43 protein-coding genes and 3 pseudogenes (1 of these 46 running past the window's edge) are annotated in these 57,671 nt (G+C 63.8%); 28 read left to right on the top strand and 18 right to left on the bottom strand.

All coding sequences use genetic code 11. The features are described from left to right. From ACTJLC_RS22840 to ACTJLC_RS22850, 3 genes are all read right to left on the bottom strand, one after another. Positions 1–882 (bottom strand): glycosyltransferase family 2 protein (locus tag ACTJLC_RS22840; protein ID WP_440845193.1); only part of this gene is annotated, 882 nt, incomplete at its 3' end. Between the two features lie 3 nt (positions 883–885). Beyond that, complete coding sequence (locus ACTJLC_RS22845) at positions 886–3,096, bottom strand: glycosyltransferase (RefSeq protein WP_073429826.1); 2,211 nt, start codon at positions 3,094–3,096, stop codon at positions 886–888. An 8-nt stretch (positions 3,097–3,104) separates the two neighbouring features. Beyond that, positions 3,105–4,088 carry an NAD-dependent epimerase/dehydratase family protein gene (locus ACTJLC_RS22850; RefSeq protein ID WP_084561424.1) on the bottom strand — a complete coding sequence of 328 codons (984 nt, stop codon included), beginning with the start codon at positions 4,086–4,088 and terminating at the stop codon, positions 3,105–3,107. A 388-nt stretch (positions 4,089–4,476) separates the two neighbouring features. On the opposite strand from ACTJLC_RS22850, the gene ACTJLC_RS22855 reads away from it, so the two are divergent. Continuing rightward, complete coding sequence (locus ACTJLC_RS22855; protein ID WP_073429828.1) at positions 4,477–4,686, top strand: hypothetical protein; 210 nt, start codon at positions 4,477–4,479, stop codon at positions 4,684–4,686. A 160-nt stretch (positions 4,687–4,846) separates the two neighbouring features. On the opposite strand, the gene ACTJLC_RS22860 is transcribed toward ACTJLC_RS22855, so the two are convergent. Further along, positions 4,847–7,363 carry an FUSC family protein gene (locus ACTJLC_RS22860; protein ID WP_073429830.1) on the bottom strand — a complete coding sequence of 839 codons (2,517 nt, stop codon included), beginning with the start codon at positions 7,361–7,363 and terminating at the stop codon, positions 4,847–4,849. Positions 7,364–7,564: 201 nt separating this feature from the next. Here ACTJLC_RS22860 and recC point away from each other — a divergent pair, with 201 nt between their 5' ends. The 4 genes from recC to arfB all read left to right on the top strand — a co-directional run bounded on the left by recC (position 7,565) and on the right by arfB (position 17,343). After that, positions 7,565–10,939, top strand: a complete 3,375-nt coding sequence (recC, locus tag ACTJLC_RS22865) for an exodeoxyribonuclease V subunit gamma (protein WP_073429832.1) — start codon at positions 7,565–7,567, stop codon at positions 10,937–10,939. Further along, a complete protein-coding gene (gene recB / locus ACTJLC_RS22870) occupies positions 10,936–14,640 on the top strand; it encodes an exodeoxyribonuclease V subunit beta (RefSeq protein WP_073429833.1) in 3,705 nt (1,234 codons plus the stop codon). Before recC ends, recB begins: the two co-directional genes overlap by 4 nt. Beyond that, complete coding sequence (locus ACTJLC_RS22875; RefSeq protein ID WP_073429835.1) at positions 14,637–16,826, top strand: AAA family ATPase; 2,190 nt, start codon at positions 14,637–14,639, stop codon at positions 16,824–16,826. Before recB ends, ACTJLC_RS22875 begins: the two co-directional genes overlap by 4 nt. Before the next feature lie 112 nt (positions 16,827–16,938). After that, entirely contained in the window at positions 16,939–17,343 is a 405-nt protein-coding gene (gene arfB, locus ACTJLC_RS22880; RefSeq protein ID WP_073429837.1) for an alternative ribosome rescue aminoacyl-tRNA hydrolase ArfB, read from the top strand. On the opposite strand, the gene ACTJLC_RS22885 is transcribed toward arfB, so the two are convergent. After that, positions 17,340–18,635: an EAL domain-containing protein gene (locus ACTJLC_RS22885; RefSeq protein WP_073429839.1), complete on the bottom strand. Its 1,296-nt coding sequence runs from the start codon at positions 18,633–18,635 to the stop codon at positions 17,340–17,342. The two genes, arfB and ACTJLC_RS22885, sit on opposite strands and share 4 nt — an antisense overlap. Before the next feature lie 572 nt (positions 18,636–19,207). On the opposite strand from ACTJLC_RS22885, the gene ACTJLC_RS22890 reads away from it, so the two are divergent. Further along, the gene (locus tag ACTJLC_RS22890) at positions 19,208–19,498 is read left to right on the top strand and encodes a putative quinol monooxygenase (RefSeq protein WP_073429915.1); all 291 of its coding nucleotides are present in this window, start codon (positions 19,208–19,210) and stop codon (positions 19,496–19,498) included. 64 nt (positions 19,499–19,562) lie between these two features. Here ACTJLC_RS22890 and ACTJLC_RS22895 read toward each other — a convergent pair whose 3' ends face one another. The 3 genes from ACTJLC_RS22895 to ACTJLC_RS22905 form a co-directional block, all read right to left on the bottom strand. Then, entirely contained in the window at positions 19,563–19,820 is a 258-nt protein-coding gene (locus ACTJLC_RS22895; RefSeq protein WP_007182306.1) for a hypothetical protein, read from the bottom strand. A gap of 336 nt (positions 19,821–20,156) precedes the next feature. Further along, positions 20,157–20,402, bottom strand: coding sequence for a hypothetical protein (locus ACTJLC_RS22900; RefSeq protein WP_073429841.1), 246 nt, complete (start codon positions 20,400–20,402; stop codon positions 20,157–20,159). 250 nt (positions 20,403–20,652) lie between these two features. Continuing rightward, a complete protein-coding gene (locus ACTJLC_RS22905) occupies positions 20,653–21,372 on the bottom strand; it encodes a YdcF family protein (RefSeq protein ID WP_235004889.1) in 720 nt (239 codons plus the stop codon). A 266-nt stretch (positions 21,373–21,638) separates the two neighbouring features. On the opposite strand from ACTJLC_RS22905, the gene ACTJLC_RS22910 reads away from it, so the two are divergent. After that, positions 21,639–21,962, top strand: coding sequence for a hypothetical protein (locus ACTJLC_RS22910; protein WP_073429845.1), 324 nt, complete (start codon positions 21,639–21,641; stop codon positions 21,960–21,962). Between the two features lie 375 nt (positions 21,963–22,337). Here the strand turns inward: ACTJLC_RS22910 and ACTJLC_RS22915 are convergent, their stop codons facing one another. After that, positions 22,338–22,592, bottom strand: a complete 255-nt coding sequence (locus ACTJLC_RS22915) for a hypothetical protein (RefSeq protein ID WP_073429847.1) — start codon at positions 22,590–22,592, stop codon at positions 22,338–22,340. A 290-nt stretch (positions 22,593–22,882) separates the two neighbouring features. Further along, positions 22,883–23,278 (bottom strand): annotated as a pseudogene (locus tag ACTJLC_RS22920) (transposase); the annotation flags it as partial. Positions 23,279–23,685: 407 nt separating this feature from the next. Here ACTJLC_RS22920 and ACTJLC_RS22925 point away from each other — a divergent pair. From ACTJLC_RS22925 to truB, 9 genes are all read left to right on the top strand, one after another. Further along, positions 23,686–24,588: a LysR family transcriptional regulator gene (locus ACTJLC_RS22925; RefSeq protein WP_073429849.1), complete on the top strand. Its 903-nt coding sequence runs from the start codon at positions 23,686–23,688 to the stop codon at positions 24,586–24,588. A 125-nt stretch (positions 24,589–24,713) separates the two neighbouring features. Next, on the top strand, positions 24,714–25,937 hold the full coding sequence (locus ACTJLC_RS22930; RefSeq protein WP_440845200.1) for a pyridoxal phosphate-dependent aminotransferase: 1,224 nt from the start codon (positions 24,714–24,716) through the stop codon (positions 25,935–25,937). 361 nt (positions 25,938–26,298) lie between these two features. After that, a complete protein-coding gene (scpB, locus tag ACTJLC_RS22935; protein ID WP_073429853.1) occupies positions 26,299–27,465 on the top strand; it encodes an SMC-Scp complex subunit ScpB in 1,167 nt (388 codons plus the stop codon). A gap of 63 nt (positions 27,466–27,528) precedes the next feature. Next, positions 27,529–29,409: a 23S rRNA pseudouridine(2605) synthase RluB gene (gene rluB / locus ACTJLC_RS22940; RefSeq protein ID WP_073429855.1), complete on the top strand. Its 1,881-nt coding sequence runs from the start codon at positions 27,529–27,531 to the stop codon at positions 29,407–29,409. A 517-nt stretch (positions 29,410–29,926) separates the two neighbouring features. Then, positions 29,927–30,385 (top strand): ribosome maturation factor RimP, encoded by a 459-nt coding sequence (gene rimP, locus ACTJLC_RS22945; protein WP_007182297.1) that lies wholly within the window; start codon positions 29,927–29,929, stop codon positions 30,383–30,385. Continuing rightward, complete coding sequence (nusA, locus tag ACTJLC_RS22950) at positions 30,382–31,857, top strand: transcription termination factor NusA (RefSeq protein WP_073429857.1); 1,476 nt, start codon at positions 30,382–30,384, stop codon at positions 31,855–31,857. Before rimP ends, nusA begins: the two co-directional genes overlap by 4 nt. A 94-nt stretch (positions 31,858–31,951) precedes the next feature. Next, a complete protein-coding gene (gene infB / locus ACTJLC_RS22955; protein ID WP_073429859.1) occupies positions 31,952–34,897 on the top strand; it encodes a translation initiation factor IF-2 in 2,946 nt (981 codons plus the stop codon). A 201-nt stretch (positions 34,898–35,098) separates the two neighbouring features. After that, entirely contained in the window at positions 35,099–35,464 is a 366-nt protein-coding gene (rbfA, locus tag ACTJLC_RS22960) for a 30S ribosome-binding factor RbfA (protein ID WP_042324072.1), read from the top strand. Between the two features lie 95 nt (positions 35,465–35,559). Then, complete coding sequence (gene truB / locus ACTJLC_RS22965; RefSeq protein ID WP_073429861.1) at positions 35,560–36,513, top strand: tRNA pseudouridine(55) synthase TruB; 954 nt, start codon at positions 35,560–35,562, stop codon at positions 36,511–36,513. A 97-nt stretch (positions 36,514–36,610) separates the two neighbouring features. Here the strand turns inward: truB and ACTJLC_RS22970 are convergent, their stop codons facing one another. The 4 genes from ACTJLC_RS22970 to ACTJLC_RS22985 form a co-directional block, all read right to left on the bottom strand. Continuing rightward, a complete protein-coding gene (locus tag ACTJLC_RS22970; protein WP_073429863.1) occupies positions 36,611–38,173 on the bottom strand; it encodes a DHA2 family efflux MFS transporter permease subunit in 1,563 nt (520 codons plus the stop codon). 34 nt (positions 38,174–38,207) lie between these two features. Beyond that, on the bottom strand, positions 38,208–39,455 hold the full coding sequence (locus tag ACTJLC_RS22975; RefSeq protein ID WP_114162701.1) for an EmrA/EmrK family multidrug efflux transporter periplasmic adaptor subunit: 1,248 nt from the start codon (positions 39,453–39,455) through the stop codon (positions 38,208–38,210). 72 nt (positions 39,456–39,527) lie between these two features. After that, positions 39,528–41,036 (bottom strand): efflux transporter outer membrane subunit, encoded by a 1,509-nt coding sequence (locus ACTJLC_RS22980; RefSeq protein WP_310134585.1) that lies wholly within the window; start codon positions 41,034–41,036, stop codon positions 39,528–39,530. 49 nt (positions 41,037–41,085) lie between these two features. After that, complete coding sequence (locus ACTJLC_RS22985; protein ID WP_073429870.1) at positions 41,086–41,601, bottom strand: MarR family winged helix-turn-helix transcriptional regulator; 516 nt, start codon at positions 41,599–41,601, stop codon at positions 41,086–41,088. A 336-nt stretch (positions 41,602–41,937) separates the two neighbouring features. On the opposite strand from ACTJLC_RS22985, the gene typA reads away from it, so the two are divergent. The 6 genes from typA (at position 41,938) to ACTJLC_RS23015 (ending at position 51,807) form a co-directional block, all read left to right on the top strand. Next, positions 41,938–43,764, top strand: a complete 1,827-nt coding sequence (gene typA, locus ACTJLC_RS22990; RefSeq protein ID WP_310122797.1) for a translational GTPase TypA — start codon at positions 41,938–41,940, stop codon at positions 43,762–43,764. Between the two features lie 383 nt (positions 43,765–44,147). Beyond that, a complete protein-coding gene (locus ACTJLC_RS22995; RefSeq protein ID WP_073429874.1) occupies positions 44,148–47,009 on the top strand; it encodes a 2-oxoglutarate dehydrogenase E1 component in 2,862 nt (953 codons plus the stop codon). Between the two features lie 151 nt (positions 47,010–47,160). Next, positions 47,161–48,432: a 2-oxoglutarate dehydrogenase complex dihydrolipoyllysine-residue succinyltransferase gene (odhB, locus tag ACTJLC_RS23000; RefSeq protein ID WP_073429875.1), complete on the top strand. Its 1,272-nt coding sequence runs from the start codon at positions 47,161–47,163 to the stop codon at positions 48,430–48,432. Positions 48,433–48,570: 138 nt separating this feature from the next. Next, positions 48,571–50,001 carry a dihydrolipoyl dehydrogenase gene (lpdA, locus tag ACTJLC_RS23005; protein WP_114162698.1) on the top strand — a complete coding sequence of 477 codons (1,431 nt, stop codon included), beginning with the start codon at positions 48,571–48,573 and terminating at the stop codon, positions 49,999–50,001. Positions 50,002–50,093: 92 nt separating this feature from the next. After that, positions 50,094–51,191 carry a cell division protein ZapE gene (gene zapE, locus ACTJLC_RS23010; protein WP_073429877.1) on the top strand — a complete coding sequence of 366 codons (1,098 nt, stop codon included), beginning with the start codon at positions 50,094–50,096 and terminating at the stop codon, positions 51,189–51,191. A gap of 160 nt (positions 51,192–51,351) precedes the next feature. After that, the gene (locus ACTJLC_RS23015; protein WP_073429878.1) at positions 51,352–51,807 is read left to right on the top strand and encodes a transposase; all 456 of its coding nucleotides are present in this window, start codon (positions 51,352–51,354) and stop codon (positions 51,805–51,807) included. 166 nt (positions 51,808–51,973) lie between these two features. Here the strand turns inward: ACTJLC_RS23015 and ACTJLC_RS23020 are convergent, their stop codons facing one another. After that, a complete protein-coding gene (locus ACTJLC_RS23020) occupies positions 51,974–52,459 on the bottom strand; it encodes a DUF2147 domain-containing protein (protein WP_440845207.1) in 486 nt (161 codons plus the stop codon). A 258-nt stretch (positions 52,460–52,717) separates the two neighbouring features. Further along, positions 52,718–53,333: pseudogene (locus ACTJLC_RS23025) on the bottom strand (ShlB/FhaC/HecB family hemolysin secretion/activation protein); the annotation flags it as partial. A gap of 11 nt (positions 53,334–53,344) precedes the next feature. Here ACTJLC_RS23025 and ACTJLC_RS23030 point away from each other — a divergent pair. Both ACTJLC_RS23030 and ACTJLC_RS23035 read left to right on the top strand, forming a co-directional pair. Then, positions 53,345–53,565: pseudogene (locus ACTJLC_RS23030) on the top strand (sigma 54-interacting transcriptional regulator); the annotation flags it as partial. A 47-nt stretch (positions 53,566–53,612) separates the two neighbouring features. Continuing rightward, positions 53,613–54,326 carry a DUF2968 domain-containing protein gene (locus ACTJLC_RS23035; RefSeq protein ID WP_073429880.1) on the top strand — a complete coding sequence of 238 codons (714 nt, stop codon included), beginning with the start codon at positions 53,613–53,615 and terminating at the stop codon, positions 54,324–54,326. A gap of 330 nt (positions 54,327–54,656) precedes the next feature. Here the strand turns inward: ACTJLC_RS23035 and ACTJLC_RS23040 are convergent, their stop codons facing one another. Beyond that, positions 54,657–54,857 (bottom strand): hypothetical protein, encoded by a 201-nt coding sequence (locus ACTJLC_RS23040; protein ID WP_073429881.1) that lies wholly within the window; start codon positions 54,855–54,857, stop codon positions 54,657–54,659. 210 nt (positions 54,858–55,067) lie between these two features. Between ACTJLC_RS23040 and ACTJLC_RS23045 the strand changes: the two genes are divergently transcribed. Then, complete coding sequence (locus ACTJLC_RS23045; protein WP_073429882.1) at positions 55,068–55,295, top strand: hypothetical protein; 228 nt, start codon at positions 55,068–55,070, stop codon at positions 55,293–55,295. 20 nt (positions 55,296–55,315) lie between these two features. On the opposite strand, the gene hfq is transcribed toward ACTJLC_RS23045, so the two are convergent. Further along, entirely contained in the window at positions 55,316–55,828 is a 513-nt protein-coding gene (gene hfq / locus ACTJLC_RS23050) for an RNA chaperone Hfq (protein ID WP_083083909.1), read from the bottom strand. 399 nt (positions 55,829–56,227) lie between these two features. Between hfq and ACTJLC_RS23055 the strand changes: the two genes are divergently transcribed. The 3 genes in view from ACTJLC_RS23055 to ACTJLC_RS23065 are tightly spaced (at most 15 nt apart) and all read left to right on the top strand, a layout consistent with a single transcriptional unit that may run on beyond the window. Then, complete coding sequence (locus tag ACTJLC_RS23055; protein WP_167363286.1) at positions 56,228–56,365, top strand: hypothetical protein; 138 nt, start codon at positions 56,228–56,230, stop codon at positions 56,363–56,365. A 15-nt stretch (positions 56,366–56,380) separates the two neighbouring features. Then, on the top strand, positions 56,381–56,923 hold the full coding sequence (locus tag ACTJLC_RS23060) for an RNA polymerase sigma factor (protein WP_073429884.1): 543 nt from the start codon (positions 56,381–56,383) through the stop codon (positions 56,921–56,923). After that, a protein-coding gene (locus ACTJLC_RS23065; RefSeq protein WP_073429885.1) for an anti-sigma factor family protein crosses the window boundary here: on the top strand, positions 56,923–57,671 show its 5' portion. Its footprint extends 94 nt past the window's final position; 749 of the gene's 843 nt are visible here — the first part of the coding sequence; it begins with the start codon at positions 56,923–56,925; the stop codon falls past the right edge of the window. The genes ACTJLC_RS23060 and ACTJLC_RS23065 overlap by 1 nt, the downstream gene beginning before the upstream one ends.

A 57,671-nucleotide genomic window follows, 5' to 3' on the forward strand; every position in this document is an offset into this window, starting at 1 on the left:
ACTGTCCAGCTTCGCGTGAAATCGCTGTCCAGCTTGCCGTGAAATCCGTGCCCACCTTCGCGTGAAATGCCTGTCCAGCTTGGCGCGAAATCGCTGTCCAGCTTGGTGTGAAATACGCACAAATGCCCGACTGATCTCATCAGTCCGCCGGGCGCGACTCCTGATCTCGTTGCGAAACAGATCGGACGGTCTTGGAATGCAAACCGCTGCAGAGGTTTGCTTGACCAGAGAGGTATGTCGTGTCCGAATCGCGTGCGAGGTATTGGGAACAATTTTGTGGATTCCGCCGTTGTTCACAACGTCGATATTCCATCTCCAGTCTTCATAGCCGATGTTGTTCTTGAGGTCGGTTCCGGTGTTGGGAACAGCCCTCAAAAACTGCCTGGACGTGAAGACCAACGAAGTCCATGCGTTCGTGTATGCGAGATGAGCCAGATGGAAACTGGGGTCCTCCATATCCACGTGCAAGAAAATATGGGGCGTTACGCCAAAGTAGACATTGACCTCCGGGTGCCACGCGACGTTTCGCGGGTCGGCTTCGGCTGCTTTATAGGCCTCAAGTAGCCAGTTGGCCCCCCAAATGTCGTCCGCGTCGAGGAACCCGATCCATTTGCCTCTGGCTTCGTTTGCAGCGGTGTTGCGGGCATAGCCGGTATCGCCGTGCTGCACTGTCACTACTCTCAGGTCGGCGCGTTTGGCGGCGAACGATTCGAATACGTGCAGTGTCACCTCGGTCGGCCTATCGAGCACCGCGAGCATCTCTACTCGCAATCCCGATGCAGCGGCAATGTCAGCGCACCTGCTTAGACTGTTGAGCGAAGCGTTTGCCAAAAGGCCTTCAGAATGGCCGTTTATGACGGCTGTGATATCAAAATTGGTCATGACTTAATCGAGAAACGATGGAGACACAGACAAGGTCTTGCAAAAGTGGTCCCACGAGTGCTCTTGCCTGACCCAAGCCATCATTCGCCTGGCGCGCTGGCGGGCCTCATCGGGGGAACGGCGAATTTCGCGAAGCGCGTCCACGTAGGGAGCCGCGTCTTTATAGTCCTGGATCAACCAGCCGGTTTGCTCAGTGACAAGGTCGGGAATTCCGCCGACAGCGGACGCGACGACCGGTATGCCCATGCAAGCTACGTCAGCCAAGGTGAGCGGCAGGCCATCCCAGAGCGATGTGTACAGAAAGGCGTTGTACTCATCGACGGGTAATTCCGATGTAGCGGAAAACGGACCCTTGATGGTCAGGTTGGGCAGTACGTTTGCAAAGGTTCTGAGCTTCTTCAGATAGGCGTCGTCGCCGTAGCCATAGATGTCGAAATGAAAGTCTGTTGCCAGTTGGGCGATCTCTATCAGCAGATCCACGTTTTTCTGCATGCAAAAACGGCCGGCCCAGATAACCCGGTTGCCCCGTGGCGAACCGGTTTTGAATTTCCCGATAGACGCGTTGCCAATAGGTTGATGAAGCGTGATCATCCTGGCGCGCAGGCTCTCCGGTACGCCATAGTCGTCCGCGAGTTCATGCATGAAGCCGGCGTTGTCAAAATAGACTTTCGTGAGAAATGGCAAGCTGTCTCGGAAGTGTGTGTCCGCATACCCTGCCGCTCGGCCGTCGGCGGTGTAGTCCCGGCAAAACAGGCAGGCGTAGAGATTCGTCACTTTGCCAAGAGCGGCACCCTTCTGGACAATGCTGTCCCAGCACGCGCCGCTGTTGACGTTCAATACTGACTTCGGACGCAAAGCCAGGATTAACGACTCCACCATCTGAATCCTGTCTGACCGCGTTAGCGACGATCCAAATTCCGATAGGACACGAACATGTGCTCCGACCGGCAGCCAGTCGATCGACTCACTCCGGTCGTGATCTGTAAGCACGACGAGCGTCGAATCATTGCCATGTTGCTGAATGGCGGCCCGCACCGCGTTCGCCGCGGCCAGATCGGCGCCGCCGCGCACGAGCCACGGCACAAAGACGATGTGATCGAACGCGTGAGGCAGCGAATCGAAAAGCTTTTGCCATGCAACGATTCCCGGCCAGGACTGGCCGCCGTAATTGAAACCCAGCAGCGCGGGCTCGACCAAGGTAGCGTCAAGCAAGATCGTGCTCTCGAGTTCCCCGGCTTCCGCCACCATCTTTTCGATTTTGTCTAATATGCGCGGCTGCAGTCCGCATCGGCGACCCTCGGCCTTGCCGATCGTGATGTAGTGGACGAGCGGTTGCAAACCGCTCTGAGCCACGTCCCGGTAGGCCGATGCGTACCAATGGCCATCGAAGAGCCGGTGTGCGCGCCGGCCTTCGAAGCTTCCATGCCGGACGTAGTGATCAAGGGGATCAGGCAGGATCGCCAGATCGGGGTAGAGCTGAAGATACAGGTCACGGTCAAACAGCCCTGACTGAGCGATAATTTCCCTCGCCTTCTCGACGGATAAGACAGCCGCCGATCGCATGTGCGCCGAGTCCTTACTCATCGAACGGGCATGGAGCCGATAGTAGGCAAGTTCACGCGAATGAAACCTTGCGTTGAACCCGGCGGCAGCAATGCGGAGCCACATATCCCAATCACAGCATCCGCCCAATGATTGATCGAAGCCCCCGACCATGTTTAGTGCCGATGCTCGGACCATCACGCAGACCGGCGGGAAATATCCGCCCAATAGAAGCGACGGCAAAATATTCCCGCTTAACTGATCTCTCGCATGCTCGATCTTATGAGCGTCTGCGATTTCTCCTTCCTCGCCAACGCGAACGATGTCGCTATAAGCCATGCCTGCATCTGGCGTCGCGGCGAGAATATGCTTCAGATCCTCAAGCATCGTTGGCGCCAGCCAATCGTCGGCATCGAGAAACACGAAATACTCGCCGTTACTGACTGCGATTCCAGTATTGCGCGCCGTAGCCACACCGGCGTTGGTTTGCCGGATGAGCCTGATACGTGGGTCGTTCAGCGAGCGCATGAGGTCCGACGGATCTTCGTCGGAGCCATCGTCGACGACGACTACTTCGAATTCAGTGTGGGTTTGCCTGAGAACGCTTTCCACACTTTGACGAAGAAACCTTAATTGATTAAAAAAAGGTATTACCACCGAAATTAAAGGCATCGACGTTATCAAGTGAGTTGGACCTGTGAAACCAGTTGTTTCGAAAAGTGATCGAGCATTTTGCTCATGCCATCTCGCAAACCGGTAGTCGCGGTCCAGCCAAGCAACTGTTCAGCGCGCGATACTTCGAGGACGTTGACCGGAACATCGAAATATCTCGACGATTCATATTCAACACGGATCGGTCGCCCCAGAATGTCGCTGATCGTTTCGACGATTTGCTTCAGGGACGTTCCATGCCCCGATCCGATATTCAAAATGGGCTCGCTCGAGCCGAACGCGTCGGGATCGACTTTTATCGCCGCGGAAAATGCGCTCACCACATCGTCGATATAAAGATAATCGCGGACGATTGAACCGTCGCCCCAGATCCGGATTTCGTGTCCGGTCAACGCGCGCCAGGCGAAGATCGACGCCGCCCCAAGTTGTCCCTCGACATTTTGGCCGGGTCCATAAGGGTTGCTGATACGCAGGATGCGAGCATCGACACCGAATTGGCGGCGGTAAAGCATCGCGTAAACCTCCGCTGACACTTTCGAAGCGCCGTAGAGCCCCAGCGGCCTCAAGGGATGCGCTTCCGAAACCGGCGTTGTTTCTGGGGCGCCATAGACGGTGCCGCCCGACGAAACGAAAACCATTGGGAGGCCGGGGCGTCGCCGAAGTGCCTCCAGCAAACCCACCGTGCCCACGACGTTGGTTGTGACGTCGTCCAATGGCAGCCTGTCCGCTGTCTTGGGAACCGTTGACCAGGCGAGATGAAAGACGCCATCGACACCTTCCAGTGCGTCATGCCAAGCGTCGACTGACGCGCCAAGAGGGCATTGGACGTTGAACGCTCCCGGCACCATGCGCCTTACCGCACGACGAACGTCGTGCCCCTCCAGCCGAAGGCGGTCGACGAGCGCCCGACCAATGAAGCCGGAGGCGCCGGTCACCAGATAGGTTTTCTTTTTCAATTCGATGAGGATTGCCGAGTGCGAGCCGGATGACAAATCAAATAAAACTCGTCAGGGCGTGCACTCTAGCATGGGCATTTTCTGTGTTTTTTCGCAAAAGCCGGCTGAGGCTGATATTAAATGCCGGTTTATTACTGCGCGCGCAATAAATCGGGTTATGCTTACAAAGCACCAGAGTCTCTAGCGTGCAATTGAGGAATATTCTCAATGTATGAGGCGCAAATTCTCGGTCTGCGAGAACGAACTGCGAGCCGCTTCGGCTAGTAAGACAGGTGATTCACGCAAACTACGAGTTGCGGATGGGCGCCGCCTCGGTCGCAGCATGCGCTTGTCCGCCGGCTGCAAGCCGAGTGCAAGCTCGGTGGGCGTAGAATGCCGCCTTTCCCGACCTATCCGCGACAGCCTCGCGAACCGAGCCCGCCTCATGAACAAGCCACCGCGCAAGAAGAATCCGACCTTCGGCATTGCCGTTTTCATCGTGGTCGCGGTATTGCTCGTGATCGCCACGCTTTTCTATAACGCCATCACGGAAAAGCGCGATTTCGACAATCAGAATGCGACGGCGCCGTCGATTTCCTCCACGGCAGCCGCTGCGGCTACCGTCGCCAGGCCCGCGAGCGGGCAGGCGCAATAGGGCGGCACGGTTCATCGGTTCGACAACCACGCCCGAATCACCGGCGACCTGCCGCGCACGCTAAAAACCACGACGCCCTAACGCATTGGCGCGCGTGCGCGACCCGACCTCTCCCGAGGCTTGGCAGGTGCGCGACGTTCCTCCCCCGCGCGTCGCCGTGTCAGCCTTCCGGCAGGCGAATCACGCTCGCGTCCTTGCGAATCTGCGCCGACGCGCTCAGCATCTGTTTGCACTGGTGGGCGAGCAGTTTCATGTCATTTACGGCGTCCGCCGGATAGTCCGGGGACTTTTCGGTTTCGACCACCATCGCATCGAGCTCACGGTTCAACAGTTTGATCTGTTCGCCCTGGTCGGCGGGCAGCGCCGTGCCGGCCTCGGCTTCGGTCAGATTGTCGCGAACCACGCTCAGCGCGCGTTGCAGCGGCTGTAGCGAAACACCGTCGTTCTGCTGCGCCGAGGTGCGCAGCAAAGGCGCGACCACGGTGATCTGCGAGGCGAGCACGTGGCTACGCACCAGCAGGTCGTTCAATTCAGGGACGAACTTTTGCGCGGACTTCGGTTCGAGCATCATGCGCTGAAACGCCTGGCCCAGATTGGCGAAGGCCACATGCACGTTCTTGCGCGCGAGCCGGTAGCGATAGTCGCGATCGAGCGCCGTGGCAGCGGCTGCTGCGGCAGGGGAGGCGCCGGTCGCCGCCGGTTTGGCGGGCGCGCTGGCGACGGCGGCCGCACCGGCATGCGCAATCGCGTTGGCGTTCGTTTTCGCACCTGGTCCGCTGTTTGTTCCGCTGCCGGTACCGCTACTCACACCACCACTCGCTCCACGACTTGTTCCAACATCGACCCCGCCGTTGGCGGCGGCCAGCGCCGGTCTGGGGATGTCGATCGCCGGATCGGCCATTGCCGCGGCCGGCGCGCGCGCACCCGCCTCGGTCACGGTGGCGACCACGGCGGCGGCCGGCTTGCCGCTCCACCACCAGCTCGCTTCCAGATACTGCCGCGTGGCGCCGATCATGTTGTTGACGAGCTTGCCCATCAGCCGGTATTCCCAGTACGGGAACAGATGGCTCGCCGCGATGGCGATCGCGCATCCCACCACCGTATCGATCGCGCGTTCGCCGATGATGCGCATGCTGCCCGGCGCGAGCAGATGGAACATCAAGAGCACGTAGGAAGAGGTGAACACCACGCTAGCCGCATAGTTGAACAGCAGCAGGCTGTAGCTCATCACCATCGACGCGAACATCACCACCAGCAGGATGTGCGGTTCCTTGACGAAGATGATCAACGCAATGCTCGCCGTGCAGCCGATCAACGTACCGACGATCCGCTGCCCATTGCGCTGCTTGGTGAGCGAATAGCCCGGCTTCAGAATGATGACGGTGGTCATCACGATCCAGTACGCGTTGGTGAGCGGCAGCAGGCGGCCGAGCCAGAAGCCGACGGCGACCGCGATCGTCACCCGCAGCGCATGGCGGAAGCTCGGCGAGGCCATCGTCAGGTTCGAGAAGATCTGGCCGAACGGCACGCGGCGGCTCGAGACGAAGCGGCTGAGCGCCTGGTCGAGGCGCAATTCGGTTTCGGTCGCGCTCGGATCGCCCGACAGGCTCTTGCGCATCTTGTCGATCAGCCGCGTGGCGCTCCAGATGCGCCGGAACGTGGACGACACCGCCGAATACGCCTCGGGATTCTTCGCCGGCAGGTCCTGCTTGCGCATCAGTTCGATCTCGAACTCGATGGCGCGCAATTCCGCCTTCACGTTGACGCGCATGCGCGGCGCCTGATTTTGCAGCACCGCGAGCCCGATTTCCTCAAGATCCGCGGCCGCCTTGCGAATCAGGTCGCGGTAGAACACCAGCAGATCCGAGCCGCCGAACGTATTGCGCACCAATGGGTAATCCGTATGCGTGCCGACGAACAGTTCGTGAAGATCGACCGTATTGATGAACAGATTGAACAGCATGGCGCGGCGCGGCTCGAGCTTGCCGCTCTTGAGCCTGGGCAGGTTGCGCAGCACCATGTCGCGCGCGGCGTCCTGACGCTCCACCGCCGCGATCTGCTTGTCGACCAGATTCCGATAGCACTCGTCCAGATCGTTGTCCAGGTCGTAGAACGCGGCCCGCGCGAGCAGATAGTCGGCGCACGCGAACACGCTTTCGGCGAGCGCCTGCTGCTCGATGCGATGCATCATCCAGCGGCTCACGAAGGTCGACCAATACGTGTACCAGAGACCGCCCACCAGGATCCATGACGCGTTGACGAGCGCCTGGATCGGCGTGAAGCGCTCCTCCAGCGTCAGGATCATCATGAAGAGCGTGGCGAAGCTGATCTGCGGCCAGCGGTTGCCGTACACGACGATCAGCGAGAGCACGAAGGTGAGCGGCACCACCGTGCACCACAGCGCCACCGAATTGACCGTGGCGAGGCCCGTGGCGAGCGCGGCCAGGAAGCCGATCACCGAGCACGCCAGCATCTCGTTGTGTTTGTACTTGAGCGGGCCCGGCATATCGACCACGCAGGCACCGAGCGCGCCGGTCGCGATCGTGAAGCCGAGTTCGCGATTGTTGAACACGACGAGGCACAGTACCGCGGGTAAAGAGACGCCGACCGCGATGCGCAGACCGCCGTAAAAGTACTGGCTGTAAAGGAATTTTTTTATTTCAACCGAATAGCGCATCGACTGCCTGGATTCCATTCGCAGAGAAAACGGCGTTGCAGGGACAGACCCAAACCGCCGTCGAGTCTAACTGATTTTGCGCCCGATCTGACCTCGTCCATTCGGCCGGGTTCTGCGTTGGGAGCGCCTTTGTTATGCTGTCGCTTCACTTTCTGTCGCGGCCTGGGCGTTTCGCTCGCGCCGCACGCCGGCCTCCCATCCATGCTCCAGCTCTTCTACTCGAATCGCTACGAAACGCTTGTCGGCGCGCTGCTCGACGACCTCGCGCAAGCGCCGTCCGATCCGTGGACCGCGCAGCCCGTGATCGTGCCGAGCGCGGCGGTGCGGCGGCGGCTCGAACTGGACATCGCCATGCGCCAGGGCATCTGCGCGAATGTCGAGTTCGGCTATCTCGCCCAATGGCTGTGGGCGCGGATCGGCGGGGTGATCGAGGTGCCCAGGCATTCGCCGTTCGCGCCGGACCGGCTCGTGTGGCGCTGCTACCGGCTGCTGGGCGAGGCGGATGAAGCCTTGCCCTGGAACGCGTCGCCGCGTCTGCGTACCTATCTGGATGCAGCGGACGCGTCCATGCGCTATGAACTGGCGCGGCGTGTGGCCACCGTGCTCGACCACTATCTGACCTATCGCCCGGAATGGTTGCTGCAATGGCAAAAGGGCGGTTCGATCTTTGCGAGCGGCGCGGCGGACGACAACGGCCCGCGTCTCGTCGGTGCGAGCGAGGCGGCGCGTGAGGACGAGCGCTGGCAGGCGGCATTGTGGCGCGCGGTGCTTGCGGAGGTGGCGGGCGACGCGCAAACGCCGGCTGCCGCATTGCCGCCCGCCTATCGCTTCCTCGAGGAAATCGGCACGCTCGATCTCGATGCGATCGCCAGGGCGGACTGGCCCGAAGCGGTGAGCGTGTTCGCGCTGCCGACCATGCCGCCGTTGCACGTCGCATTGTTGCGCGCGCTGTCGCGCTGGGTCGACGTGCGTCTGTACGTGATGAACCCGTGCCGCGAGTTCTGGTTCGACGTGGTCAGTGAAGGGCGCATCGAAGCGCTCGACGCCGCCGGGCAGCGTGACTATCAGGAAGTCGGGCATCCGTTGCTGGCCGAATGGGGCCGTCAAACCCAGGCGCAGTTGCATATGCTGCATGAGCTGACCGAGAGCGCGGCATCCGGCGAGACCGGCGACTTCACCGAGAATCCGCAGCCGAGCTGGCTTGCCGCCGTGCAGAACGGCATCCTCGATTTGCGCGTCGAAATCGATCCCGACGCGTTGCCGACCGAGCGCGGCATCGAAGTCCACGTGTGCCACAGCCTGTCGCGGCAGCTCGAAGTGCTGCATGATCGCCTGCTCGGCTGGTTCGACGAGTTCGACGATTTGCAGCCGTCCGACGTGCTGGTCGCCGTGTCCGATCTCGCGACGGCCGGCCCGTTGATCGATGCGGTGTTCGGCACGGCGCCGCCCGGCGATACGCGCCGCATTCCGTATCGGATCACCGGCTTGCCGCCGTCGCAGGCCAACCCGGTCGCGCGCTTGCTGCTCGATTGGCTGGCGCTGCCCGAGCGCAGTGTGAGTGCGCCGGACCTGATCGAATGGCTGCGCGTGGATGCGATCGCCGCGCGCTACGGCATCGACGCAAGCGCGCTCGAAGCCGCGCAGGAGTGGCTGGCCGCGGCCGGCGCGCGGCGCGGGCTCGCGCCGGTGGAGCCGACCGGCGAACACGTGCCGGTCGCCCGTCATACGTTCGCCGATGCGCTCACGCGTCTTTACCTGGGTTACGCGATGCCGGACGGCGGCGAACCGGTCGACGCCTGGTTGCCGGTCGAAGGCGCCGACGGCTCGGACGCCGAATTGCTCGGCCGGCTGTCGCGCTTCGTCGACGACATCGACAGCTTCGCCGCGCGTTGCGCGGACGAACGAACGCCGGCCCAATGGACGCAACTGCTGCTCGAAACGCTCGCGCAGTGTTTCGACGGCGGCGTGGCATTCGCCGATTCGCTGGCGGCCGTGCGCGACGCGATCGACAAGATGGGCGAAGCCATGCAAGCCGGCGCGCACGAGGTCGCGTTGCCGGCCGCGGTGGTGCGCGGCGCGCTCACGGAAGCGCTCGACGACCCGGCGCGCGGCGGCGTGCCCTGGGGCAGCGTGACGTTTTCATCGCTGACGAGCTTGCGCGGTTTGCCGTACCGGATCGTCTGCCTGCTAGGCATGGACGACGGCGTGCTGCCGAGTCTCGCGCGCGCCGACGAGTTCGACCTGATGGCCGCGTTCGGCAAGGCCGGCGACCGGCAGCGCCGCGACGACGAGCGCAATCTGTTCCTCGATCTGCTGCTGGCCGCGCGCGATCGCCTGTTCATCGCGTATACGGGGCGCAGCATTCGCGACAATGCGCCGTTGCCGCCAGCCGCATTGGTCGACGAATTGCTCGACCATCTCGCGCAAGTGTCGGCGGGCGAGGGCGCGAGTCCCTCGCAAGTCGAAGCGGCGCGTCATGCGTTCATCGTCGACCATCCGCTACAGGCGTTCGCATCGGACTATTTTTCGCCGCGCGGCGAGCTGTTCACCTACGACGCCGATCGCGCGGAGCTGGCTACCTTGCTGGACGCGCCGCGGCATCCGGCCGCCGCGCCGTTCTTCGATCAGCCATTGCCGCCGGAAGACGAGGCGCCGGTTGCCTTCGACGAATTCGTGCGCTTCTGGCGGCACCCGGCGCGGGCGTTGTTGCGCGACCGCCTGGGCATCGTGCTGTCGGATGCGCAAGGCGAACTGCTCGACACCGAACCGTTCGAACTCGATTACGCCGGGCGCGACGCGTTGGCCGAGCGACTGTTGCCCGTACTGCTCGACAGCGATACCGAGGACGACGTGCTTGACGAACGCGTACGCCGCGTCGCCGCGGCCAGTCCCGAATTGCCGGGCGGCGCGACCGGCGCGGTATGGCGTGCGCGGGAGCTCGGCGCGCTGCGCCAGCTTGCCGACAGCGTGCGCCGCGAAGTGGCCGCGGGCGTCGAGCGCATGCCGTTCGTGCTCGACATCGCGCCGCGCTGGCCCGACAGCGGTGAGATGGCGGGTACGCTCTTCGGTCCACACGACCCGGCGCTGCGTGAAGCCGCCGAAGCGCCATTGCAATTGCACGGTACGTTGAATTTGCTGACGGAAACCGGACAAGTGATTTTCCGCTACGCCAAACCCACCGCGCGCGACTATCTGTCCGCGTGGCTCGCGCATCTGGTCTATTGCGCCGCGCAGCCGGATGGCCCGCGCCGTACTGTGTGGCACGGCAGCGGCGAGAGCTTCGAACTCGCGCCGGTCGCCGCGCCGCTCGATGAACTGGCGCCGCTTGCCGCCTTGTTCAGAGCAGGGCGCAGGTTGCCGCTGCGGTTTTTCCCGAAGAGCGCCTGGACCAAGGTGAGCGAAAGCGATTCGGCGGCTCTGGGTGTGTGGGTCAATGATCGCGTGCGCGGCGAATCCGACGATGCGGCGTTGCGCATCGCGCTACGCGGCACGCCGCTCACGCTCGACGAACCGTTCGGCAATCTCGCGTCGATCGTTTTCAGGCCGCTCGTGCAGCATCTGCGGAGCGCGTCATGAACCGCGCCCTTCAGCATCACGCGCTGGTCGCCGAGGAACTCGACGTATTCGCCTGTTCGCTCGACGGCGTCAACCAGATCGAGGCGTCGGCGGGAACCGGCAAGACCTGGAACATTTGCGCGTTGTACGTGCGCCTGCTGCTCGAAAAGAACCTGAACGCGGATCAGATTCTCGTCGTCACGTTCACGAAGGCGGCCACCGCTGAATTGCACGAGCGCATTCGCGGCCGTCTCGCGGAACTGCATCGGGCAATCGACCTGGACGACGACGGCGGCGATCCGTTCATCCAGCGTCTCTTTGAAACGACGCTCGCGCCCGAGGGGGGCATCGAGCGTGACGCCGCGTTGAAGGTAGTGCGCCGCGCATTGCGCACATTCGACCAGGCCGCGATTCACACGATCCACGCATTCTGTCAGCGCGCGTTGCAGGAGGCGCCGTTCGCCGCCGCCATGCCGTTCGCCTTCGAAATGGAAGCCGACGACGCGGCGTTGCGCTTCGAGATGGCGGCTGATTTCTGGCGCGAGCAGGTCGAGCCGGTGGCCCATGCGCATCCCGCGTTCGCCGCCTGGCTGGTGGCGAAACGCGCGGGCCCCGCTTCACTCGACGAGCAGCTTGCGCGTCGTCTGAAGAAGCCGTTGGCGCAGTTGCGCTGGGGCAAGGCCGATCCGGGCGCAAGCGGCGCCGATCCGCAAGCCGGTTTCGATGCGGCCTGCGAAGTCTGGTGTGCGGAGCGCGACGCGATCGTCAGTCTGCTCGCGCAGGCGCAAGAGCGTCTCAGCAAGACCACACACAAGCCGGATCACGTGAGCGCGGCGATCGCCGCGTGGACCGAGTACTTCGCGCAGGGCGATTGTCATGCGCCGCCGCCGCGGGCCGCGTTGAAGCTGACGGCGTCGGCATTGAAGAAGGCCACCAAGGTGAAGTTCGAACCGCCCGAGCACGCGTTCTTCGAACATGCCGAAGCATTGGCGGCCGCGGTGGTCGCGGCCGAAGCCGCGCAACGCGCGCGTTGGCTCTCGCTCGTTCAGGCCTGGCTCGATTACGCGCCGGCCGAACTGGCGGCGCGCAAGCGCACGCGCCGCGTGGTCTCGTTCGACGATCTGCTGTCGAACCTCTACCGCGCGCTTGCGGCGCACCCCTGGCTTGCCGATGCATTGCGCACGCGCTATCCGGCCGCGCTGATCGACGAGTTCCAGGACACCGATCCGTTGCAGTTCGCGATCTTCAGCCGCATCTTCGCGCCGGCCGGGCCGCTCTTTCTCGTCGGCGATCCGAAGCAGGCGATCTACAGTTTTCGCGCGGCGGATCTGCATACCTATCTGACGGCGCGCGCGGCGGCTTCGGCGTGCTACACGCTCGCGGTCAATCAGCGCTCCACCGCGCCGATCGTCGAGGCTTGCAACCGGCTCTTCGAAGCCAATCCGCAGGCGTTCGTGCTCGACGGTCTCGACTATCAGCCGGTGCGCGCGGGCGAGCGTCGCAGGCCGCCTTTCTCCGACCCCGACGCGAGCGCCGGCGACTTCCGCATCTGGAGCCTGCCGCAAGGCGACGTCGCATTGACCAAGCGCGAGGCTCAGCGCGAAGCGAGCGAAGCGTGCGCGGCCGAGATCGTGCGGCTATTGCGCGGCGCGCGTGAAGGCGCCGTGACGATCGGCGGCGCGCCGCTTGCACCCGGCAACATCGCGGTGCTGGTGCAAACGCATAAGCAGGGCAGTCTGATCAAACGCGTGCTGGCGGGGTGGGGCGTCGGCAGCGTGGAACTGGCGCAGGCCTCGGTGTTCGCGACGCTCGACGCGGAACAGATCGAACGCGTGCTGGCCGCGGTCGACACGCCCGGCGATCTGCGCCGCCTGCGCGCCGCGCTGGCGACCGACTGGCTCGGGCTCGACGCCGCCGCGTTGTGGCGTCTCGAACAGGCCGCCGACGCGCCCGCACCCGCCGACGACCCCGCGCATGCCGCGGACGCGATGGGCTGGGTCGAGCGTTTTTCACGCTACCGGATGCTGTGGCACGAGCGCGGCTTCGCGGTGATGTGGCGCACGCTGATGCGCGAACTGCGCGTCGCGCAACGGCTGGTCGCCGGAGCCGACGGCGAGCGTCGTCTGACGAACGTGAACCACCTGGCCGAACTCGTGCAGTCGCGCGCCGCCACGCAACCCGGCATCGCGCCGACCTTGCGCTGGCTCGCCGCGCAACGCACGCAAGGTGGCGGCGAAGACGCGCAGTTGCGGCTCGAGTCGGATCGCAACCTCGTGCAGATCGTTACCGTTCACAAATCGAAGGGGCTGGAATATGCGGTGGTGTTCTGTCCGTTCCTGAACGACGGCGCGCTGCGCGAGCCGCCGTCTTCAGGCTTGCCGGACGCGCGCGAGTATCACGACGAAACGGGCGACGCGGTGCTGCATTATGGTTGCGACGACGAGGAGGCCGAGCGCGCGGCGCGTCACGCGGTGCGCGAACAGGCGGCGGAGCGGGCGCGGCTCGTCTACGTGGCGTTGACGCGCGCTGTCTACCGTTGCTATCTGGTGGCGGGCACGTATCTGTCGTCGCGTTCCACCCGGGAGTCGCGCCGCAGCGTGTTGAACTGGCTGGTGGGCGGCAGCGGGCACGGCTTCGACGACTGGCTTACCGATCCGCCCGACGAAGCCGCTTTGTCGGCAAGCTGGCAGGCGCTGGCGGGCGGTCCGATCACGTTGCAGGCGTTGCCGAAAGTGGCGCGCCGCGTACCGTTGGAAAGCATCCAGGACAGCGGCGCGCGGATGCAGGCGCGCGCCAATCGCCGGCCCTTGCGCGATCAGTGGCGCATGGCGAGCTTCAGCGGTCTGATCGCCGCGGGAAGCAAGACCGAGGAGATGCACGCGCCGGTGGAAGAAGTGCGGCCCGATCACGACGAGATCGCCGATGCGCTCGTGTCCGCGCCGCTGCTCGTGCCGGTGCGCGCGCAGCAGGCGCCGTCTTACGCCGAGGACGACATTCTCGCGTTTCCGCGCGGCGCGGCGGCGGGCGACTGCCTGCATCGCATGTTCGAACTGGCGGATTTCACCAAACCGCAAACCTGGCCCGACGCGATTCGCGGCGCGTTGCGCGAGCGCCCGTCGCCGGCCGTGCCCGAACTCGCAACGCGTCTACCCGCGATGATGCACAAGCTGATCGCGGACGTCGTGACCACCGAACTCGTGCCCGGCATGGTGCTGTCCAAACTCGATCCGCGCCGCCGAATCAATGAACTGGAGTTTCTGTTCGCGGCGCCGTCGCTCGATTTCCCGGCATTGCGCGAGTTGCTGATCGAACACGGCTATCCCGACGTCGCGCTGGAACCCGGCGTGTTGCGCGGTTTCGTCAAGGGATTCATCGACATGATCGTCGAACACGACGGACGCTTCTGGATCGTCGACTGGAAATCGAACCATCTGGGCGACAGTGCCGCCGACTACGCCGACGCGCCGCTCCAGGCGGCCATGGCGAGCCATGCGTATCACCTGCAAGCGCTGCTTTATACGGTCGCGCTGCATCGTTACCTGAAAACGCGGCTGCGCGACTACTCGTATGACACGCACATTGGCGGCTATCTGTATCTGTTCGTGCGCGGCGTGCGTCCGCAGTGGCGCGATGCCGACGGCCCGGCGGGCGTGCATGGGCGCAGGCCCCCATTCGAACTGGTCGCGCTGCTCGACGCGGCGATGATCGGAGGTGCCGCATGAGCACGCTCGAACACACCAGTTCGACGCCGCCGGAACTCGATGACATCGACATCGGCGTGAATCTGCCTGCGCCGACCGATTTCAGCATCGCGCTCGCCGAGGGTTTCGCGCGCCGCATCGGCACGCTGGCGCGGCGCGGCGGCGCGTCGGCCGAGGCGGTGAAATGGGCGGCGCGGGGCGCGTTCGCCGCGAGCCGCGCGACGGCCGAGGGGCACGTATGCGTGCCCCTCGCGGTGCTGGCGCGACGCTTCGAGGCATCGGGCGCGGAGGTGCGCGCGGCGCTGTTCGCAAGCGGCATGGCGAGCGACGGTTCGCAGAGCGCCGCGGCGTTGCGTCCGTTGGTGGTCGATGGGCAAGGGCGGTTATATCTGGCGCGCTACTACGACTACGAGCGGCGGCTGGCGCGCTCGCTGGTGGGGCACGCGGATGCGGAGGCGCAGCGGGTGCGCGAGGACCAGGCCCGGAGTCGTGATCGTGTTGCGGGCGGTGGCGACGCCGCGACAGGCGCGGATGCGAGCGCCGACGCCAACGCCAAAACACTGCACGAGCGCCTGCTGCGTTACTTCGGTCCGCCGAAGGACGACGAACTCGACTGGCAGCGCGTCGCGGCCGTCATGGCGCTGTCAGGATGGCTCACCATCGTCAGCGGTGGGCCGGGCACGGGCAAGACCACGACCGTGGTGGGCGTGCTTGCCTGCTTGCTCGATGCGCGCGCCGATCTGCGAATCGCGCTCGCTGCGCCGACCGGCAAGGCGGCGCAGCGGATGCAGGAAGCCTTGCTCGCGCGCGCCGGCGAATTGCCGCCCGCGCTCGCCGCGCGCTTGCCGCAGACTTCGTACACGCTGCATCGTCTGCTTGGCTCGGGACCGGGGGGGCGTTTCCGGCATCATCGCGACAATCCGCTGCCGTATGACGTTGTGGTGATCGACGAGGCGTCGATGATCGACGTCGCGATGGCCGCGCATCTGCTCGATGCGATCGCCCCGCGCACGCGTCTCGTGATGCTCGGAGACAAGGATCAGTTGGCCGCCGTCGAGGCCGGCGCGGTATTCGCGGAACTCAGCGCGCGGCCGGACTTCACGTCAGCCGGGATGCAGCGGATCGCCGCCGCGTTGGGTATCGCGGAGGCGCGGCTCGCGCAAGCATTGCCGCGCGCATCGCGAAGCGTCCACGAGCAGCGAGGCGGCCGGTCCACTCGTGAAGAAGCGCCGGACGATTTTCATGCACCGTTCGACGATCTGTTCGCGCGTGCCGATGCGCCGGATGCTGTCGTTGAGGGCGCCGATGGCGATCTGTTCGAACACGCCGTGTCGTCTGCCTACGCGTCGGCGATGGGAGCGGCGGCATCACCGCTTCAAAGCCCGCTCGCCGACTGTGTCGTCTGGCTCGAGCGCAATTATCGCTTCGGCCTCGAATCGCCGATCGGCCGCTTGTCGCTCGCGATCCGCAACGGCTCGGCGAACGCGGCGCTCGACGTCTTGAGCCTCGATCCGCTCGAACCATGCGCCGCGGCGCTTCACGAAGATACCCACGCGACGCTTGCCGAGCGCACGGTCGCGCGGCTCGCCGCGGGCTTCGCGCCGTATGCGGACGCCCTCGCCGCGGCGCTCGCCGCCGAAACGCCGGACCCGTTGCCGCTTTTCGATGCGTTGAACCGCTTCCGCGTGTTGTGCGCGACGCGTTCGGGGCCGCGCGGCGTCGATCAGGTGAATGCGGTCATGGCGGCTCAAGTGAGACGCTCGGCCGGCGTGACGCTCGCCGTGGGCGCGCAATGGTTCGCGGGACGGCCGGTGATGGTCACGCGCAACGATTACGCGCTGGGCCTGTTCAACGGCGATATCGGCATCGCGCTGCCGGGCGCGGGCGGCGCGTTGCGGGTGTACTTTCGTACCGGTGACGGCGGTCTGCGCGCGGTCTCGCCGGCCGCGCTCCCGCCGCACGACACGGCGTTCGCGCTCACGGTCCACAAGTCGCAAGGCTCCGAGTTCGAGCACGCGGTGCTGATGCTGCCGTCGGCGTTCAGCCGGGTGTTGTCGCGCGAGCTCGTGTACACGGCGATCACCCGGGCGCGCGAGCGGGTGGAAGTGATTGGTTCGCGGGCCGTGCTGGCGCAGGCTATCGAGACGCCGACGCAGCGTGACTCGGGGCTGGCCGCAAGAATCGCGGAGGCGTCGGGTAACGCGTAGCGGTGCGGCATGGCGGCGGCGCTATCGATGAAGCGGCCATGCCGACGGCGCAAGCGGTTTTCGGCGCCGCGGCCGCTGTGTACACTTGCACCTCTTTACCCAATCCCCTGTCATGACATCCCGCTATCCGATCCCGCCGAACGAAATCGAATTGACCGCGGTGCGCGCGCAGGGAGCGGGCGGCCAAAACGTCAACAAGGTATCGAGCGCCATTCATCTGCGCTTCGACGTGCGCGCGTCGTCGTTGCCGGAAGTGCTGAAAATGCATCTGCTCGCGCTGTCCGATCACCGGCTTACGCGTGACGGCGTGGTCATCATCAAGGCGCAGGAGCATCGTACTCAGGAGATGAATCGCGCGGCGGCGCTCGCGCGGCTCGACGAACTGATCGAAAGCGTCAGCGTCACGCGCAAGCCGCGCTTCGCGACCCGGCCGACGCGCGCGTCGAATCTGCGGCGTCTCGACAGCAAGGCCAAGCGCAGCGAGATCAAATCCGGCCGCGGGCGAGTGGACGATTAACGCTTGCCGCTGCGTCCGCCGGCGCGCGCAATGGCGCTCGGGCTCGTCGGCACGAAGTCGACGCAAAGCACATGCATGCCGTCATGCTCGAACGCGATGGCCGCGGTGTAGCAGTCCTCGCCGTCGGCCAGCGAATAGTGCGGACCCATCATGGCGACGCGCCCCGGCGCCGCGAGCGCATGCTTGAAATAGGCGCGCCGCGACCAGTTGCTGCGCGTGTTCGTGTAAAGCGGCGCGAGCCGCAGCGGAGGCGGCGGCACGCTAACGGCGGTGATCGACGGCTGGGTCTGCTCGCCGCGACTATCGGTGATGAACACCCGGCGCGCTTCGCGCAGATGCGACACTTCTTGCGCCGCGTCGCGCAGATCGCCGCTGAGCTTGTAGGCGTCGGCCGCGGCCAGCACCGCCTCCGCAAAACCTTCAAAACCGATCCGCTGATGGCGCGCGTGCGCGCGTTCGTAGTCGGCGAATTTGCCCCACATCGACTCGAGCAACGCGGGCACCTTGGCGCACGCCGCCTGCACCGAACTCTGCGGCTGACCGAGCCAGAAACCCTGCACGAAATCCACGTCGGCCTGCATGAGGATCATCAGTTCCTCGTCGGTCTCGACGCCTTCGGCCAGCACCAGCGTGCCGGATTGGTGGAGCATTGCGATCAGGTGGCTGATCATCGAATCGTCGCCCTCGCGCTTGCCGGCGCGCGCGACCAGTGAACGGTCGAGTTTGACGATGTCGGGGCGAAAGCGCCACACGCGGTCGAAATTCGAAAAGCCGGTGCCGAAGTCGTCGATCGCGATCAGGAAGTCGCGCGGTTGCGAGGCGGCCAGCATGCTGGCGACCGCGGATTCATCGTCGGCGGGCTGTTCGAGCACCTCGATCACGATGCGCTCCTGCGGCAGGCCGAAGTGCGCGGACAGCTCATCGATGAAGGTGCGTTGCGGCCAGTCCGTCTCGAACACCTGCGGGCGCGTGTTCAGGAACAGCCAGCCGGTGCTGATGCCTTGCTCCATGAAATTCGCCACATGCAGGCAGCGCGCGATGCGGTCGAGCTCGCGCGCGTCGGCTGCGGAGCGCGTGCCGGAGAACAGCACTTCCGGCGAGACCGGCAAGCCCACCGGATCGAAGGCGCGCAGCAGCGCTTCGTAGCCGACCACGCACTGGTGTGTGACCGAGAGCACGGGCTGGAACGCGCTGTGCAGGGTCAGCGCGCGCCACGTCGCGGTCCAGCCGGACTCGTCCCGGACCAGATGCGGGAGCAGGCCGCTCAGGGTCAATTCGCTGACGGTTGGCATAAGGGCAGGCATGAGAGCGGGCATGGTGGCATCGCGGCAAGCGGATGACCGGGTGCGCAGACCGATTCGGCGCGCGTTTCAGCGCGCCACGAAAGCACAGCCCAGGCGTCGGCGGGGTGGGGCGCGAAGCGCGCGGGAACGCGGAGAACGATGCCAGCCATGCTGGACTCCGGCGGATTGGTCAAACCAGTCTAGCAGTTTGCGATTTGCATGAATGTGCGGGTTATCACAGACGCATAACGTCATTTGATCGCCCTGCGACCAGCTGCGGCGAGGCGCCCGGCATGACTTCGCGCGAGAGCATGGCGCGCGCTTGCCGTGCGCGACACATTCATCGCCGCCGTCGCGGCCCGTCGTGATCTGCCGTGTGCATGAGGCGAGCGTAGCAGGGTGGCGAGTGGCCGCCCGCCAAACTCCAGGCGAGACGGTACTCAGACGTTATGCGCTTTTCCACGCGCTTTTCGTCAGCCCATACGACGCGCGCGAATGGCGGCCGGCTGCATCCGCGAGCCAGCCTGCAGGTTTGAAAGACGGCAGGTATGCTGCTGGCTTTTCGTGAAAAGGGGGACGGTATGTCGGAAATCGCGGTGGTCGCAATCTCGGTGGCGAAGCCGGGCTACGAAGAGCAACTGCGCGAAGCGCTCGAAGGCATCGTCGGGCCGACGCGCAACGAGCAAGGCGCGCTGCAGTACGACCTGCACCGCGATGTGCAGGAGCCGCGCCGGTTCGTGTTCGTCGAGCGTTGGGAAAGCCAGGAGGCGCTGGCGGCGCATGCGAAATCCGCGCACATCGAGGCTTACGGGAAAGCCGTGGCGGATTGGGTGGAACACGCGGAAATCCGCGTGGTGTCGAAGATCGCCTGAGCGTTCGTGAGCGGTGGTGAGCGCCGCGCGACGGCGGGCGCCGGGCGGTGCGTGCCGTTTGTGCTCAGTGGGTCGCTTGCGGGACGTCGAGAATCAGGATGATGGTCCAGTCGGCATCGCCATCGTGGTGATACTGGCGTTCGGCGACGATGAACGGTTGCTGCTTGCCATCCGGGCCGAGAAACAGCACGTCGCCTTCCATCGGCAGGCATTCGACGGGCGGCAGCGCGAGGAACGCTTCCTGACCGCCGCGCGGCATCAATTTTTCGATCTTGCGGGATGCTGCTTCAGTCCATTCGATATCTAGCTGGATGTTGCTCATGCTGTCCTCCGCACCAGGGTGCGCACGGGTTAGGGGATGCCGGCTGGGCGCCGGTCGGTGCGCGACTTTAGCATACCGTCGGCCGGATGCAGCGGGCTTGGAGCGCTCGCACGGCGCCCTTGCGGCGCGGCGTTGGCTGTCTTCAGCGCCTCGGTGGTGAACGCCATGGCAGGCCGTCGATGCCTGCTTGTCGAAGGCCTGTGGGTACGTCGCAATGTCCCTTTGCAAGTCCGAAGGTCATTAGACAACAAAAAGCCGAAACCGGCGTGCCGGCTTCGGCTTTCAATCTTCACGGCGAGGCAGCGGCGATGCTGCCGATGATCTGGCTAGCCGCGCTTACGAACTGGCTGCATCGGCCTTGGCGGCCTTCTTCTTGTGATGCGGCGACATTTTGTGGTGTTGGGCGGGTGCTGCCGGCGCGCTGTCCATGGCTTGCTGCCGGTTTTGCAAATCTTGCGCGCGTTGTTCGACGTCGGCGGCCTTGGCCGGATCGGTGCTCATCGTGACGCCGCTGTCTTGCGCATAAGCTGCGCCCGTCACGGCACTGAGGGAAACCAGGATCGCCAGGGACACTTTCTTCATCGTTACCTCCGCAGAGTGGTTTATGGACCCGAACATTTGTCTACCCAAATGGAAAGACAGTGCATTCTAGCCAGCAATATCCGCTCCAGCAGACGCTTTGTAACGACGATGACAATTCGTTACATCCTGTTACTGCCGTCCAAGGACTGTTGTCAGGCTTACAGTTGATTTCTGCGCCCTCCAACACGGTGAGCTGTCGCGGCGAATATTCGCATCTCTAAATAACGCGGCTTTTGCGATGTTTCGCATTTCAGAACCATCCGATTGCGCGATAAATCTGAAACTGGGCGATTCCAATCAGCTCGTGCAACGCGATCTCGGCATTCACAAGATTTTCATACCGCGGGAGTACACCGACATGGGCGCGCCGCGCGCTCGAGATGACAGGTTGCGGTGAGAGACCGAACAACTGGAAGTTCATTAATGCGCGCGGCATGTGATACGCGGATGTGACGAGTATCAAGGAATCGTAATGTGATCGCTCGATAATGGTCGACACGTTGCGCGCGTTTTCGTAAGTCGTTCGGCTGCTGTTTTCCAGCACGATGTCCGCGCGGGGCACCTGCTTGTCCAGCAGATAGGGCAGATAGGTGTCGGCTTCGGTCGCGCGATGCCGCTGCGGGTTGCCACCGCTCACGATCACCTCGCAGGTGAGCGCCATGCGTTTGCAGTTCGCATAGTTGGCCGCGCTCACCGCGATGCGCGTGAGCACGTCGCGTGGCGGCACGAGCACATCGTGGGCGTCGTAAATCGTGCCGCCGCCGAGCAGGATGATCGCGGTGCGCGGCGCGAACGTGGCGGGCGCAGGGGATTGCCGGTGCGGTTGCGCCAGTTGCAGCAATGGCGCGGTGAGCCAGCCGGCCGAGAGCAGCCAGAACAGGGCGAGCAGACAAACGGCGAGCGGTCGGCGGGCGCTTTTCCATAGCACGATTGCTGCAAAAAAAAGCGCTAATAAAGTGAATAGAATCAATTTAGATGGGGTAACGTATGACTTTCGGGACAAATCCACGAACCTGCTATCGCGCCGCAGCGGTTGCATCGCCGGCCGTGGACAGAACGCTAACACGCTGTTCAGACGGGGGTTCCGAAAACGAGACCAGGCAGCACCTGGCGGAAATCCGGCTGCATGACTTGCAGCCCGCTTCCAGCCCAGGGCGGGTGCTACGCGCGTCACTGGTGGCGCGGTGACGTGTTGGGCATAAATGTGTCATGGCTGCACTTTAAGAAAGAAGTGAGATGACCACGTATTCCAACGAAGCGGTACTTGAAGCGCTGCGGCGGGCGCAATATCGCCAGGTCCCATGGGCCAGACGGCCGGGCGTTTTCCAATATCTTCGCGCGCTTGGCCTGATGGATACCGTTCGGCAGCGCACCGTCGCGCCGGCTCCGGGCTTTCACGCACCTGTCGACATCGCCGTGCTCACCGAGCGCGGCAAGGCTGAGTTTGCGCGGCTCGCACATGACGAGCGGTTGCTTAGCTGGACGGACCAGCGAATGAACGACTACGTCGTCGCCACCGCCGACTCGCGGCCCACCGCCGCGCTCGAAGTGCGGCCCTAGCTTCGGCGCACGGCTAACGCTGGTTTCCGGACCGTTGCACGAGGCTGGCGGTTATTTCGTTGTTCTGCAAACTGCGGCCATACTCCGGCGCTTTCCGCCGAAGTGGCTCGCGCGTCGGCTCGTGTCCGGTCATGAAAAAAAGCCCGTATCTTGAGGGATACGGGCTACCGGAATTACTACTGCCACGCTGTGCTAATGGCGTTGAATGAGACTGTTGGCGGGATCCAGTGGTTCCCCAATCGATCCGCTTCGCACTGCCGCAATGGGCTCACGGCTACGGCGAAGTCACAGCGAATCATTTGGTACTAGCAAACGGGGCGGATGACTCAGCAGGACGCTCGGGCTTCCATTCGAATTCTGATCGACGCTCCCTCCCTAACGCCGGCGCGCTGGATCCTCGCGGGGCGGTTCCGGCCGAGTGCGCACGTTGCTTGCGATGTCGCCACGCAAATCTCCGCGCGGCGCGGGTGGCGTGAAGTCACGACTGCGCGCGTCGCGCTGCTGCCAGGCTTGAAGGCTGGCGGTGCGGTCAGGCCGCCAGTTCCAGCCTTCCGGCCGTTGCTGTGCAAGCGCCGCTGCGGCCATCGATGAAACCACAATGCCGCACAGAAGCAGTGACATTGGTTTCATGCTGGAGCTCCCGTCAAGCCGATCGACTCAAGGCCTGTTTTCATACCCCTAAGGTAGGCCGACCGACGAAAGCACGCTGTAAGTAATAGTAAATGGATGTTTCACCCGCAACGCTCTCGCTGCATCGGACGTCTGACGCAGCGCGCAGGCAGGGTGGAAAGGGACGACTGCGTTGGGCGCGCCGGCGAGCGGTGCCCATGACGAGTCAGGCGGGCGTCGAGAGGCGACGCACGAAGGCCTGGACAGGTGCCGGGCGCCCATAAGGGGCCCGGGTGAAACGATTCGCGTCAGGCCATCTTGACCGGCGCGCGCCACGATTCCGGATTGGTCCAGAATGCGCCGCGCAGACGGTCGCGGCTCGGCGGTGCTGGCGGTTTCGCAGCGGTGGCGCCGATCCGCCCGCGCAGCGAAATTTCGCGGCCGCTCGTTCCGAGTCGCTTGACTATTTCGGCGAGCGTACCATCGGCCTGCCACTCGTCGAAGCGGCGGCGGCAAGTCGGCGGCGACGGATAGCGGCCGGGCAGCTTGGACCAGCCTTCGCCGGTCGACAGCACCCAAAGCACGGCGTTGACGACCGCGCGCGCTTCCACGCGTGGCCGACCGCGCCGTTCGCTCCGTGCAGGCTCCGCACAGAACAACGCCTCGACCAGCGCCCACTCGTTGTCTCTCAAATCGTCGAACAGCATCATGTTTCACCTCAGCGAAGCTAACTCCGGTGCGCTGCCCCGCGCCGCGCACTCTCCATGCACTCGATAGGCGAGTGCCAAGGGGGTCGGGCTTGCCACGGTCCTGTATGCAGTCAGAACTCATGGCGCCGATCCTGTGTGCATGTAAATGCAGGAACTGTGCCAACATAAGTCCAACAGCCTGAAGCCCTGTAGCGGCGGGCCAGCGCGGGCGCTAGCTAGGGGCGTATGAGAATCCAAAAAACCCATCACGCAAATCGGGACAATCACCAATCTTGTGCAATCAGGCCCGGCCAGCGTGCGTTTGCGCCTTCCCGCTGCATTGCAGCGAAAGCCGCTGCGCCCGCTGTGACGCGAAGTTTGCGAATACAATGCGCATCAAAATGCGTCATTGATGAGGTTGGTAAATGAATGTCACGCTGCGCCAGCTCAGGGTTTTCATTGAGGTCGCCCGCTTGCAGAGCTTCAGTCGGGCGGGCGATGAAATCGGCCTGACGCAATCGGCCGTTAGCCGCTGCGTGCGCGAACTGGAGGGGGAAATCGGCCTCAAGCTGATCGACCGCACGACGCGCGAAGTGCAGCTAACCGATGTCGGCGGCAATCTGGTTGCGAGCGTGTCGCGTCTATTGAACGACCTCGACGACGCGCTGCGCGAGATTCGTGAAATCGGCGAGCAGCGCCGTGGACGAGTCATGGTGGCTGCCAGTCCGACGGTCGCCTGCCGGTTGATGCCGGGCGTGGTGGCGTCGTGCGGACGGCAGTTTCCGTACATCACACTGGGTTTGCGCGACGACGTGCAAAGCGACGTGGTCCGCAAGGTCAAATCGGGCGAGGTCGATTTCGGCGTGATCATCGGCCCCTTTTCCGCCGACGATCTGCTCAGCGAATCGCTGATGACGGATTCGTTCTGCGTCGTTTTGCGCGGCGACCATCCGTTGGCGGCCCGCAAGCAGGTGGCGTGGACGGACCTCGAGGGCCAGCAGCTCGTCATGCTCGATTACGCGTCAGGCAGCCGGCCGATCATCGACGCCGTGATGCAGGAGCACGGTGTCAACGCGACGGTGGTGCAGGAACTGGGTCATTCCGCGACCGTCTTCGGGCTGATCGAGGCGGGCGTCGGCGTGAGCGTGCTCCCCTGGCTCGCGTTGCCGCTGCCGGCGGGCGCCACGCTGGTGGCGCGGCCGCTGGTGCCGCGTGCGCAACGCACGGTCGAACTGGTGCGGCGGCGCGACCGTTCGTTATCGCCGGCGGCCGAGGCGGTGTGGGAACTGATTCGTCAATTGCCGGCGCGGGCGGAGGAGCTGGGCTGATGCGGGTCGCGGTTCGGCTCGGCGCCTGATTGACCGCCGACTTCGCCGTCCTGACGACAGGCGCCACGCTACACTGTCGCCTCTGCGCAATCTCAACCCCTAGCCGACACCGTCTGGAAGCCTCGATGAGCGAATCGGATCTGCCTGTGCCATCCATCCCGAATGCGCGCGATGCCGTGCGCGCCCTGCGTCCTTCGCAGATCCGCGAAGTCGCGAACGCCGGATTCGGCGTCGACGACGTGCTGCCGTTCTGGTTCGGCGAGTCCGACCGCGTCACGCCGTCGTTCATCCGCGATGCGGCCAGCGCCGCGCTGGCCGCGGGCGCGACTTTCTACACGCACAACCTGGGCATCGCGCCGTTGCGCGCGGCGCTCGCCCGCTACGTCAGCGAATTGCATGGGCCGACGTCGCCGGACCACGTCGCGGTGACGAGCGCGGGTGTCAATGCGCTGATGCTGGCCGCGCAACTGGTGGTGGGCGCGGGCGACCGAGTCGTCGCGGTCACACCGCTGTGGCCGAATCTGGTCGAGATTCCCAAGATTCTCGGCGCGCATGTCGAGACCGTTGCGTTGGGCTACGGCGAGCGCGGCTGGCAACTCGACATCGAGCGGCTACTGGCTGCGCTGACGCCGGACACCCGAATGCTGCTCATCAACTCGCCGAACAATCCGACCGGCTGGGTGATGAGCCGCGACGAGCAGCGCACCGTGCTTGCGCATTGCCGGCGCCACGGCATCTGGCTCGTCGCCGACGAGGTTTACGAACGCCTTTACTACGCGGACGCCGATCCCGGCGCGAGCGGCCCGCACTCACGCACCGCGCCATCGTTTCTCGACCTCGCCGGTCGCGACGAACGCGTGATCTGCGTGAACTCGTTCTCGAAGGCGTGGCTGATGACCGGCTGGCGGCTCGGCTGGATCGTCGCGCCGGCTACGCTAATGGACGATCTGGGCAAGCTGGTCGAGTACAACACCTCGTGCGCGCCGGCGTTCGTTCAGCAGGCGGGCATCACGGCCGTCGAGCAGGGCGAGCGCTTCACGCAGGAACTCGTGCTCGACCTGAAGGCATCGCGCGACCATCTGGTGCGGGCGCTGTCCGCAGTGCCGGGTGTCGACGTGAAGGCGCCGCCGGGCGCCATGTATCTGTTCTTTTCGATGCCCGGCGCCTCGCGCAGTCTTGAGCTGTGCAAGGCGATGGTGCGCGAGGTCGGCCTGGGTGTGGCGCCTGGCAGCGCGTTCGGCCCGCAAGGCGAGGGTTTCGTGCGGTGGTGCTACGCCTGCGACACGGCGCGGCTGGATGCGGGTGTCGAACGGCTGAAGCAGTTCCTCGCGCAACGTGCCGCACCGTGATGAGCGAAGCCGAGCGGGCGGACCGGACGGAAGCTTAAAGCTCTTTTGCGCAAAGCGGCTTCCATCCGTTTGCACGCGTCGTTGCGCTGAAGTGCGCCGATCAAGGCGGGACCGGATATGCGCGGGGGATTTCGCCTTTACGCACTGATTGTTTTTGCGTAATATGGCGCTCAGTCACGCGATTCCTTTCAGGAATATCGCTGCTCCGTCCGGCTGGGTTTGGCTCGATGCCTGTTTCGCCTCCCCCCGGTGCGTGCTCCCATCAATATGACCGATCAGAATCGGGCGAGCGCGTCTTCAGTTCCACATCGTCTGTTTGATCCGGTTCTTTGACCCTAACTCATAAGGTCGACCTGGCTGCATGAATACCCAAGAGGCGAAGATCGTCCTCGAGACTGCCTTGATCTGCGCGCAGGAGCCGTTAAAGCTCGGCGAGTTGCGCAAGCTCTTTGCCGACGGCGTGTCGGCAGACACCGTTCGAACTTTGCTCGAGGACCTCAAGCGCGATTGGTCCGGGCGCGGTGTGGAGCTGGTCGGGTTGGCGTCGGGCTGGCGATTTCAAAGCAAGCCCGCGATGCGTTCGTATCTGGATCGTTTGCATCCCGAGAAGCCGCCGAAATATTCGCGCGCGGTGCTCGAGACGCTCGCGATCATCGCCTACCGGCAACCGGTCACGCGTGGCGATATCGAGGAGATTCGCGGCGTCACCGTGAATACGCAGGTCGTCAAGCAACTCGAGGACCGCGGCTGGATCGAGGTGATCGGTCATCGCGACGTGCCGGGCCGTCCGGCGCTGTATGCGACCACACGGCAGTTTCTCGACGACCTCGGTTTGACGGCGCTCGACGAATTGCCGCCGCTCGCCGATCCGTCCGCGCAACTGAACGCGGATCTTCTCGGGCAGCACGCAATCGAGTTTTCGGATGTGGAAGCGGCTCAGGCATTGGCTGCGAGCGAAGAGGCCGTGATCGAAGAGCCGGCCGACTCCGGCACGACCGAGGCGGTCGACGAATCGCATGGCGCGAGCGTTGGCGGCGAACCGCACGAAGCCTTGCAAGCAGCGAACGAAGCGCCGCTGGCCGGATCGGCGGACACAGCTAGCCATGAAGACACCGGCCATGTCGAAGAGACGCCTGGAACGGCGGGAACGGAAATAGCTAAAGAGTATCAAGCGCCGCATGCTGAACACAGGGAGTCAGCGGAGACGGCGGTTAAAGCGGCGGATATGGCAGCGGCGTCCGAGTCGCAAAACGACGCTGCCGGCGCACCGGCCGCGCAAGAACATGCTGAAGAAGCGGCAAAGGTTGTACCGCAGGCCGGCGCCGCCGAACCTGCACTGAATCACGATCCGGTCTCCCAGGCCGATCCCGCAATACCCGCGCGCGACTCGGGCGCGCTCCGCAATACGGAGCGCGCCGCCGAGCCGAACCCGACCACGGCGGCGCACGGCGATCGTAAAGATCGTCGCGATGCCGCACAGGACGCAGGCATTCTGACCGACGACGAACCCGAGTCGCGCAGCGCCTGACGTAACCGAACTTTTTTGCCGCGCCCGCAATGGGCGCGCGCGACCTGACATTTTGAGGTTGTTTTGACACATACCCACGACACCGATTCGTCCGAATCCGAGCGCGCCGTGCCGTCGGCGCGCGCTGACGAGACGCACGCCACGCAAGCATCGGCAGGCGAGGGCGAGCGCCCGGCGCAGACCACGGAAGCAGACGGCGAGGACCGTCCGCGCCGCGGCCTGCGTCGCGGGCCGCGCAGCCTGATCGCGCGGCGCCGCGCCGGAGCGAAGACGAAGGGCGCCGAAGGCGCGCCCGCGCAAGGAGCGCCGGTCGTCACCGAGGCCCCGCCTGACGGCGAGGTGGTCGCGCAAGTGCGCATGCCGCGCAAGGAAGCCGGCGCCAAGGGACAAGGTCCGCGGCGCAATGCCGGCGGGGCGAAACGCGAAGGTGGTCAACGTGAAGGCGCACCCCGCGAGGGCGGCGCTCGCGAAGGTGGGCGGGGCGAGCGCCAGCCGCGTGAAGGCGGTCAGCGTCAGAACCGCCGCGGCGCCGAAGCACCGGCGGCCGCGGCCACGGAAGCCGGCCAGGACGATCTGTTCTCGTACGTCACCTCGCCCGCATTCGATGCCGACAACAGCGCCACCGGCGGCGTGCGCGCGCCGATGCTGCGCCGTGGCAAGCCGGCCGCGCCCAAGCGCGTGCTGGCGGCGGACGACGACGCGCCGAAGCTGCACAAGGTGCTGGCCGAAGCCGGCATGGGCTCGCGCCGCGACATGGAAGAGCTGATCGTCGCCGGCCGCGTGTCGGTGAACGGCGAGCCGGCTCACATCGGGCAGCGCATCATGCCGACCGACCAAGTTCGCATCAACGGCAAGCCGGTCAAACGCAAGCTGGCCAACAAGCCGCCGCGCGTGCTGCTGTATCACAAACCGACCGGCGAAATCGTCAGTCACGCCGATCCGGAAGGCCGTCCGTCGGTATTCGACAAGCTGCCGCCGATGAAAACCGCCAAGTGGCTCGCGGTCGGCCGCCTCGACTTCAATACGGAAGGTCTGCTGATGCTGACCACGTCGGGCGATCTGGCGAACCGTTTCATGCACCCGCGTTATAGCGTCGAGCGTGAATATGCGGTGCGCGTGGTCGGCGAACTGGCCGAAGGCATGCGTCAGAAGCTGCTGCATGGCGTCGAGCTGGAAGACGGTCCGGCGAATTTCCTGCGTATTCGCGACGGCGGCGGCGAAGGCACTAATCACTGGTATCACGTCGCGCTCGCCGAAGGGCGTAATCGCGAAGTGCGCCGCATGTTCGAAGCGGCCGGCCTGATGGTCAGCCGTCTGATCCGTACCCGTCACGGCCCGATTTCGCTGCCGAAAGGTTTGAAGCGCGGCCGCTGGGAAGAGCTCGAGGACAATCAGGTTCGCGCGCTGATGGCGTCGGTCGGCCTGAAGGCGCCGACAGAAGAAAAGGGCGGTCGCGGCGCCGCGCCGGAGCGCAAGCAGCCGGATCCGATGCAAACGTCGATGGGCTTCATCAATCGTGAGCCGGTGCTGATGTCGCACGGCCGTTTCGAGCAGCAGCCGCGCGGCCAGGGTCGTCGTGGTGCGGCGGGCGGCGGCTTCGGCGGCGGTGCGGGCACCGGCTTTGGTGGCGGCTATGGCAGCCGTGGAGCGGGGCGTGGGGCCGGCGGCGGCTTCAGCGGCCCGATGGGCGGCGGCACGGGCGGTCCGCGTGGCGGACGTGACGTCGACGGCAATCGTGCGCCGTCGGGCAATAGCAATCGGGCGGCAGGCGGCGGCAAGCGCGTCGGCGGCGCTGGCGGCAATCCGGGCGGCGGCGGTCGCGGGCCGGGCGGCAATCGCGGCGGCAGCGGCGGTGCGGGCAACCGTGCGGGCGGCGGCAATGCCAATGCGGGTGGCGCCAATCGCGGCGGCGGCGCACCGCGCGGCCGCTCACGTGGCCGTTAAGCGGTAACGAAGTCGCGCGTGGCGGGCTGTCGCGTATCGCGCTCCCTAATACGTGCGGCCCTCGGCGGAATCGATCGACGAGCGCCGCGCATTTCATGCGGCGCATAAAAATCGCGGCGTGAGCGCAAATCGGGGCAGAGTCGCTCTGCTTGCTCGCCAAGCCAGGAGCGGGCCGCGCAAACCGCCTTGCAAAAGGCCCAAAGCGCCGCCATATCGTTCGAACGATTTCCCATGAAATCAAGCGGAAATGCGCTTCACGCGGCGTTCTGCGGGTTTGCGTTTGTCCCGAAAAATGGCTACAATCGCGAAGTCGCTGGGCGTGCGGCTTTTCATGTGCGGCTCAGGTGCGACCACCGGCAATAAGATGATGGGCGTTTAGCCCATTTTTTTTTGCCGCTCAGTTTATGTGGTTTGGCATCTCGGGTAGCACGAACGTGCGCCGGCTTGGCGCGCGGCCCGCATTGGTTGTTTGCAAAACAGGCGGCAGGCTCGCTGCGCGAACATCTAAGAGGGCACTGTGCAACTGACGGAACTGATTGAAACCACGGTCGTGGGACTCGGCTACGAGCTCGTCGATCTCGAGCGCACCGGGCGCGGCATGTTGTGTATTTATATCGACCAGCCGGCCGGCATTGCGATCGAAGACTGCGAGAAAGTCACGCGTCAGCTCCAGCACGTTCTGACGGTCGAAAATATCGATTACGAGCGGCTCGAAGTGTCGTCGCCGGGTCTCGACCGCCCGCTGAAAAAACTGGCGGATTTTGAACGCTTCGCAGGCAGCGAAGTGGTAATCACATTGAAAAAGCCATTGGACGGACGGAAATCGTACCGGGGCATCCTGCATGCTCCGCAAGGCGAGACGATCGGTCTGGAATTTGAAGGGAAGGAAGGCGCCGCGATGCTTGATTTCACGCTCGCGGACATGGATAAAGCACGCCTCGTTCCGAAAGTTGACTTTAGGAGCCGCAAACAATGAGTCGCGAAGTGTTGATGCTGGTGGATGCGCTGGCACGCGAGAAGAACGTCGACAAAGACGTGGTATTTGCCGCGCTCGAGGCGGCTCTCGCTTCGGCCTCCAAGAAACTCTTCGAAGAAGACGCGGATATCCGCGTCCATATCGACCGTGAAAGCGGCGAACACGAAACGTTTCGCCGCTGGCGCGTGGTGCCGGACGAAGCCGGTTTGCAGGAGCCGGATCAGGAAATCCTGCTGTTCGAAGCGCGTGAACAGAAGCCCGACATTCAACTCGACGAATACATCGAGGAACCGGTGCCGTCGATCGAATTCGGCCGCATCGGCGCGCAGGCCGCCAAGCAGGTGATCCTGCAAAAGGTGCGCGACGCGGAACGCGAACAGATCCTGAACGACTTCCTCGAGCGTGGCGAGCACATCATGACCGGCTCGGTGAAGCGTCTCGACAAGGGCAACTTCATCGTCGAAACCGGCCGTGTCGAAGCGCTTTTGCGCCGCGATCAACTGATTCCGAAGGAAAACCTGCGCGTGGGCGACCGCGTGCGCGCCTATATCGCCAAGGTCGATCGCACCGCGCGCGGCCCGCAGATCGAACTGTCGCGTACCGCGCCCGAATTCCTGATGAAGCTGTTCGAGATGGAAGTGCCGGAAATCGAACAGGGCCTGCTGGAAATCAAGGCGGCGGCCCGCGATCCGGGTGTGCGCGCCAAGATCGGCGTGATCGCTTACGACAAACGTATCGATCCGATCGGCACTTGCGTCGGCATTCGCGGCTCGCGCGTACAGGCGGTGCGTAACGAGCTCGGTGGCGAAAACGTCGACATCGTGCTATGGTCGGAAGATCCCGCACAGTTCGTGATCGGCGCGCTCGCGCCGGCAGCCGTCCAGTCGATCGTCGTCGATGAAGAAAAGCATTCAATGGACGTCGTCGTCGACGAAAACGAGCTGGCGGTCGCGATCGGCCGCAGCGGCCAGAACGTGCGTCTTGCCAGCGAACTCACCGGCTGGCAGATCAACATCATGACGCCGGACGAATCCGCGCAAAAGCAGAATCAGGAACGCGGTGTATTGCGTGACCTGTTCATGGCGCGTCTCGATGTCGACGAGGAAGTCGCCGACATCCTGATCGACGAAGGCTTCACGAGCCTCGAAGAGATCGCTTATGTGCCGCTCAACGAGATGCTCGAAATCGAGGCATTCGACGAAGACACCGTTCACGAACTGCGTAATCGCTCGCGCGATGCATTGCTGACGATGGCGATCGCGAACGAAGAAAAGGTCGAAAATGTAGCGCTCGACCTGAAGAGCGTGGAAGGCGTCGACGCCGACCTGCTCGCCAAGCTGTCCGAACACCAGATCCAGACGCGCGACGAACTCGCCGAGCTGGCTGTGGATGAACTGGTCGAGATGACCGGAATGGAAGAGGATGCCGCTAAGGCGTTGATCATGAAAGCACGTGAACACTGGTTCCAGTGAGAAATGACCATGGCGCACTAAATTGAACGCGGCCGTCAGGCCGCATGACCCGATGCTAACCGCAAGGAATCGGTCCTTGCATTAAGAGGAATGAATGGCGAGTAACAACGTAGCCCAATTTGCCGCGGAACTGAAAATGCCTGCAGGCGTGCTGCTCGAGCAGCTGCAGGCGGCAGGCGTCACCAAAGCGAGCGAAGACGACACCTTGTCCGAAACGGACAAGGCGCGTCTGCTCGACCACTTGCGCAAGTCTCACGGCTCGACTGATGCGGACAAGCGCAAGATCACGCTGACGAAACGGCATACGTCGGAGATCAAGCAGTCCGACGCGACGGGCAAGGCTCGCACCATTCAGGTCGAGGTGCGTAAGAAGCGCACTTTCGTCCGCCGCGACGAAACCGTCAGTGAAGGCGCGGAAGCATCGAATCATGTGGCCGAGGCCGACGTCGACGATCTGGAACTCCAGCGTCGTGAAGAGGAAGCGCGTCACGAAGCCGAGCTGCTCGAAAAGCAGGCTCAGGAGCTGAAAGCGCGTCAGGAACAACTCGAACGCGAGGAAGCCGAACGTCAGGCGCGCGAGCAGGCTGCAGAAGCCGAGCGCCGCCGTGCGGAAGAAGAAGCGGCGAAGAAGCGCGCGGCGGCTGCGGCCGAAGCGGCGGCTCGCGAGAAGCCTCAGCAGCCGGCGCAAGCTGCGCAGCCGGTCACGGCGAAAGCCGAACCGGCGGCTGCCAAGGCTGCGCAACCCGCCGTCGAGCAGGACGACGAACGCGCCGCGGCGGAACGCGCGGCGCAACGCGAGGCTGCGAAGAAGGCGGAAGACGCGGCGCGTCAAGCCGCTGAGAAAGCGCGCGCCGAACAGGAAGAAATCGCCAAGCGTCGCGCAGCGGCTGAAGCCGAGGCGCGTGCGATTCGCGAAATGATGAACACGCCGCGCAAGGCGCAGGTCAAGGCGCCGGAGCCGGCACCGAAGCCCGCTGAGCCGGCCAAGGCCGCCGAAGCCAAGGGCACGCTGCACAAGCCGGCACGTCCGGCAGGTGAAGCAACGGCACGCCCGGCCGCCAGGAAGCCGGCTGTCGCGGCTCCGGCCGCCACGACGGCGCCGTCGGCGGGCGACAAGAAGAAGCCGGCGGGCAAGGGCAACTGGCAGGACGACGCAGCCAAGCGCCGCGGCATCAAGACGCGCGGCGATACCAGCGGCGGCGTCGATCGCGGCTGGCGCGGCGGCCCGAAGGGTCGCGGCAAGCATCAGGATCAGAGCACCACGTTCCAGGCGCCGACCGAACCGATCGTGCGTGAAGTGCATGTGCCGGAAACCATCACGGTCGCCGATCTTGCGCACAAGATGGCGGTGAAGGCGTCGGAAGTCATCAAGTCGATGATGAAGCTCGGCCAGATGGTCACGATCAACCAGATGCTGGACCAGGAAACGGCGATGATCATCGTCGAGGAATTGGGCCACCATGCGGTCGCGGCCAAGCTGGACGACCCGGAAGCGATGCTGGTCGAAGGCGAAATCAGCGATGCGGAAGCATTGCCGCGTCCGCCGGTCGTCACGGTCATGGGTCACGTCGACCACGGCAAGACCTCGCTGCTCGACTACATCCGCCGCGCCAAGGTGGCAGCGGGTGAAGCGGGCGGGATCACGCAGCACATCGGCGCCTATCACGTCGAAACGCCGCGCGGCGTCATCACGTTCCTCGATACGCCGGGTCACGAGGCCTTTACGGCCATGCGTGCCCGCGGCGCGAAAGCAACCGACATCGTGATTCTGGTGGTCGCAGCCGACGACGGCGTGATGCCGCAAACGAAGGAAGCGATCGCCCACGCGAAGGCCGGCGGCGTGCCGCTCGTCGTCGCGATCAACAAGATCGACAAGCCGGATGCGAATCCGGAGCGCGTGAAGCAGGAACTCGTCGCGGAAGGCGTCGTGCCGGAAGAATACGGTGGCGATTCGCCGTTCGTGTCGGTGTCGGCGAAAACCGGCGCGGGCATCGACGACCTGCTCGAAAACGTGCTGCTGCAAGCCGAAGTGCTGGAACTGAAGGCGCCGGTCGAAGCGGCGGCCAAGGGTCTCGTCATCGAAGCGAAGCTCGACAAGGGTAAGGGTCCGGTCGCAACGATCCTCGTCCAGTCCGGTACGCTGAACCGTGGCGACGTGGTGCTGGCGGGTAGCGCTTACGGCCGCGTGCGAGCCATGCTCGACGAAACCGGCAAGCCGACCAAGTCCGCCGGTCCGTCGATCCCGGTGGAAATCCAGGGTCTGTCGGAAGTGCCGCAAGCCGGTGAAGAAGTCATCGTCATGCCGGACGACCGCAAGGCGCGTGAAGTCGCGCTGTTCCGTCAAGGCAAGTTCCGCGACGTCAAGCTGGCTAAGCAACAGGCCGCGAAGCTCGAGAACATGCTGGAACAGATGGGCGAAGGCGAAGTGCAGTACATGCCGCTCATCGTCAAGGCCGACGTGCAGGGTTCGCAGGAAGCGCTGGTGCAGTCGCTGCTCAAGCTCTCCACCGACGAAGTCCGCGTGCAGATCGTGCACGGCGCCGTGGGCGGCATCAGCGAGTCCGACGTCAACCTGGCAACGGCTTCGAAGGCGGTGATCATCGGCTTCAACACCCGTGCGGATGCACAGGCGCGCAAGCTGGCGGAAGCCAACGGTGTCGATATTCGCTACTACAACATCATCTACGACGCAGTGGATGAGGTGAAGGCCGCGATGTCCGGCATGCTGGCGCCGGAGAAGCGCGAAGTCGTGACGGGCACCGTCGAAGTGCGCCAGGTCTTCAAGGTGCCGAAGATCGGCGCGGTGGCCGGCTGTATGGTCACGGACGGTTTCGTCAAGCGCTCGTCGTCGGTACGCGTGCTGCGCAACAACGTCGTCATCTTCACGGGCGAGCTCGATTCGCTCAAGCGCTTCAAGGACGACGTGAAGGAAGTCCGTCAAGGCTTCGAGTGCGGTATGTCGATCAAGAACTTCAACGATATCGTCGAAGGCGATCAGTTCGAAGTCTTCGAAGTCACCGAAGTCGCGCGTACGCTGTAATTCACGCGACACGGCTCAACGGGCGGAGCGGGCTTTAGCGCCCGCTCCGCCCGTTGTTTTTTGAGCCACGGCGGCGCGCCTGTCGCCTATGGCGCCCGCAGCCGCCCACGGTCATCGAGCCGCTCACATGCCGCCCGCATGACGAAGACCGCGGCTACGCGATCAACTTTTTGCATCCGTCATAACGGATCACACAACACCATGCCTAAAAAACGTTCTTCTCCCAATCGCAACGTGCAGATCGCCGATCAGATCCAGCGCGACCTGTCCGAGCTGCTGCGTGAGGTCAAGGATCCGCGCATCGGCATCGTCACGATTCAAAGCGTCGAGCTGACGCCGGACTACGCGCACGCGAAGGTCTATTTCACGACGCTGACGGGCGACCCGCAGCAGACGCTGGAAGCGCTCACGCATGCGGCCGGTCATCTGCACAATCAGCTGTTCAAGCGCTTGCATATCCATACCGTGCCGACGCTGCATTTCCACTACGACAAGACGATCGAGCGGGCGGTCGAAATGTCGCGTCTGATCGACGAGGCGAATGCCAACCGCGCGAAAGAAGACTGAGCAGGCGTTATCCGCTGCCGTGCCGTTGACTGCAATGCGCCTGGCGCCGCCTTCCGTTTTGCTTTCCGTTTACCTCGAAGATCCGTCTTTCTGACATGACCGCACCTCAACGCCCCCGCGTGCCGCGGCGCGCGCTCGACGGCGTGCTGCTGCTCGACAAGCCGCTCGGCCTGTCGAGCAACGACGCGCTGATTCGCGCGAAACGTCTCTATCTGGCGAAAAAGGCGGGCCACACCGGCACGCTCGACCCGCTCGCCACCGGTTTGCTGCCGCTGTGCTTCGGCGAAGCCACCAAGTTCTCGCAGGATCTGCTCGAAGCCGACAAGACCTACGAGGCCACGATGCGCCTCGGCATTCGCACGACCACCGGCGACGCCGAAGGCGAGACCATCGACACACGCGAGGTGACGTGCGATCAGGCGGCGGTCCTTGCGGCTTTACCGACGTTTCTCGGCGACATCATCCAGGTTCCGCCGATGTATTCGGCGCTCAAGCGCGACGGCAAGCCGCTGTACGAATACGCGCGCGCCGGTCAGACGGTCGAACGGGAAGGGCGGCAGGTGACGATCCACGCGCTCGAATTGCTCGCCTGCGCGCTGCCGGACGTGACCTTTCGCGTGACGTGCAGCAAGGGCACGTATGTGCGCACGCTCGCCGAGGACATCGGCGAAGCGTTGGGTTGCGGCGCGCATCTGGTGGCGTTGCGGCGCACCGGCGTCGGCGCGCTGACGCTGGAACACGCGGTGACGCTCGATGCTCTGTCGAGCGCGCCGGAAAGCGAGCGGGACGCGTGGCTGCAACCGGTCGACGCGCTGCTGTCCACGTTCCCGCTCGTCAGGCTGGATGAGGACGCGACTCGCCGCTTTCTGCACGGTCAACGCCTGAAGCTGTCGGAGTTGGCGATCACCGGCGACGCGGTGAATGCGCCGCGCGTGCGTGTGTATGACGGGGAAGGCCGCCTGCTCGGTGTCGCGAAACAAGGCGAAGGCGTGCTCGCACCGGAACGGCTGGTGGTGACGACGGCGAGCCAGGCCGCGTTAAAGCGCTAGAAGCCGAAGCCGAAGCAAGGAAAAAAGGCGGGACCGCTCGAAAGCGGCCCCGCCTTTTTCCATTCCACTTCGCCGCGCCCGGAAAGACGCAACAACGTCAATGCGCGGCCGCCGCCGCCGCGCCGGCGTCACCGCCTGCACGCTCCGGCCTGGTGATCCAGATCAGCGCGATTAGCGCGACAAAAATGCCGGCCGACACGAAGAACAGATCGTTCACGCCCAATTGCGCGGCCTGTTGCGTGGCCATCGTGTTGAACAATCCATAAGCTTGCGGCTGACTGAAACCGGCCGCACCCATTTGCCGGATCGACTGATCGAACACCGGGTTGTACGCGCTAGCCTGTTCGGCCAGTTGCGCGTGATGCATGATGGTGCGGTGATCCCACGCCGTCTGGAAAATCGAGGTGCCGATGCCGCCGCACATGATCCGCACGAAATTCGACAAACCCGATGCGGCCGGAATCCGGTTGCCGGGCAAGCCCGAAAGCGTGATCGACACCAGCGGAATGAAGAACCCGGCCATGCCGATGCCTTGAATCAACGTGGGCAGCAGCAGCGAATACGTATCGACGCCGGTCGTATAACGCGAGCGCATCCAGAAGCACAACGCGAATACGAGGAACGACAGCGTCGCGATATAGCGCGGATCGGTACGCGGCAAGATCTTGCCTGTGATCGGCGACAGCAGCACGGCGAACAGGCCGACCGGCGCCATGACCAGTCCCGCCTCGGTTGCCGTGTAACCGATATCGGTTTGCAGCCACAACGGCAGCAGCACGAGATTGCCGAAGTACAGGCCATAGCCGACCGACAGCGCAACCGTGCCGCCCGTGAAATTACGCTTGCTGAAGAGCGACAGATCGACCACCGGATGCTCGGCCGTCAGCTCCCACACCACGAAGAACGCGAGCGCGATCACCGCGACCAGCGTCAGCACGACGATGGTGGTCGACGAAAACCAGTCGAGGTCCTTGCCTTTGTCGAGCATGATCTGCAACGCGCCGACCCAAAGGATCAGCAGGCCGAGACCGACGCCGTCGATCGGCGCTTTTTTAATCACTGAATCGCGATTGCGGAAGATCATCCACGTGGCCGCGGCGGCAATCGCGCCGACCGGAATGTTGACGTAGAAAATCCACGGCCAGGAGATGTTGTCCGAGATCCAGCCGCCGAGAATCGGCCCGGCCACCGGCGCGATCAACGTGGTCATCGCCCACATCGACAACGCCATCGGCGCCTTGGCGCGCGGATAGCTGGCGAGCAGCAGCGTTTGCGACAGCGGAATCATCGGGCCGGCCACGGCGCCTTGCAGCACGCGCGACGCCAGCAGGAACGGCAGCGTGGGCGCGAGGCCGCACAGCCACGACGAGATCACGAACAGCACGATCGACGCCATGAACAGGCGCACCTGACCGATGCGGTCGGTGAGCCAGCCGGTGAGCGGCACGGAGATCGCGTTCGCCACCGCGAACGAGGTGATTACCCACGTGCCCTGGTCGGACGACACGCCGAGGTCGCCCGAAATGGACGGAATCGAGACGTTCGCAATCGACGTGTCGAGCACGTTCATAAAGACGGCGAGCGACACCGCAATGGTGCCGATCACCAGTTGCGCGCCCTCGAGCGGCGGATGAGGAACTTGCGCCTGAGCCTGAGCCATGAAGCGAAAAACCTTGTAGGAATCGTTGCGCGACTTACATCAATTTCGCGGCCGCGGCCGTAGCGGCGGCGGCGGGCTTCGCACCGCCGGCTTGCGCCGACTTCTGCGTGCCGCCGTTCGGGCCCGCGTTTTCCGCGATGATGCGGGCGATTTCCGCGTCGGCTTCGTCGCCGTACTTCTCGAACACGGTGGTTTGATAGACCGTGTTCGGCGCCTGGCCGAGCTGGCCGCCCTGGTCGTCCTTGATGGTCACGTCGGCTTGCATCGACAGGCCGATGCGCAGCGGATGCTGTTCGAGCTCCTTCGGGTCGAGCGCGATCCGTACCGGCAGGCGCTGCACCACCTTGATCCAGTTGCCGGTCGCGTTCTGCGCGGGCAGCAGCGAGAAGGCCGAGCCCGTACCCGCCGAGAAACCGACCACCTTGCCGTGATACACCACCGACGAACCGTACACGTCGGCCGTCAGTTCGACCGGCTGACCGATGCGCATGTGCTTCAACTGCACTTCCTTGAAGTTCGCGTCGACCCACACGCTGCCGAGCGGCACGATGGCCATCAGCGGCGTGCCCGGCGAGACGCGCTGGCCGACCTGCACCGAGCGCTTGGCGACATAGCCCGTGACCGGCGCCGGCAGGTTGTTGCGCGCGTTGTTCAGGTAGGCGTCGCGGACCTTCGCGGCGGCGGACAGCACGTTCGGGTGATTCGCGATCGAGGTGTTGGCGGTCAGCGCGCGGTTCGAGGCCAACTGCTGCTGGGCGGCGTCGACGGCGGCTTGCGCGCTCTTCACGGCGTCGCGCGCGTGCGAGATTTCCTCGAGCGACACGGCGCCGGTTTGCGCGACCGTCAGACGGCGCTTCAGGTCGTCCTGAGCGCGCGACAGATCGGCCTGGCGGACGGCGACTTGCGCCTGGTATTGGTTGTCGTCGGCGAACAGGCCGCGCACCTGGCGCACCGTTTGCGCGAGATTCGCTTCGGCCTGTTCCAGCGCGACGCGCGCGTCCGCCGGGTCGAGCACGACGAGCGGGTCGCCGGCCTTCACGGTTTGCGTGTCGTCCGCATTCACGGCGACGACCGTGCCGGTGACTTGCGGCGTGATTTGCACGACGTTGCCGTTCACGTACGCGTCGTCGGTGTCTTCGTGGAAGCGCGCGACGAGGAAGTAGTACAGGCCGTAGGCGATCGCGGCGATCAGGATCACGATGACGAGCAGCGTCATCATGCGCTTGCGTTTGCCGTTGTTGGCCGGTTGTGCGGGGGCAGCGGGCTGCTGGGGGGTGCTCATTGATGTGCTCCGGGTTCTCTCAAGCGTCGTCGTTTATTCGGGTGTGCGTGCGGGTCTGGTGCCGATGCCGTGTCAGTTCGCGGCGGCGGTCGCGGCGGTGGCCGACGCCGGGGCATCGGTCGGCACCACGAGGCCGGTCTGCGTCGCGTCGAAACCGCCGCCGAGCGCCTTGACGAGACCGATCTGCATATCGCGGCGGCGCATCTTCAGGCTCGTTACCGTCTGTTCGGCGGCAAGGCGGTTCTGGTCGGCGGTCAGCACCTGCAACTGCGGCGACAAACCGGCCTTGTAGCGGATCACGGCCAGCTGATACGCCTTGGTGGACGCGTCGAGCGCGCGCTGCGCGTCGCCCGATTGCTGGTCGATGGAACGGATCGACGACACTTGCGTCGCCACGTCCGAGAGGGCGTTGATCAGCGTCTGGTTGTAGTTCGCCACATCCAGATCGAAATCGGCGTAGCGTCCCTTCAACTGCGAGCGCAGCGCGCCGGCGTCGAAGATCGGCAGGTGGATGGCGGGGCCGAATTGCATCTGGCGGCTGCCCGCCTTGAGGAATCGGCCCCAGCCGAACGCGTCGAAACCGAAGCCGGCGGCGAGGTTGACGTCCGGGAAGAACTCCGCTTTCGCTTCCTTCACGTCGTGCATCGCGGCTTCGACCTGCCAGCGCGCGGCGACGATGTCCGCGCGGCGCGCCACGAGATCGGCCGGCAGGTTGTTCGGCAGCGCCACGGTGTCGCCGGTGGTCAGGACCGGCTGGGCGATCTGGAGGCCGCGGTCGGGACCCTTGCCCAGCAGCGCGCCCAACTGATAGCGCACCACGGTGATCTGGCCGTCGAGGTCGGTCAGCGTCGACTGGCTGGTTGCGATGTTGCCGTTCGCGGTTTGCCGCTCGACGTTGGTGTCGAGACCGGCGGCGACGCGCCCGTTCGTAATGCGGCCGATTTCCTGACGGTTGGCGATTTCACGCGCGGCGATGTCGCGCAGCGCGTACAGCTGCGCGAGCTGGTTGTACCTGCTCGCCACCGACGCGGCGAGCGTCACGCGCGCCTGCTGCATGTCGGCTTCGGCGGCTTTTTCCTGCGACACCGCCTGGCCGAGGCGCTGGCGGTTTTTGCCCCACAGGTCGAGATCCCATGACGCGCTCGCGAGCACGTTATTTTCGCTATACCAGGTGCCGCCGTACGGAGGCGGGTAGAGCGCGTTGCCCGAGAACAGTTCGCGGGTCCACGAATAGCTGCCGGTGACCTTCGGATACAGCGCCGAGCGCGAGCTCTCGATATACGACGAAGCCTTGGCCACGCGCGCCTGCGCCTGGGCGATCGACGGACTGCCTTCGAGCGCCTCCGCGATCAGCTTGGGCAGTTGCGGGTCGCCGAACTGGTTGGCCCAGTCGAGCGACGGCCATTGGCCGCTCTCGCTGGGCAGACTCCGAGCGGACTCGTACTGAGCCGGCGACGACATCTGCTTGTCGCTTTTCATACCGAAGTAGTTCGCGCACCCCGTGAGGGCGAGCGCCGTCACAGCGGCGGCGACAGCGGCCCGGCTCGAAAGTGCGGGCACGGACAGGGAAAGGGATTTCATTCGCTCGACTCTTTGAGTGAAGATAATGATGGACACTGCAAGCAAATTCTTACGATTTGCTGTCGGGTTTGCTTGCTGCATCACGGGTAACTCCCGTTTGTTCGCCGGCGTTGACCAGCACGCGGCGCAGCATGCTTTTCAGAAAGCCCACTTCTTCGGGAGTGAAACCGCTCAGCAGGCTGTTCAGCACGCCAGTGAAAATCGCGGGCATCCTGGCGGCGATCGCCTGGCCTTCGGGCGTCAGCGCGAGACGAACCACGCGTCGGTCTTCGTTGCTGCGCACTCTCGTCAGCAGGCCGCGTTTTTCCAACCGGTCGACCAGACGCGTGACGGCGCTTGCGTCAATGCCGTATTCACGGGCCAGTTCGGCCGCCAGCAGGCATTTGCCGCTGGCCACCATGAACAGGATGCTGCCTTGCTGGCTGGTGATGCCCAGTTCGGCCATGCTGCGCTGAGTGACCAGATTCGACATGGTCGATCTCACTCGCGTGATCAGGTAGCCGACGCTTTCGCCGACCTGGTATTCGCTGATCTCGGGCGGCGGGGTGGGGGACGGCTTCGTCATGACTCTCGTGCGAATGCAATGGTTGACTAGGCAGGATTATAAGACGGGGTTGATTGACGCGGCAAGCGTTACCACAGCTTAGGCAAGGAACTTTTGCTGCTCAAGGTTATACGTTGACCGGTTTTGCGTGGGATTTTCCCGGCGTAAGTCGCATGGTTTCCTACGCTTCGCTGCGCCGAAGATGCTCGGTCTGTCAGGGAATACCAGAAAGCTTCATTCGTGCGTGCTATAATGTTGGGTTCCCAAAAGTGCGCTTTGGGCTTGTCGTGGTTCATGAGAAGTAACCAAGTAACCGGCATGAGCATTCGGCGCACTCCAACTGTCCCCAGGTTTCCTATGACCCGCGCCCTACGCAACATCGCCATCATTGCCCACGTCGACCACGGCAAGACCACGCTCGTCGACCAGCTCCTCCGCCAAACCGCCACGTTCCGCGAGAACCAGCAGGTCGTCGAACGCGTGATGGACTCGAACGACATCGAAAAAGAACGTGGCATCACGATTCTGTCGAAGAACTGCGCGGTCGAATACGAAGGCACGCACATCAATATCGTCGACACGCCGGGCCACGCCGATTTCGGCGGTGAAGTGGAGCGCGTGCTGTCGATGGTCGACTCGGTGCTGCTGCTGGTGGATGCCGTGGAAGGCCCGATGCCGCAAACGCGTTTCGTGACCAAGAAGGCGCTGGCGCTCGGCCTGAAGCCGATCGTCGTGATCAACAAGGTGGACCGTCCGGGCGCGCGCATCGACTGGGTGATCAACCAGACCTTCGACCTGTTTGACAAACTGGGCGCGTCGGACGAGCAGCTCGACTTCCCGATCGTCTACGCATCGGGCTTGAACGGCTACGCCGGCCTGACGCCGGACGTGCGTGAAGGCGACATGCGTCCGCTGTTCGACGCCGTGCTGGAACACGTGCCGGTTCGCCCGGCCGATCCGGAAGCGCCGCTGCAACTGCAGATCACGTCGCTCGACTATTCGTCGTATGTTGGCCGTATCGGCGTGGGCCGCATCACGCGCGGCCGCATCAAGCCGGGCATGGCCGTAGCCGTGCGTTCGGGCCCCGACGGCGCGATCCTGAACCGCAAGATCAACCAGGTGCTGTCGTTCAAGGGTCTGGAGCGCGTGCAGGTCGAATCGGCCGAGGCCGGCGACATCGTGCTGATCAACGGTATCGAGGAAATCGGCATCGGCGTGACCATCTGCTCGCCGGAGCAGCCGGAAGCGCTGCCGATGATCACCGTCGACGAACCCACGCTGACCATGAACTTCCTCGTCAACTCGTCGCCGCTCGCTGGCCGCGAAGGCAAGTTCGTCACGAGCCGTCAGATTCGCGACCGTCTGATGAAGGAGCTGAACCACAACGTCGCACTGCGCGTGAAGGAAACCGGCGACGAAACCACCTTCGAAGTGGCCGGCCGCGGTGAATTGCACCTGACCATTCTCGTGGAAAACATGCGCCGTGAAGGCTACGAGCTGGCCGTGTCGCGTCCGCGCGTGGTGATGCAGGAAATCGACGGTGTGAAGCACGAGCCGTACGAAAACCTGACCGTCGACATGGAAGACGCCCACCAGGGCGGCGTGATGGAAGAACTCGGCCGCCGCAAGGGCGAAATGCTCGACATGGCGTCGGACGGCCGTGGCCGCACGCGTCTCGAGTACCGCATTTCGGCACGTGGCCTGATCGGCTTCCAGTCGGAATTCCTCACGCTCACGCGCGGCACGGGCCTGATGAGCCACACGTTCGACTCGTATCAGCCGGTCAGGGAAGGCGCGGTCGGCGAGCGTCGCAACGGCGTGCTGATTTCGCAGGACGACGGCGCGGCAGTCGCTTACGCGCTGTGGAAATTGCAGGATCGCGGCCGTATGTTCGTGTCGCCGGGCGAGCCGCTGTACGAAGGCATGATCATCGGCATTCACAGCCGGGACAACGACCTGGTCGTGAACCCGATCAAGGGCAAGCAATTGACCAACGTGCGTTCGTCGGGTACCGACGAAGCGGTGCGCCTCGTGCCGCCGATCCAGATGTCGCTGGAATACGCGGTTGAATTCATCGACGACGATGAACTGGTCGAAGTCACGCCGCAATCGATCCGTCTGCGCAAGCGCTATCTGAAGGAACACGAGCGCCGCAGCGCAAGCCGTAAGGGCGCCGTGGACTGATTGACCGCGCCTTGCGCGGCATGATGGCAAGGTAAGACAAGCAAAAGCCACCTCCGGGTGGCTTTTGCCGTTTCTGGCGCGCCAATCGCGTTGTGCGTAGTTGCTAGTGGTTGGCAAACCGTTGATGCGCGTTCGTCCACGTTTATCGCAGAAAGACCGTTGCGCGCACTGGATATCGGCCGGAAAGCCCGTCGCGGCGGGCTTGAGCGGCAAACCGTCGGCTATCTGGACTATTTGATCTGTGCTATGCTCCCCGGGTGCAAAGTTTTAGGTCCTTCCAAGCAAGACTTGATTCGCGCAATCCGCTAAACGGTCAGGCCGTGTCGCGGAAGGTTCTGTAACCCGCTATTTCTCGAGAAACTCGAAGAAAGGTGAGCGTAAAAATGATGAAGCAATTCCAGTCGAACTCTTATCTGTTCGGCGGCAATGCTCCGTACGTTGAAGAAATGTACGAAGCATATCTCGACAATCCGGCGTCAGTGCCCGAGAACTGGCGCAGCTATTTCGACGCGTTGCAGAACGTCCCTGCATCGGATGGCACCAGTGCCAACGACGTGGCCCACGGCCCGATCGTCGAATCGTTTGCTCAACGGGCCAAGGCCAACGCCTTCATCCCGCGCACGGCAACCGGTGGCGAAGATCTCGCCACTGCGCGAAAGCAAGTCTATGTGCAGTCCCTCATCGGCGCATATCGCTTCCTCGGCTCGCAATGGGCCAATCTCGATCCTCTGAAGCGCCGCGAACGTCCCGCGATCCCCGAACTTGAACCCGCGTTCTACGACTTCACCGAAGCCGACATGGACCAGGAGTTCAGCGCAACGAATCTGTATTTCGGATTCGAGCGCGCTTCGCTGCGCGAGATCGTCAAGGCATTGCGCGACACGTACTGCGGCACGATCGGCGCCGAGTACATGTACCTCAGCGATCCGGAACAGAAGCGCTGGTGGAAGGAGAAGCTCGAGTCGATTCGCTCGACGCCGAACTTCTCCAACGAAAAGAAAAAGCACATCCTGAATCGCCTGACGGCCGCCGAAGGCCTCGAGCGCTTCCTGCACACCAAGTACGTCGGCCAGAAACGCTTCTCGCTCGAAGGCGGCGAAAGCTTCATCGCGTCGATGGACGAAGTCGTGCGTCATGGCGGCGCTCGCGGCGTGCAGGAAATCGTCATCGGCATGGCTCACCGTGGCCGTCTGAACGTGCTGGTCAATACGCTCGGCAAGATGCCGGCCGATCTGTTCGCCGAATTCGAAGGCAAGCATGTCGACGACCTGCCGGCCGGCGACGTGAAATACCACAAGGGTTTCTCGTCGGATATCTCGACCGACGGCGGCCCGGTTCACCTGTCGCTCGCGTTCAATCCGTCGCACCTCGAAATCGTCAACCCGGTGGTCGAAGGTTCGGCGAAGGCGCGCATGGACCGTCGCGGCGACGACAACGGCCTGCAAGTGCTGCCGGTGCAGATCCACGGCGACGCGGCCTTCGCGGGCCAGGGCGTCGTGATGGAAACGCTGAACCTCGCGCAAACGCGTGGTTACGGCACGCACGGCACGCTGCATATCGTCATCAACAACCAGATCGGTTTCACGACGTCGGACCCGCGCGATTCGCGCTCCACGTTGTACTGCTCGGACGTCGTCAAGATGATCGAGGCGCCGGTGCTGCACGTGAACGGCGACGATCCGGAAGCGGTCGTGCTGGCCACGCAGCTGGCCATCGACTTCCGGATGCAGTTCCACAAGGACGTCGTCGTCGACATCGTCTGCTTCCGTAAGCTCGGCCATAACGAGCAGGACACGCCGGCTGTCACGCAGCCGCTGATGTACAAGACGATCGCCAAGCATCCGGGCACGCGCGCGCTGTACGCTGAAAAGCTGACGCAGCAAGGCGTGATCACGGCGACCGACGCGGACGAATACGTCAAGGCTTACCGCAAGGCGATGGACGAAGGCCATCACACCGTCGACCCGGTGCTCTCGAACTACAAGAGCAAGTACGCGGTGGATTGGGTGCCGTTCCTGAACCGCAAATGGACCGACGCAGCCGACACGGCCGTGCCGCTCGCCGAATTGAAGCGCCTCGCCGAGCGCATCACCACGATTCCCGAAAACTTCAAGGTTCACCCGCTGGTCGAGCGCGTCATCAATGACCGCCGCGCAATGGGCCGTGGCGAAGCGAAGCTCGACTGGGGCATGGGCGAACACCTCGCGTTCGCGTCGCTGGTCGCGTCGGGCTACGCAGTGCGCCTGACCGGTCAGGACTCGGGCCGCGGCACGTTCACGCACCGTCACGCGGTGCTGCACGATCAGAATCGCGAACGCTGGAACGACGGCACCTACGTGCCGCTGCAGAACATCGCCGAAGGTCAGGCGAAGTTCACGGTGATCGACTCGGTGTTGTCGGAAGAAGCGGTGCTCGGCTTCGAATACGGCTACTCGACCGCTGAACCGAATACGTTCGTCGCATGGGAAGCGCAGTTCGGCGACTTCGTGAACGGCGCGCAAGTCGTGATCGACCAGTTCATCTCGTCGGGCGAAGTGAAGTGGGGCCGTGTGTCGGGCCTTACCATGCTGCTGCCGCACGGCTACGAAGGCCAGGGCCCTGAGCACTCGTCGGCGCGGATCGAACGTTTCCTGCAACTGTGCGCGGACCACAACATGCAGGTCGTTCAGCCGACCACGCCGGCGCAGATTTTCCACCTGCTGCGCCGTCAAATGATCCGCCTGTTCCGCAAGCCGCTGATCGTCGCCACGCCGAAGTCGCTGCTGCGTCACAAGGAAGCCGTGTCGGATCTGTCGGAACTGGCCAACGGTTCGTTCCAGCCGGTAATCGGTGAGATCGATCAGGCCATCGACGCGAAGAAGGTCAAGCGCGTCGTGATTTGCTCGGGCCGCGTCTATTACGACCTGCTCGCGCATCGCCGTGAATCGAAGTCGAACGACGTCGCGATCATCCGTATCGAACAGCTCTATCCGTTCGCGCATAAGCAGTTCGAAGCGGAAATGAAGAAGTACGACAACGCGACCGAAGTGGTGTGGGTGCAGGACGAGCCGCAGAATCAGGGCCCGTGGTTCTACATCGAGCACCACCTGAAGGAAGGCATGAAGGACGGGCAGAAGCTGGCATACAGCGGTCGTCCGGCTTCGGCTTCGCCGGCAGTCGGCTACTACGCGAAGCACTACGAGCAGCAGAAGGCGCTGGTCGAAGGCGCTTTCGGCCGCCTCAAGAGCGCGTCGATCGCTAAATAACGAAAACAGACGAACCGGGAAAGCGCCACGCGCTTTCCCGTGCCGCATCCAGTGACCATTGAGGGTTCATTCGCGGCAGACATGGTTCGCAGGCGGTCGTCGAGTCCATGGATCGCGCGCCGTCACCCGATACGTATTCAGGATATTCATAATGGCTATTGTTGAAGTCAAGGTTCCCCAGCTTTCCGAGTCGGTTTCGGAAGCCACGATGCTGCAGTGGAAGAAGAAGCCCGGCGAGGCTGTGGCTCAAGACGAAATTCTCATCGAAATCGAGACCGACAAGGTCGTGCTCGAAGTGCCGGCACCCTCGGCCGGCGTGCTCGCGCAAGTCATCGCGAACGACGGCGACACCGTCACCGCCGATCAGGTCATCGCCAAGATCGACACCGAAGGCACGGCCGGCGCCGCTGCTGTCGAAGCCGAAGTCAAGCCGGCGCCTGTCGCCGCACCGGCTGCCGCACCCGCGGCTCAGGCCGCATCCGCAACGGGTGCGAACACCGCTGCTTCGCCGGCTGCCGGCAAGCTGATGGCCGAGAAGGGCCTGTCGTCGGGCGACGTCGCCGGCACGGGCCGCGACGGCCGCATCACCAAGGGCGACGTGCTGACCGCGGGCGCTCCCGCCGCCAAGGCCGCAGCACCGGCGCCGGCCGCCGCACCGAAGGCTGCCAAGCCGTCGCTGCCGGACGTCAAGGCGCCGGCGTCGGCTGATCAATGGCTGAAAGACCGCCCGGAACAACGCGTGCCGATGTCGCGTCTGCGCGCGCGTATCGCCGAGCGTCTGCTCGAGTCGCAGCAAACCAACGCCATCCTCACCACGTTCAACGAAGTGAACATGGCGCCGGTGATGGACCTGCGCAACAAGTACAAGGACAAGTTCGAGAAGGAACATGGCGTGAAGCTCGGCTTCATGTCGTTCTTCGTGAAGGCGGCCGTTCACGCGCTGAAGAAGTTCCCGCTGGTGAATGCGTCGATCGACGGTAACGACATCGTCTATCACGGCTATTTCGACATCGGTATCGCTGTCGGTTCGCCGCGCGGTCTGGTGGTGCCGATCCTGCGCAACGCGGATCAGTTGAGCCTCGCGGAAATCGAGAAGAAGATCGCCGAATTCGGCCAGAAGGCGAAAGACGGCAAGCTGTCGATCGACGAAATGACCGGCGGTACGTTCTCGATCTCGAACGGCGGTGTGTTCGGTTCGATGCTGTCGACCCCGATCATCAACCCGCCGCAATCCGCGATTCTCGGCGTGCACGCCACCAAGGAACGCGCCGTGGTCGAAAACGGCCAGATCGTGATCCGTCCGATGAACTATCTGGCGCTGTCATACGACCACCGGATCATCGACGGCCGCGAAGCGGTGCTGTCGCTGGTCGCCATGAAGGACGCGCTGGAAGACCCGGCGCGCCTGCTGCTCGACCTGTAAAAGCCGCTCCGGCCGGCGCCAGTTGCCATTGCGCAAACTGGCGCCCTATAAGCATCACGTCTTTCGCATTCCGCAGTACAGGAATAGGGCGCGCCACGAAACGTGGCCGCGCGCCGTTCCGTCATAAAAAGGATTGTCATGTCCAAAGAATTTGACGTCGTCGTGATCGGCGCAGGCCCCGGCGGCTATATCGCTGCAATTCGCGCCGCACAGCTCGGCAAGACGGTTGCATGTATCGAAAAATGGAAGAACCCGGCCGGCGCGCTGAAGCTCGGCGGCACGTGTCTGAACGTGGGCTGCATTCCGTCGAAGGCGCTGCTCGCTTCGTCGGAGGAATTTGAAAACGCGCAGCACCATCTCGCCGATCATGGCATCAACGTGTCGGACGTGAAGATCGACATCACGAAGATGCTGGCCCGCAAGGAAGGCATCGTCGAGAAGATGACGAAGGGTATCGAATTCCTGTTCCGCAAGAACAAGATCACGTGGCTCAAAGGTCACGGCAAGTTCACCGGCAGGACGGACGCCGGCGTGCAGATCGAAGTGAGCGGCGAAGGCGAAACCGAAGTGGTCACGGCGAAGAACGTGATCATCGCGACGGGCTCGAAGGCGCGTCATCTGCCGAACGTGCCGGTCGACAACAAGATCGTGTCGGACAACGAAGGCGCCTTGAGCTTCGACACGGCGCCGAAGAAGCTGGCCGTGATCGGCGCGGGCGTGATCGGTCTGGAACTGGGCTCGGTGTGGCGCCGTCTCGGCGCGGAAGTGACCGTGCTCGAAGCGCTGCCGGAATTCCTCGGCGCCGCCGACCAGGCGCTCGCGAAAGAAGCCGCCAAGCAGTTCAAGAAGCAGGGTCTCGACATTCACGTCGGCGTGAAGGTCGGCGAAGTGAAGACCACCGCGAACAGCGTCACGATCGCTTACACGGACAAGGACGGCAACGCGCAAACGCTCGAAGCCGACCGCCTGATCGTGTCGATCGGCCGCGTGCCGAACACCGACAACCTCGGTCTCGAAGCCATCGGCCTGAAGGCCAACGACCGCGGCTTCATCGACGTCGACGATCACTGCGCGACCGCGGTGCCGAACGTGTACGCAATCGGCGACGTGGTGCGTGGCCCGATGCTCGCGCACAAGGCCGAGGACGAAGGCGTGCTGGTCGCGGAAATCATCGACGGTCAGAAGCCGCACATCGACTACAACTGCGTTCCGTGGGTCATCTACACCGAACCGGAAATCGCATGGGTCGGCAAGACGGAGCAGCAACTGAAGGCGGAAGGCCGCGAGATCAAGACGGGCCAGTTCCCGTTCATGGCGAACGGCCGCGCGCTCGGCATCAACAAGGCGGATGGTTTCGTCAAGATGATCGCCGACGCGAAGACCGACGAACTGCTCGGCGTGCACATCATTTCGGCGAATGCATCGGACCTGATCGCGGAAGCCGTCGTGGCAATGGAGTTCAAGGCGGCGTCGGAAGATCTCGGCCGTATTTGCCATCCGCACCCGTCGCTGTCGGAAGTCATGCGCGAGGCGGCGCTGGCCGTCGACAAGCGCGCGCTGAACATGTAATGACGCGCACGCCTGACTGATCGCAGCACTTTCGCATCACCACAAAGGCGGGCGGGTTCAATCCCTCCCGCCTTTCTTTTTGCAGCAACACAATGAACGTCACCGAATACTACGAAAAAGAACTGCAGACGCGGGGTTATCAATCGGACCCGGCGCAGCGCGCGGCGGTCGACCGTCTGCAACGGTGCTACGAAGAGTGGGTCGAATACAAATCGCGCCGCTCCAATGCGTTCAAGAAACTGATCATCCACCCGGACCGGCCGCGCGGCGTGTACATGTGGGGCGGCGTGGGGCGGGGCAAGAGCTTCCTCATGGACAGCTTCTACATGATCGTGCCGGTGCAGCGCAAAACGCGGCTGCATTTCCACGAGTTCATGCGCGAGGTGCATCGCGAACTGGAAGAACTGAAGGGTCGGGCCGATCCGCTCGACGAACTCGCGCTTCGTATCGCCAAGCGCTACCGGCTGATCTGTTTCGACGAATTCCACGTGTCCGACATTGCCGATGCGATGATCCTGTACCGTCTGCTCGACAAGCTGTTCGAGAACGGCGTGCAGTTCGTGATGACGTCCAATTACGCGCCGGACACGTTGTATCCGGATGGCCTGCACCGTGATCGCATGCTGCCGGCGATCGAACTGATCAAGGAGAAGGTCGACGTGATCAACGTCGACGCCGGCGTCGACTACCGGCAACGCACGCTGGCTCAGGTCGAGGTGTATCACACGCCGCTCGGCGCGGCCGCCGACAAGGCGTTGCGCGACGCTTTCGCGCGTCTCGCCGCCGTGCCTGACGAGAGCCCGATTCTGCACATCGAAAAACGCGAGCTGAAAGCGCTGCGCCGCGCGGACGGTGTCGTGTGGTTCGATTTCGCCACGCTATGCGGCGGGCCGCGCTCGCAGAACGATTACCTCGAGCTGGCGAGCCGCTTTCACGCGGTGATTCTCTCCGGCGTGCCGCAGATGTCGGCGCGCATGGCCTCGGAGGCGCGCCGTTTCACCTGGCTGATCGACGTGTTCTACGACCACAAGGTCAAGCTGTTGATGTCCGCCGCGGTGCCGGCCGAGCAGTTGTACGTCGACGGACCGATGGCTAACGAATTTACGCGCACGGTGTCGCGCATCGTCGAAATGCAGTCGAAGGAGTATCTCGACGCGCCGCGCCGGATCGTCGATACGTCGTTGACCTGAAGCGCTGCCGGGAACGGGCCGTGATGCTTTCGCGATAGATCACGATCCGCTACGCGAATACACGCGGTCCGGCGGCGTATTTTCAAGATTCGGACTCGTCTTATATTCCCTCACCGGACGACTGGATATCTTTTGTCGTGATTCTGACAAAGGAGAAATCATGAATCCGTACCGTGACATCAATGACGAAGAATGGCAACGCGTCGCACCGTTGTTGCCCGAGCTGCGTCCGCGTTCCGAACTGCGCGGCCGGCCGCTTGCCAATACCCGTTCCGTGCTCAATGGCGTGCTGTGGGTGATGTACAGCGGCGCTACCTGGTCCGCCATGCCGCGCAAATACCCGTCCTACCAAACCTGCCATCGTCGCTTCAAGGCCTGGCACGAATCCGGCGTCCTCAAACGTGTAATGGAGCAACTGTTCGGCGCGGCAAGCGAAGAACTCTGCAATTTGATGGAAGCCCGCATGCGTACCCACGCGAGCGCGGAACAGAAGAGCGTTGAAGCACAAGAGGCTACGACCCAGATTGCGGCCCCCGCGGGGTACAGTCCGGCACCGTCCAAACCACAGCCGTCCTCGCCGTTCGCGTATGCGTCGCCCTTCAAGCACGCTGCATGACAACTACACCTAGCCGATTTCAGGCACAAAAAACGGCCGAACGATAATGATCGTCGGCCGTTTTCTTTTCTATCGGGGCTGCGGCACGTAGGCGGCTCCAACGTCCAACTGGCTGCCAATCTGTCTTAACAGGCGATCAGGCGTCGGCGCCTGGATTGTCCGTGGGCTATTGCTGACGTACCCAGGTCTGCGAGCGGCCCAGCAGCGAAACGCCGATATAGCCGCGCACCACCAACTTGTTCCCGCCATCTTCCAGGTGCATCTTGCACTTGTAGACCTTGCCGTTTTCCGGATCGAGAATCTGGCCGTGGTCCCAGCCGTCGCCGTCCTTTTTCATATCGTTGATGATCGTCATGCCGAGAATCGGCTGATCCTTGCGCGCGTCCGTGCATGCGGTGCACCGGCGACCCGGCTGGTCGTTCGGGCCTAGTTCCTTGATCACCTTGCCGTTGAGCGAACCGTCGCCGTCCCGAGCGATCTGCACGAGCGCTTTGGGCTGACCGGTGTGATCGTCGATGGTTTGCCAGGTGCCGACCGGGCTGTCGGTCTGCGCCATTGCCGTGACGGCGCCGGCGAGCAGTACGCCGGCGAGCGCTGCATGCCTGGCTGCGCGAAGCGCGATTGCACGGGTGCGTTGGGTGAACTGCGTCATTGTCTTCCTCCTTGATAAAAGACGGCGCGATCATGAGCACGCGGCGTGATTGGCATCTCGGGCGGACTTGAGTCACTCGCCGCCGTGATGCCTGATATGGCGCCTGGGTTCTTGCTTCAGGGGTATTGACTTGCCACTTGCAACTCTCGACTCGCGGCTTGCACGCCGCCGGCCGAAAGCGTTTGCGCAGAATACGTGAAAGCGCGTGCGTCGTTTGATAGTGGAACCTCTAATTAGCACGCCGCGCCGTGCGCATCGATTCAGCTGGTACGAGAAGGTCGCGTTGATGCGCGGGCTGCGCGATGCGCCTTCCAAGGACGCGTCGCCGATCGCTTTGGCCACTGCAAGATCGAGGCTGTAATACTTCGCGTCCGAGATCCTGAAACCGAGCGTAATCGACGCAAGCCTCGACGGCGAAGTGGTACCCGCATGTACACCCAACACGCGCCTTGTCGAACGAAACATAGGGCGTGAATGTGCACCGATACGTGAAGCTCGGCGTGAACGAACGGTTGCCTGCGAACATCGCTCCCAATCGGAATCGCCTGACGCTTCGCCCGGTTGACGGTCTTGCGCAAAACGCTGCGCGCCGAACGACATCTGTTCAAAGGTCGCGAGCGGGACCGCGCTGTATTGACCGGTGAGTGCGATGGCGGTGCCGATTTTCAGCGGCCACTCGTTGGTTAGCGAAAAGCTTGCACCTGTACGCACGAAGTTGATCGACGCCGGATTGATGACCCGGCAAGTCCGGAACGTTCCAGTCGTCGGATTTCGACGCCCTCGGAATATCGAGCGCCTTCGTCACATTGAAACTCGCACGGCGCACTTGACCCGTTCGCACGCTGATGTAGTCGGCCTGCAATTGCATCGCCCGCGCTCGGGCGCAGCAGCCAGCCGATGCCGGCCGAAAGCGCCGCGCAAGCGTGGGTGGACCGCGGCAAATGGGACATGGCGGAGCCCAACCGCGTGCCTGCGCCGCTCGACGCAACGGCTGACGCCGCCAGGATACAGCGCTCAATCTGGGCATCAGCCGCAAGATGTTGTGGGGAAAAATCCGCAAGTACCAAATTTTTGACGAAGAGCCCGAAACACGCGAAACTGAGTAATAATGAGACGGTTGTACTAAAACAAAAACTGTTTAAGCAGGATTTACATGGACCACAAGTCGAAACTACGACAGATTGCCTTGGCCGCACTGGTCATGATGGGGGCCGTGCAAGGCGTCGCCGCGCAGGCGATGACGGATAGCGGCGCGAGCGCTGGCGTCGTTTCCCAGCCGGGCGCCGCGCAGGGTGACCAGCCCGCTCAGTCTGGACAAGCGCAGACCACCGCGCTGACGCCGGACGAAGCGAAGCAATCCGCCGCGGGGAACGTTGCGGAATTGCAGCAGATGATTCGCGGGTCGGACGTGAGCGAATTGCGCACGACATACAACGGCAGTTACGGCGCGAGCTTGCTGTTTTACGGCAAGGAGATGACGTACTACGTAGCCTTGTTCCAGCAGAAGAATTTCTGGCGCGTCATCAAGACGCAGGACGCGACGCGCGCCGACATGATCTACAAGGATTTCGTGCGTCAGACGCTGCAACTGTCGGACGTCGAGATTCGCCGCACGCAACTCGAGGCGCAGAAGGCGTTCACGGACCGGATGATCGCATTGTCGCAAGACCGCGCGAATCGCCTGCAAGCTGACCTCGACGTGGCGCACCGGCAGCAGACCATCGTCGCGAGCCAGCAGCAGCAGACCCGCGCCGAAGCAACGGCGCTCGCGCAGCAAAAGGCCGCCGCGCAGGAGCAACTGCGCGCCGCGCAACGCCAGGTGCGCGATCTGCAACGTCAATTGGAAAGCGGCTTACCCTCGCACTGAGCGCGATGGTTTGAAGGCTGCCAGAGGTAAGGCGGCGGCATCGATCGCCGCCGCTCGAGTCACCGCGGGGCACCTCGCGCGAGCTGTTTCTAGCCGCGCTCGAATCGCGGGTCCACAAGCGGCGACCGCCGCTGTTTTCCGCGGCACACATCCCACAACGAATCGGCGCGGCAGGTTTGCCGGATGAACGATAGCGCGTGAGCGTGAGCCGCTGGTTTTCCGCTGCGGCTCGGAATAATTCCCCTCAAATTACGGCGGACTGTCTTCCGGGTTCGTGCTCGTCTCGCCAGCGCACACACGCTGTGCGCGAGAGGCGCCGACTCGCCGACTCTAATGCCGCTTCTTGCCCGCCGACGACACCTCTTTCACCGACACGTGATGCGGATCCGTCATATCGACGGCGATCGGATCGCTGGCGGGAAAGCTTTCCTCGAGTGCTTCGTCGAGCCGGCTCTCGGCGGACTGAACCGACTTGGCGGACGGCCGCGCTTTCATGGGATTGCGGGGTACGGGCTGTTTCTGCCTGGTCATGACATGCTCCGTTGGACGCGAGTCAACGATTTCAGCATAACGCAAAGCGAGTCGCGGCGAGTTAAAAGCATGCTGCATTGACTCGTTCTCCGAGTGTCGCAGAAAAGCAGAGCGGGAACACCTACACATCCGCCGCATGCCATGAACCCGGGGTTGTCCAGTCGGGAAGGGAGCAGGAAAGGACCAGCGAACGACAAGGCAGCGAACAGCATGAATCGAAAAGACCCCGCACGCACACGGCGCTTTAACGCGTCACACGTCGTGGAAGCTGAGTTGGAACACCTGGAGTGGGCAACGAGACAACCGGCGCTGCGCATGCTGAGCGCCGGTTACTGGCGGCGCCGCGTGCTGGCGGTTAAAAGCGGATTTGAGTTGACGGAACGACAGGTGATGCGTCTGGAGAAGATCTTGCAGCGGCTCGGTCATCCGGCGGACTAGCGGGCCGCCGCGGCGGCCGTTTATTCGTTGGCGCCGTTACCGCCGTTTCCACCATTGCCGCCGTTACCACCATGATTGCCGCCGCCGTGATTACCGTCGCCGCCGGTGCCGAACAGACGCCGCCGGCGCGTGACGACCACGGGGCCGTCGGACGTGCTGTTGCCGCGCTCGGACGACGAACGCTCCGAAGACGGCGCGCCATACGACTCGCGCGGTTCACGCGGTTCGCGCGGCTCACGATGATCGCGTGGTTCGCGCGATCCATGCGGACCACGCGTGGTGTGTTCGCCGTGCGAAGGCCGCCCCGCGCGTGGCGCCGGACGCGTGCCGGTGTCGAGCTGGATCGTCGAGATCGCGCGCTTGTAGATGCCTTGCAGGCCGACAGGCGTGCGCAGCATCACCAGATACTGATCGAACGACTCGATGCACCCGGTCAGGCGAATGCCGTTGACCAGATAGATCTCGACGCGCTTTCGTTCTTTGCGCGCAGCGTTCATGAAGTCGTTTTGCGGATGCGATTCTGCGGAAGCCATGGACAATTCAGGTTAGAAAGACGGTTGTTCGCCGCGATTCTACCCTGTATGAGGGTGGAACGCGTCGGCGGGCGAACTGCGACCACTATAACGGCTTGTGCGCAGGGAAGCACCTGATAACTATTGACTGTAACGTTGAGTTACGAATCTGCCGACGAATCGCGCTTTCTTCCGCCATGCGCGGGCCGCCGGAATAGGTGTGGCGGAAAAAGATAGCCGGCGTGACGTTCGCGCGGAATAAATCACCACGTGCCAGCGTTAAGTCAGGCATGGCGGCGTTACATCGCACATAACGCATAACGCATTTCGCATCCCGCACGCAATCGGACGGATTGCAGCCGGCGGCCCACACTCCATTCACGCGCCCGCCTCGAGCCGGGCGCTCATCAGGAGACTCATATGAACGCATCCCGCATTTTTTCCACCCTCTTCGTGATGATGGCGCTCGCACTCGGCACGCTCGCGACGAGCGCGTGCACGACGGCGGACAACAGCGCGTCGAGCACCAGCGGCGGCAGCAGTAGCGGCGGCTACTGAGCGTTTGCGCGCCGGGTGAGCTTCGAAGCGGAAGTGGTTGCGTGGCTCCCGCAGTTGCGCCGCTATGCGCGCGCACTGACGGGCGACCGCGCGTGGGCCGACGACCTCGTGCAGGACACGGCGGAGCGCGCGCTCGCGCGCTGGTCGGCGTTCCGGCCCGACAGCAATCTGCGCGCCTGGCTTCTGACGATCCTGCGGCATCTGTATATCGATCAGTTGCGCGGCCGCCGCGAGATCGCCGTCGACGACGAAAGCGCGCCGTGGCGCAATCTCGAAGCGCCGCATGGCGAAGTCGACGGTCTGGTGCTGCGCGATCTGCAGCGCGCGCTGTATTGCCTGCCGGTCGAGCAGCGTGAAGTGCTGTTGCTGGTGTGCGTGGAGGAACTGTCTTATCAGGAAGCGTCGAAGGCGCTCGGCGTGCCGATCGGCACGGTGATGTCGCGTCTTTCGCGCGCGCGCGAGCACATGCGCGTGTTGCTGACGGTGGGGCCGGCCGACGGGGCGGCCGCGGGAACGGCGCGTAAGACCGCGCCGTTAAAAGTAGTGAGAAATCCGTGATGAATAACGACGACCACGATTCCAGCTTGCCCGGCGGGCTCGATCTGCGAGCGCTGTCGGCGTTTATCGACGGCGAATTGCCGGACGCGGAGCGTGCCGCGGTCGAGGCGCAACTGCGGGAGCACCCGCAGGCCGCCGCGCGCGTGGCCGCGTGGCGCGCGCAGAAAGCCGCGTTGCGGGCGCTGTGCGGCGCGCCGCGGCACAGCGAAGCCGACGCGCGCCATGAGCGCAACGAGGCCGACGAGCCGGCCTTCATCGTGGTGCGCCGGCCTGCGCCGTGGTGGCAGCGCGCCGGCATCGCGGCATGCTGGCTCGCGGCCGGCGCGGGGCTCGCGCTTGCCTTGGGGCCGCTCGCGCCGCGCCTGACCGGCGGCGCGTGGAGCGGCTTGGGCGGCCAGCCGCCGAGCTTCGCCGAGCGCGCCGATATCGCCTACGCGGTGTACACGCCGGAGCGGCGTCATCCGGTGGAAGTGGCCGCGAGCGAGGAAGAGCATCTGATTAGCTGGCTGTCCAAACGCCTGAACCGGCCGCTCTCGGTGCCGTCGTTGCAGGAGTACGGCTATTCGCTGGTGGGCGGGCGTCTGTTGCCCGGCGAAGCGGGACCGGCCGCGCAATTCATGTACGAGAATCAGAGCGGCGCGCGGCTCACGCTGTACGTGACCGGCAGCGCGCGCGACGAAACCGCGTTCCGCCTGTTGCGCGACGGCAACCGGCGCACCTTCTACTGGGTCAGCGACGGCATGGGCTA

It is taken from the genome of Paraburkholderia sp. 22099 (genome assembly GCF_052045835.1).
In the GTDB taxonomy this organism is placed as follows: domain Bacteria; phylum Pseudomonadota; class Gammaproteobacteria; order Burkholderiales; family Burkholderiaceae; genus Paraburkholderia; species Paraburkholderia terricola.

Bases quoted from the DNA above. Each gene is read 5' to 3' on its own strand.
- ACTJLC_RS22845 (WP_073429826.1), bottom strand. From the start codon at position 3,096: ATGCCTTTAATTTCGGTGGTAATACCTTTTTTTAATCAATTAAGGTTT.
- ACTJLC_RS22855 (WP_073429828.1), top strand. From the start codon at position 4,477: ATGAACAAGCCACCGCGCAAGAAGAATCCGACCTTCGGCATTGCCGTT.
- ACTJLC_RS22860 (WP_073429830.1), bottom strand. From the start codon at position 7,363: ATGCGCTATTCGGTTGAAATAAAAAAATTCCTTTACAGCCAGTACTTT.
- recC (WP_073429832.1), top strand. From the start codon at position 7,565: ATGCTCCAGCTCTTCTACTCGAATCGCTACGAAACGCTTGTCGGCGCG.
- recB (WP_073429833.1), top strand. From the start codon at position 10,936: ATGAACCGCGCCCTTCAGCATCACGCGCTGGTCGCCGAGGAACTCGAC.
- ACTJLC_RS22875 (WP_073429835.1), top strand. From the start codon at position 14,637: ATGAGCACGCTCGAACACACCAGTTCGACGCCGCCGGAACTCGATGAC.
- arfB (WP_073429837.1), top strand. From the start codon at position 16,939: ATGACATCCCGCTATCCGATCCCGCCGAACGAAATCGAATTGACCGCG.
- ACTJLC_RS22885 (WP_073429839.1), bottom strand. From the start codon at position 18,635: ATGCCAACCGTCAGCGAATTGACCCTGAGCGGCCTGCTCCCGCATCTG.
- ACTJLC_RS22890 (WP_073429915.1), top strand. From the start codon at position 19,208: ATGTCGGAAATCGCGGTGGTCGCAATCTCGGTGGCGAAGCCGGGCTAC.
- ACTJLC_RS22895 (WP_007182306.1), bottom strand. From the start codon at position 19,820: ATGAGCAACATCCAGCTAGATATCGAATGGACTGAAGCAGCATCCCGC.
- ACTJLC_RS22900 (WP_073429841.1), bottom strand. From the start codon at position 20,402: ATGAAGAAAGTGTCCCTGGCGATCCTGGTTTCCCTCAGTGCCGTGACG.
- ACTJLC_RS22910 (WP_073429845.1), top strand. From the start codon at position 21,639: ATGACCACGTATTCCAACGAAGCGGTACTTGAAGCGCTGCGGCGGGCG.
- ACTJLC_RS22915 (WP_073429847.1), bottom strand. From the start codon at position 22,592: ATGAAACCAATGTCACTGCTTCTGTGCGGCATTGTGGTTTCATCGATG.
- ACTJLC_RS22925 (WP_073429849.1), top strand. From the start codon at position 23,686: ATGAATGTCACGCTGCGCCAGCTCAGGGTTTTCATTGAGGTCGCCCGC.
- ACTJLC_RS22930 (WP_440845200.1), top strand. From the start codon at position 24,714: ATGAGCGAATCGGATCTGCCTGTGCCATCCATCCCGAATGCGCGCGAT.
- scpB (WP_073429853.1), top strand. From the start codon at position 26,299: ATGAATACCCAAGAGGCGAAGATCGTCCTCGAGACTGCCTTGATCTGC.
- nusA (WP_073429857.1), top strand. From the start codon at position 30,382: ATGAGTCGCGAAGTGTTGATGCTGGTGGATGCGCTGGCACGCGAGAAG.
- infB (WP_073429859.1), top strand. From the start codon at position 31,952: ATGGCGAGTAACAACGTAGCCCAATTTGCCGCGGAACTGAAAATGCCT.
- rbfA (WP_042324072.1), top strand. From the start codon at position 35,099: ATGCCTAAAAAACGTTCTTCTCCCAATCGCAACGTGCAGATCGCCGAT.
- truB (WP_073429861.1), top strand. From the start codon at position 35,560: ATGACCGCACCTCAACGCCCCCGCGTGCCGCGGCGCGCGCTCGACGGC.
- ACTJLC_RS22970 (WP_073429863.1), bottom strand. From the start codon at position 38,173: ATGGCTCAGGCTCAGGCGCAAGTTCCTCATCCGCCGCTCGAGGGCGCG.
- ACTJLC_RS22975 (WP_114162701.1), bottom strand. From the start codon at position 39,455: ATGAGCACCCCCCAGCAGCCCGCTGCCCCCGCACAACCGGCCAACAAC.
- ACTJLC_RS22980 (WP_310134585.1), bottom strand. From the start codon at position 41,036: ATGAAATCCCTTTCCCTGTCCGTGCCCGCACTTTCGAGCCGGGCCGCT.
- ACTJLC_RS22985 (WP_073429870.1), bottom strand. From the start codon at position 41,601: ATGACGAAGCCGTCCCCCACCCCGCCGCCCGAGATCAGCGAATACCAG.
- typA (WP_310122797.1), top strand. From the start codon at position 41,938: ATGACCCGCGCCCTACGCAACATCGCCATCATTGCCCACGTCGACCAC.
- ACTJLC_RS22995 (WP_073429874.1), top strand. From the start codon at position 44,148: ATGATGAAGCAATTCCAGTCGAACTCTTATCTGTTCGGCGGCAATGCT.
- odhB (WP_073429875.1), top strand. From the start codon at position 47,161: ATGGCTATTGTTGAAGTCAAGGTTCCCCAGCTTTCCGAGTCGGTTTCG.
- lpdA (WP_114162698.1), top strand. From the start codon at position 48,571: ATGTCCAAAGAATTTGACGTCGTCGTGATCGGCGCAGGCCCCGGCGGC.
- zapE (WP_073429877.1), top strand. From the start codon at position 50,094: ATGAACGTCACCGAATACTACGAAAAAGAACTGCAGACGCGGGGTTAT.
- ACTJLC_RS23015 (WP_073429878.1), top strand. From the start codon at position 51,352: ATGAATCCGTACCGTGACATCAATGACGAAGAATGGCAACGCGTCGCA.
- ACTJLC_RS23020 (WP_440845207.1), bottom strand. From the start codon at position 52,459: ATGACGCAGTTCACCCAACGCACCCGTGCAATCGCGCTTCGCGCAGCC.
- ACTJLC_RS23035 (WP_073429880.1), top strand. From the start codon at position 53,613: ATGGACCACAAGTCGAAACTACGACAGATTGCCTTGGCCGCACTGGTC.
- ACTJLC_RS23040 (WP_073429881.1), bottom strand. From the start codon at position 54,857: ATGACCAGGCAGAAACAGCCCGTACCCCGCAATCCCATGAAAGCGCGG.
- ACTJLC_RS23045 (WP_073429882.1), top strand. From the start codon at position 55,068: ATGAATCGAAAAGACCCCGCACGCACACGGCGCTTTAACGCGTCACAC.
- hfq (WP_083083909.1), bottom strand. From the start codon at position 55,828: ATGGCTTCCGCAGAATCGCATCCGCAAAACGACTTCATGAACGCTGCG.
- ACTJLC_RS23055 (WP_167363286.1), top strand. From the start codon at position 56,228: ATGAACGCATCCCGCATTTTTTCCACCCTCTTCGTGATGATGGCGCTC.